This window comes from Vibrio mexicanus (genome assembly GCF_001012815.1).
Lineage (GTDB): Bacteria > Pseudomonadota > Gammaproteobacteria > Enterobacterales > Vibrionaceae > Vibrio > Vibrio mexicanus.
Genome location: NZ_JYJP01000097.1, coordinates 1 through 57671 on the forward strand (window position 1 = coordinate 1; position 57671 = coordinate 57671).

General features: G+C 45.7%; 38 protein-coding genes, 10 pseudogenes and 1 riboswitch (1 of these 49 running past the window's edge). Of the genes and pseudogenes, 35 read left to right on the forward strand and 13 right to left on the reverse strand.

The window, feature by feature from the left end; all coding sequences use genetic code 11:
- The 3 genes from UA76_RS14120 to UA76_RS14130 all read right to left on the reverse strand — a co-directional run.
- The coding region (locus UA76_RS14120; RefSeq protein WP_047047349.1) for a ZrgA family zinc uptake protein at positions 1 to 384 on the reverse strand (384 nt) is incomplete at its 3' end.
- 51 nt (positions 385 to 435) lie between these two features.
- Entirely contained in the window at positions 436 to 738 is a 303-nt protein-coding gene (locus UA76_RS14125) for a DUF2607 family protein (protein ID WP_047047352.1), read from the reverse strand.
- A 99-nt stretch (positions 739 to 837) separates the two neighbouring features.
- Positions 838 to 1389: a YtfJ family protein gene (locus UA76_RS14130; RefSeq protein ID WP_047047355.1), complete on the reverse strand. Its 552-nt coding sequence runs from the start codon at positions 1387 to 1389 to the stop codon at positions 838 to 840.
- A 238-nt stretch (positions 1390 to 1627) separates the two neighbouring features.
- Between UA76_RS14130 and UA76_RS14135 the strand changes: the two genes are divergently transcribed.
- Positions 1628 to 1828 carry a DUF1107 domain-containing protein gene (locus tag UA76_RS14135; protein WP_047047359.1) on the forward strand — a complete coding sequence of 67 codons (201 nt, stop codon included), beginning with the start codon at positions 1628 to 1630 and terminating at the stop codon, positions 1826 to 1828.
- Between the two features lie 145 nt (positions 1829 to 1973).
- On the opposite strand, the gene msrA is transcribed toward UA76_RS14135, so the two are convergent.
- On the reverse strand, positions 1974 to 2603 hold the full coding sequence (msrA, locus tag UA76_RS14140) for a peptide-methionine (S)-S-oxide reductase MsrA (protein WP_047047362.1): 630 nt from the start codon (positions 2601 to 2603) through the stop codon (positions 1974 to 1976).
- Between the two features lie 102 nt (positions 2604 to 2705).
- Here msrA and tamA point away from each other — a divergent pair, with 102 nt between their 5' ends.
- From tamA to UA76_RS14155, 3 genes and pseudogenes are all read left to right on the forward strand, one after another.
- Positions 2706 to 4421, forward strand: a complete 1716-nt coding sequence (tamA, locus tag UA76_RS14145) for an autotransporter assembly complex protein TamA (protein ID WP_047047460.1) — start codon at positions 2706 to 2708, stop codon at positions 4419 to 4421.
- Positions 4418 to 8189: pseudogene (gene tamB / locus UA76_RS14150) on the forward strand (autotransporter assembly complex protein TamB). Before tamA ends, tamB begins: the two are co-directional and overlap by 4 nt.
- Positions 8190 to 8309: 120 nt before the next feature.
- Positions 8310 to 8669 carry a DUF2799 domain-containing protein gene (locus tag UA76_RS14155; RefSeq protein WP_047047366.1) on the forward strand — a complete coding sequence of 120 codons (360 nt, stop codon included), beginning with the start codon at positions 8310 to 8312 and terminating at the stop codon, positions 8667 to 8669.
- A gap of 58 nt (positions 8670 to 8727) precedes the next feature.
- Here the strand turns inward: UA76_RS14155 and ppa are convergent, their stop codons facing one another.
- Together ppa and fbp are read right to left on the reverse strand one after the other, a co-directional pair.
- The gene (gene ppa / locus UA76_RS14160; RefSeq protein ID WP_047047369.1) at positions 8728 to 9255 is read right to left on the reverse strand and encodes an inorganic diphosphatase; all 528 of its coding nucleotides are present in this window, start codon (positions 9253 to 9255) and stop codon (positions 8728 to 8730) included.
- 176 nt (positions 9256 to 9431) lie between these two features.
- The gene (gene fbp / locus UA76_RS14165; protein ID WP_047047373.1) at positions 9432 to 10445 is read right to left on the reverse strand and encodes a class 1 fructose-bisphosphatase; all 1014 of its coding nucleotides are present in this window, start codon (positions 10443 to 10445) and stop codon (positions 9432 to 9434) included.
- A gap of 502 nt (positions 10446 to 10947) precedes the next feature.
- On the opposite strand from fbp, the pseudogene mpl reads away from it, so the two are divergent.
- The 5 genes and pseudogenes from mpl to thiQ all read left to right on the forward strand — a co-directional run bounded on the left by mpl (position 10948) and on the right by thiQ (position 16654).
- Positions 10948 to 12317, forward strand: a pseudogene (mpl, locus tag UA76_RS14170) (UDP-N-acetylmuramate:L-alanyl-gamma-D-glutamyl-meso-diaminopimelate ligase).
- A gap of 28 nt (positions 12318 to 12345) precedes the next feature.
- Positions 12346 to 12978 carry a flavin prenyltransferase UbiX gene (locus UA76_RS14175; RefSeq protein WP_047047377.1) on the forward strand — a complete coding sequence of 211 codons (633 nt, stop codon included), beginning with the start codon at positions 12346 to 12348 and terminating at the stop codon, positions 12976 to 12978.
- Between the two features lie 322 nt (positions 12979 to 13300).
- Entirely contained in the window at positions 13301 to 14296 is a 996-nt protein-coding gene (gene thiB / locus UA76_RS14180) for a thiamine ABC transporter substrate binding subunit (protein WP_047047379.1), read from the forward strand.
- Between the two features lie 36 nt (positions 14297 to 14332).
- Positions 14333 to 15964 carry a thiamine/thiamine pyrophosphate ABC transporter permease ThiP gene (gene thiP, locus UA76_RS14185; protein ID WP_047047383.1) on the forward strand — a complete coding sequence of 544 codons (1632 nt, stop codon included), beginning with the start codon at positions 14333 to 14335 and terminating at the stop codon, positions 15962 to 15964.
- Positions 15951 to 16654, forward strand: a pseudogene (thiQ, locus tag UA76_RS14190) (thiamine ABC transporter ATP-binding protein). Before thiP ends, thiQ begins: the two are co-directional and overlap by 14 nt.
- An 83-nt stretch (positions 16655 to 16737) precedes the next feature.
- Here the strand turns inward: thiQ and yjgA are convergent.
- A complete protein-coding gene (gene yjgA / locus UA76_RS14195; protein ID WP_047047386.1) occupies positions 16738 to 17265 on the reverse strand; it encodes a ribosome biogenesis factor YjgA in 528 nt (175 codons plus the stop codon).
- Between the two features lie 119 nt (positions 17266 to 17384).
- Here yjgA and pmbA point away from each other — a divergent pair.
- Positions 17385 to 18727, forward strand: a pseudogene (gene pmbA / locus UA76_RS14200) (metalloprotease PmbA).
- A 78-nt stretch (positions 18728 to 18805) separates the two neighbouring features.
- Here pmbA and UA76_RS14205 read toward each other — a convergent pair.
- Entirely contained in the window at positions 18806 to 20119 is a 1314-nt protein-coding gene (locus tag UA76_RS14205) for a cation:proton antiporter (protein ID WP_047047388.1), read from the reverse strand.
- Positions 20120 to 20310: 191 nt separating this feature from the next.
- On the opposite strand from UA76_RS14205, the pseudogene metH reads away from it, so the two are divergent.
- A pseudogene (metH, locus tag UA76_RS14210) lies at positions 20311 to 23990 on the forward strand (methionine synthase).
- 83 nt (positions 23991 to 24073) lie between these two features.
- On the opposite strand, the gene lysC reads toward metH, so the two are convergent.
- Positions 24074 to 25423, reverse strand: coding sequence for a lysine-sensitive aspartokinase 3 (gene lysC / locus UA76_RS14215; protein WP_047047391.1), 1350 nt, complete (start codon positions 25421 to 25423; stop codon positions 24074 to 24076).
- Positions 25424 to 25541: 118 nt separating this feature from the next.
- A riboswitch (Lysine riboswitch) is annotated at positions 25542 to 25718 on the reverse strand.
- A 482-nt stretch (positions 25719 to 26200) separates the two neighbouring features.
- Between lysC and UA76_RS14220 the strand changes: the two genes are divergently transcribed.
- Entirely contained in the window at positions 26201 to 27319 is a 1119-nt protein-coding gene (locus tag UA76_RS14220; protein ID WP_047047394.1) for a pyridoxal-phosphate-dependent aminotransferase family protein, read from the forward strand.
- Between the two features lie 57 nt (positions 27320 to 27376).
- Here UA76_RS14220 and UA76_RS14225 read toward each other — a convergent pair.
- The 4 genes and pseudogenes from UA76_RS14225 to UA76_RS14240 form a co-directional block, all read right to left on the reverse strand.
- A pseudogene (locus UA76_RS14225) lies at positions 27377 to 29160 on the reverse strand (PglL family O-oligosaccharyltransferase).
- 78 nt (positions 29161 to 29238) lie between these two features.
- The gene (gene uvrA / locus UA76_RS14230; RefSeq protein WP_047047397.1) at positions 29239 to 32061 is read right to left on the reverse strand and encodes an excinuclease ABC subunit UvrA; all 2823 of its coding nucleotides are present in this window, start codon (positions 32059 to 32061) and stop codon (positions 29239 to 29241) included.
- A 154-nt stretch (positions 32062 to 32215) separates the two neighbouring features.
- Positions 32216 to 33088, reverse strand: coding sequence for a UTP--glucose-1-phosphate uridylyltransferase GalU (gene galU, locus UA76_RS14235; protein WP_047047463.1), 873 nt, complete (start codon positions 33086 to 33088; stop codon positions 32216 to 32218).
- A 239-nt stretch (positions 33089 to 33327) separates the two neighbouring features.
- Entirely contained in the window at positions 33328 to 33975 is a 648-nt protein-coding gene (locus UA76_RS14240; RefSeq protein ID WP_047047399.1) for a LuxR C-terminal-related transcriptional regulator, read from the reverse strand.
- A gap of 284 nt (positions 33976 to 34259) precedes the next feature.
- On the opposite strand from UA76_RS14240, the gene UA76_RS14245 reads away from it, so the two are divergent.
- From UA76_RS14245 to UA76_RS14350, 23 genes and pseudogenes are all read left to right on the forward strand, one after another.
- Complete coding sequence (locus UA76_RS14245) at positions 34260 to 34808, forward strand: single-stranded DNA-binding protein (RefSeq protein WP_047047401.1); 549 nt, start codon at positions 34260 to 34262, stop codon at positions 34806 to 34808.
- 151 nt (positions 34809 to 34959) lie between these two features.
- On the forward strand, positions 34960 to 36969 hold the full coding sequence (csrD, locus tag UA76_RS14250; RefSeq protein WP_047047404.1) for an RNase E specificity factor CsrD: 2010 nt from the start codon (positions 34960 to 34962) through the stop codon (positions 36967 to 36969).
- 11 nt (positions 36970 to 36980) lie between these two features.
- Positions 36981 to 38423, forward strand: a complete 1443-nt coding sequence (locus UA76_RS14255) for a hypothetical protein (RefSeq protein ID WP_047047407.1) — start codon at positions 36981 to 36983, stop codon at positions 38421 to 38423.
- Positions 38423 to 39072, forward strand: a pseudogene (gene gspM / locus UA76_RS14260) (type II secretion system protein GspM). Before UA76_RS14255 ends, gspM begins: the two are co-directional and overlap by 1 nt.
- On the forward strand, positions 39065 to 39391 hold the full coding sequence (locus tag UA76_RS14265; RefSeq protein ID WP_047047411.1) for a hypothetical protein: 327 nt from the start codon (positions 39065 to 39067) through the stop codon (positions 39389 to 39391). The pseudogene gspM and the gene UA76_RS14265 overlap by 8 nt, the downstream one beginning before the upstream one ends.
- 15 nt (positions 39392 to 39406) lie before the next feature.
- Positions 39407 to 41043, forward strand: a pseudogene (gene mshL / locus UA76_RS14270) (pilus (MSHA type) biogenesis protein MshL).
- Between the two features lie 21 nt (positions 41044 to 41064).
- The gene (locus tag UA76_RS14275; protein WP_047047414.1) at positions 41065 to 41922 is read left to right on the forward strand and encodes an ExeA family protein; all 858 of its coding nucleotides are present in this window, start codon (positions 41065 to 41067) and stop codon (positions 41920 to 41922) included.
- A gap of 24 nt (positions 41923 to 41946) precedes the next feature.
- The gene (locus UA76_RS14280) at positions 41947 to 43143 is read left to right on the forward strand and encodes a tetratricopeptide repeat protein (RefSeq protein ID WP_047047416.1); all 1197 of its coding nucleotides are present in this window, start codon (positions 41947 to 41949) and stop codon (positions 43141 to 43143) included.
- A pseudogene (locus tag UA76_RS14285) lies at positions 43133 to 44856 on the forward strand (GspE/PulE family protein). Before UA76_RS14280 ends, UA76_RS14285 begins: the two are co-directional and overlap by 11 nt.
- 16 nt (positions 44857 to 44872) lie before the next feature.
- Positions 44873 to 46093: a type II secretion system F family protein gene (locus UA76_RS14290; protein WP_047047417.1), complete on the forward strand. Its 1221-nt coding sequence runs from the start codon at positions 44873 to 44875 to the stop codon at positions 46091 to 46093.
- Positions 46094 to 46159: 66 nt separating this feature from the next.
- A complete protein-coding gene (locus UA76_RS14295; RefSeq protein ID WP_157617645.1) occupies positions 46160 to 46603 on the forward strand; it encodes an MSHA biogenesis protein MshF in 444 nt (147 codons plus the stop codon).
- 78 nt (positions 46604 to 46681) lie between these two features.
- Positions 46682 to 47257, forward strand: coding sequence for a prepilin-type N-terminal cleavage/methylation domain-containing protein (locus tag UA76_RS14300; protein WP_047047421.1), 576 nt, complete (start codon positions 46682 to 46684; stop codon positions 47255 to 47257).
- A 37-nt stretch (positions 47258 to 47294) separates the two neighbouring features.
- Positions 47295 to 47759, forward strand: coding sequence for a prepilin-type N-terminal cleavage/methylation domain-containing protein (locus tag UA76_RS14305; protein ID WP_047047425.1), 465 nt, complete (start codon positions 47295 to 47297; stop codon positions 47757 to 47759).
- A gap of 137 nt (positions 47760 to 47896) precedes the next feature.
- Positions 47897 to 48361, forward strand: coding sequence for a prepilin-type N-terminal cleavage/methylation domain-containing protein (locus UA76_RS14310; protein WP_047047428.1), 465 nt, complete (start codon positions 47897 to 47899; stop codon positions 48359 to 48361).
- Positions 48358 to 48918 carry a type IV pilus modification PilV family protein gene (locus UA76_RS14315; RefSeq protein ID WP_047047431.1) on the forward strand — a complete coding sequence of 187 codons (561 nt, stop codon included), beginning with the start codon at positions 48358 to 48360 and terminating at the stop codon, positions 48916 to 48918. Before UA76_RS14310 ends, UA76_RS14315 begins: the two co-directional genes overlap by 4 nt.
- Positions 48918 to 49643, forward strand: a complete 726-nt coding sequence (locus UA76_RS14320) for a prepilin-type N-terminal cleavage/methylation domain-containing protein (RefSeq protein WP_047047434.1) — start codon at positions 48918 to 48920, stop codon at positions 49641 to 49643. The genes UA76_RS14315 and UA76_RS14320 overlap by 1 nt, the downstream gene beginning before the upstream one ends.
- Entirely contained in the window at positions 49633 to 50094 is a 462-nt protein-coding gene (locus UA76_RS14325) for an MSHA biogenesis protein MshP (protein ID WP_047047436.1), read from the forward strand. The genes UA76_RS14320 and UA76_RS14325 overlap by 11 nt, the downstream gene beginning before the upstream one ends.
- Before the next feature lie 2 nt (positions 50095 to 50096).
- Positions 50097 to 53417 carry a DUF6701 domain-containing protein gene (locus tag UA76_RS14330; protein ID WP_052772056.1) on the forward strand — a complete coding sequence of 1107 codons (3321 nt, stop codon included), beginning with the start codon at positions 50097 to 50099 and terminating at the stop codon, positions 53415 to 53417.
- Positions 53354 to 54481, forward strand: coding sequence for a DUF6701 domain-containing protein (locus tag UA76_RS22535; protein WP_052772057.1), 1128 nt, complete (start codon positions 53354 to 53356; stop codon positions 54479 to 54481). The genes UA76_RS14330 and UA76_RS22535 overlap by 64 nt, the downstream gene beginning before the upstream one ends.
- A gap of 151 nt (positions 54482 to 54632) precedes the next feature.
- Positions 54633 to 55676, forward strand: coding sequence for a rod shape-determining protein (locus tag UA76_RS14335; RefSeq protein ID WP_047047440.1), 1044 nt, complete (start codon positions 54633 to 54635; stop codon positions 55674 to 55676).
- A gap of 66 nt (positions 55677 to 55742) precedes the next feature.
- The gene (gene mreC / locus UA76_RS14340) at positions 55743 to 56630 is read left to right on the forward strand and encodes a rod shape-determining protein MreC (RefSeq protein ID WP_047047444.1); all 888 of its coding nucleotides are present in this window, start codon (positions 55743 to 55745) and stop codon (positions 56628 to 56630) included.
- Positions 56620 to 57107 (forward strand): annotated as a pseudogene (gene mreD / locus UA76_RS14345) (rod shape-determining protein MreD). The gene mreC and the pseudogene mreD overlap by 11 nt, the downstream one beginning before the upstream one ends.
- Before the next feature lie 65 nt (positions 57108 to 57172).
- Positions 57173 to 57671 carry the 5' portion of a Maf family protein gene (locus tag UA76_RS14350; protein ID WP_047047448.1) on the forward strand. It continues 80 nt past the right edge of the window, so only the first 499 of its 579 coding nucleotides appear in the window; its start codon is at positions 57173 to 57175; its stop codon lies beyond the right edge, outside the window.

A 57671-nucleotide genomic window follows, 5' to 3' on the forward strand; every position in this document is an offset into this window, starting at 1 on the left:
GTCATGATGGTCGTGATCGTGGTCATGACCTTTGTGGTCGTCATGGCCATGGTCATCGCCTGTTAGGGTGTTGCTAACGTGTGTCGCTTCGATGTGACATTCAGCAGCACTGCTAAGCGTGATGATTTTATCGCTTTGCTTTAGTAGAACGTTCGCAGCAGCAATGGCTTGCTCTTCTTTTTCATTCGTTGGTGCGTGTTCAAAGCCAACAACATCAGCGCCTGGTGCTGTAATTTCCACAAGTAGGTCGTGTCCATCTTGTGCGATGTTGAATTCAACCACGCCGTGAACGTGTGCGCCGTGCTGGCGGTATTCTTGAGCTGCAAAAGCAGAAGTACTTAGGGCAAGAGCAGTAACCACCGCTAGTTTTGTTTTAACTGTCATTTTAGATATATCCTAATAAAGTTTGTGTTTTATACAGTACATATTGTTGAGTTAGCTTAGCTCTGGTGGAGAGCGAGCCGAATAGCCGAAAACGTCACTAAAGTAAGGAGGAAGCTTGTTACTAACGATAACTTCTTCACTAAACTCTTCTAATGGGACTAAAAGTGCACTCGGTAATATGGCTGTGTGGATACTGCTAAACAGTTCGCAGTTATGATGAGCATGCTCATGATGCTCATCACAAAGTGATTCTAGTTGATGCTCTACCGATGAGAAGCTCAGCCATAGCGTTAACAACGCTAAAGCTGCAATGCTGTAACTGTATGTTGATCGGTGATAACGCAATACGTGCAAAGCTTAATCTCAAACGGATACGAGGTGTTATAATATAACACCTCGTATTTTTCGTGCTATTAAAAGTTGTTAGAACATCTTTCGTGTTAGAGTCTGATACTACAGGTTTTGTTCAATTAAACTTAAGACTTGTGCAATTTCTTCTGCGCTAAGCGCTCCCTCTTTGACAAACAGAACCTCACCCGATTTGTTTTGCACGATGATCGCTGATGACTCTTCGGCTAGCTGCCATTGCTGGGCAACCACGCCATCACTGTCAAGCACCATCGAAGACCAAGGGAATTCCTGTTTGCTGCTTTCTGCGGAAGACTTAACAAACGAACCAGTGCCCCACATCGCATCATCTTGGTTGATGATGGTGGTGGTTTGGTAACTTTCTGCATCAAACTCTTTGGCTGTAATGGCTGCCATGAGCTCTGCGTTCATCTCTTTTGCACTGCTTCGGCCAGCAATCGCTTGAATCACGCGGACCTTACCCAGCATGGACTCTGTCGACCATGCTTGGTAATGAGTTTTATCGTCTTTAAGCAGAATTTCACCATGTTTATCCACTTCAATGTTTGGTACAGGTTCGCCCGTGGTAATGGTATGCGCCGCACATAGCATTGGAGAGCTTGCAAGTATGGCAGTAAGAAGTAACTTTATTTTCATTATTTTATATTCCTATTGGTTGTGCCCCAAAAGTATATACGCAAACTATTGATACGATAGGCACTTGGCTATGCTATCTGTGAAAGTGTGAATTAGACTATGCATAGAGTCTTGGTTTGGCGGTTGTGTTCAATACGCTGCTCGGTATATAATGTGCCACAAGTTGAACACAGAAAGATTCAACGAATGCGCCTTAGGAAGAGGTGAGTTGTACCGCAAATGGATATTGAGGTTGTATATGCTGCGCGAGTTTTCAAATTATCGCCCACGTCAAGTGGCACGCTTTGTAAAAACACTTTTTAAAGGAACTTTCTCGATTGCGGGGATCGGTGAGTTTCACTTCGACAACGGGAAGGTATTGGTTCCGGATGTCACTAACCCAAAGATGTTAAGTACCTATAAAGAGATCAACGGGGCAATCAAAGCACTGCCTGTTTAATGCTTGTTATCATTGAGTTTGCCAGTAAATGTCGCCTTTCGGCGACATTTTTCGTTTTAGGGCGTTATGTGTTTAGCGTGCTATGTATGGGGAGAAATCATTCGATGAGAGTTTGGTTTCACCGACGACTCCTCTTATTTAGCTGTTAGTTCGGCGGGAAGCACACACCAGTGCCGCCGATGCCGCAATAGCCTTGCGGATTTTTCGCCAGATATTGCTGGTGGTAGGTTTCAGCAAAGAAGTACTTTCCTGCAGGTAACACTTCTGTCGTGACACTGGCAAACTGCTTGTCACTAAGTAGCTGTTGGTATTGTTGTTTGGACTCTTGGGCGGCCGCTAAGTCTTCATCGCTATACACGTAAATAGCAGAGCGGTACTGAGTGCCTAAATCATTGCCTTGGCGCATACCTTGGGTTGGATTGTGGTTTTCCCAGAAGGTATTGAGGATCGTGCGTAGCGAGATGATCGCAGGATCAAAGATGACTCGAACGACTTCGGTATGCCCAGTACGCCCGCTACAAACTTCCTCATAGGTTGGGTTTGGGGTGAAGCCACCGGCATAGCCAACGGAGGTTGAGACAACGCCATCGAGTTGCCAGAAAAGGCGTTCTGCACCCCAGAAGCAGCCCATACCGATGAGTATTTGCTTCTGGTTTGGATTTGGTTCTGCAGTGATGTCGGATTGATTAACAAAGTGCTCGGAAGCGACAGTCATTGGGGTATCCCTGCCTGGAAGCGCTTGTTCTGGGGTAATAAGTTGCTGTTTATCAAGCATGGTTTGCTCCTTTTTTCGACTTATCCGCTTATTTTTCTATTGGTTGCAGACTCTCAGTATCAATACCGTTATCATCTCGGTAACGGACATTTTTCACTTTACATGGTTAGTATGCGTTTTTTTACTTTTATCTCAACACTGGTTGTATCAAGTTTAGCTGCGGCAAGCGATGTCGACCTAAACCTTGAAGGGCTTGAGGGGAAAGCGTTAGAAAACGTTGAAGCATACTTATCGGCGATTCCTGAATCGGAATACGAAACGACACTACGATTCCAATCTCAAGTTGAAACTAGCATTCGTGAAGCCCTGCAGGCAATTGGTTACTACCAACCGAGAATCACATTCACCGTCTCTGAACAAGAAGATGAGTTGACAATTCAAGTGGATGTGGGGGAGCCCGTACGCATTACATTGTTGGATATCGAGATTTTGGGTGAAGCCGAGAATGACCCTGCTTTTGAGCGGCTGATTAAAAACAGCAGCCTCACTCATAACGCCATACTTAATCACGGTGCTTACGACAATCTAAAGTCTTCAATACGTAACTTAGGCTTGCAAAGAGGTTACTTTAAGGGCGATTTTACTGTAAATCGTTTGGAGGTGTCTCCAGAGCGCAATGAAGCTTTTGTTAGGCTGCATTATACGAGTGGTATTCGCTATCACTTTGGCCAAACAGATATCTCAGGTAGCCAGATTGAAGATGATCGAGTGAGATCTTTGCAGCCCTTTAAAACAGGTGAACCTTATTTGGTTTCCAAGGTCGGAGAGTATAACCAAAACTTATCCAATACCGACTGGTTCTCATCCGTGTTCATTGAGCCGGATTTGACTCAACTGGGAGAAGATCGAGAGCTGCCAATTAAGGTGGCTTTAGCACCACAGTCTCGCAATAAGTTTGAAACGGGTTTGGGTTACTCCACCGATATCGGTGTTCGAGGTACCTTCAAATGGAAGAAGCCTTGGGTAAACAGTCGAGGTCACAGTTTTAACAGCAGCTTTTCTTTGTCGGAGCCTGAGCAGATTATCACGGCCAGTTACCGAATTCCGCTTGAAGACGTACTGCATGATTACTATCAGATTCAGTACGGGATGAAGAACCTTGATAATCGCGACACGAAAAGTTTGGAGTCCAACTTGTCTGTGGCCCGACATTGGCTTTTGGATAGTGGTTGGCACCGTTCGTTGGGTGTCCGTTATTTGATTGAAAACTATGAGCAAGGTTTGCAAGATGATACCGGGCAATTTGTGCTTCCAGGTATCTCATACTCCCGAACCCGTATCCGTGGAACTGGGATGCCGATGTGGGGAGACAGGCGCAGTATCTCCTTAGAATATGGTGACCCAACATTGTTGTCTGAAACGCGCTTGTTCCGAGTTCAGGCGGGTACCGCTTGGATTCGTAGCTTAGGTAATAATCACCGAGGTTTACTCCGTATTGACGGAGGGGCTAACGTTGCGGAAGAGTTTGACAAGTTATCGCCGTCGTTACGTTTCTTTGCTGGTGGTGATAACAGCATTCGTGGTTATGGTTACGAATCTATCTCGCCAAGAGATGAAAGTGGCGCATTGACGGGTGCAAAATACATAGTAACAAGCTCGCTCGAATATCAGTATCGTGTTTATGGTAACTGGTGGCTTGCGGCCTTCTATGATTATGGTGACGCCTTTAATGATCAGCCTGACTTTAAATCGGGTGTAGGCGCGGGTATTCGCTGGGCATCACCAGTGGGGCCGATCAGGCTTGATTTTGCTTGGGGTTTAGATGCTAATCCGGGTGATGAATTTAAGATCCACTTTACGTTAGGGCCAGAGCTATGACCAAAAAGATGATGAAATGGTTGAAGTGGCTCAGTTTATCGCTGACTGGTCTTGTGGTTGTCATACTGCTTTTCGTAGTGACGTTACTCTATACCAATCCAGGCCTTAATCTGATCTTATGGGGAGCACAAAAAGCGGTTCCTGAGCTCACGATTAAAAGTGGTGACGGGGCGATTTTTCCTCAGTTCACCTTGCATCAAGTTAACTACAAGAACGACGACTTGTTTGTCGATCTTGCAGCGAACACCTTGACGTTAGCAGTGACAGCAAGTTGTTTGTCTGAGCCAGCTATCTGCATTGATGACTTAGCCATTGAAGGCTTAACCTTTTCTATGCCGGAGATGCCTGCATCCAACTCGAACGAAACAGAAGCATCAAGCGAATCTGTTACGCGTGTGAGCACTCCAATCCCAATTAATGTCGGCCGCTTGGCTCTGAATGATATTGATCTTAACGTTCTTGGTCATGAGGTATCGTGGCAGACGTTTTTGACCGGGATTGGTTTTAAAGGCAATCGACTCGAGATCCGAAAAACCCAATGGGATGATATTGACGTCACTTTAGCGCCTACTGCAGCTTCTGCTGAAGCATCTAAAACTGAAGAAGATCCCGGTGTTAGTGAAGGGGGTGATACTGCGATTGCGTTGCCAGAGGTGATCATTCCACTCAACATCGTTGTGTCGCGCTTTGATCTCCATCGGTTTACTCTTCATCAAGATACGCCGGTAGTGGTTAATCACTTAGGGCTAGAAGCCTCCGCAAACCAGTCAAAGGTCAGTGTTAAAACGCTTGAACTTTCGATGCCTGAAATTGAAGCACAGCTGAATACCGACATTGAATTGTCGGGAGACTATCCGTTGAATCTTCAGCTTAAATCTGCCCTTAATATTGAACCGGTAAAGGGGCAGGAGATCGAACTCACGGCAACTGGAAGTGTCGCTAAGCTAGACCTTGATGCTAATTTGTCTGAGCTTATTAAAGGTCAACTCAGCGCCAATATCAAAGCGCTCGATCCTGATTTACCGTTTGATCTTCATGCCCGACACTTCGATATGCAGTGGCCTCTGACAGGCGAAGGCGACTATTTTGTTCAAGTGGACGATCTCAAAGGCAGTGGGTCGTTAAAAGGATACGAACTCGATTTGGCCGGAGATGTTCAAGGACAATCTTTGCCTGATTTAACCCTTAAGCTTGTAGGTGAGGGCTCGTTGGAGCACATCGACCTTTCCAGTTTGCAGATTGATACCTTAGGTGGAACCTTGCTAGGTAGCGTATCCGCGAACTGGGCAGAGCTGGTTAACTGGAAAACAGATCTCACATTGGATCAAGTTCAGCCAGGGCTGCAATGGCCAGAAGCTGAAGGCATGTTATCAGGCCAATTACAAACCTCTGGTTCATTGACTCAAGCAGGCGGGTGGAAAGTTGATGTGCCTTTGCTTGATGTGCAGGGCGTTATTCGAGAGTACCCACTCGATGTTCACGGTAGCTTACGAGCCTCTGATGAAAAAGGCGATGGTGAGCTCTACTTCTTGACGCCGAAACTGTCATTGGCACATGGCCCAAACGGCATTGAAGTGGCGGCTATCTCGATTCTGTACTGAATTTGTCGGTTAAGGTGAGTGCGCCAGAGTTCGCCAAAACCTTGCCAGATCTAAAAGGCAGTTTGAGCGGTGACGTTGAAATTAAAGGTGAGCTAGAGACGCCAAGCCTGACGCTTGATTTACAAGCAAACGATGTTGCTTGGCAAGAGTTAGCTTCACTAAAGTCTTTGTCCGTTAAGGGTGACGTCACGCCATTACCTTCTCCCGATGCCGATTTGGACATTGTGGTGGAAGGGATCACCTATGAAGACATTTTGATTGATAAAGTGTTCCTTGGTGCAAAAGGAGGAGAGGAAGCACATACCTTTCGTTACGAGTGCTATCTGAACTTGTTTCAACCGAACTAGCATTTTCAGGTTCGCTTGATCAGCAGCCTTCTTTGCGTTGGCAAGGCAAGCTTGATCGTTGGTGGCTTGAAACAGAGCAGGGCTTATGGCAATTGACTCAATCGCCAGAGTTGGGCTTTGAATCAGAGACGCAGACAGTGTCAGTGACTGCTCACTGCTGGGAGCAAGAAGCGTCTTCCTTGTGTTTAGATAATGATATCAAGGTCGGTGAAAGTGGCGAAGCGGCGCTGTCGATTACCTCGTTTGATTTTGCTCAGATAAGCCAGTACGTGCCTGAAACCTTGAAGCTTGAAGGTGAGTTCAGCTCTCACGTCACAGCCAAGTGGTCGCCAGAAGCGTCACCGAATGTTGAAGCCAGTATTCAATTGCCTGAAGGCGGCGTCGAATTATTAGGGGAAGCGCCTGTTCAATTAGGTTGGAACCGAATGGAAGTCACGGCAAGTCTTAAAGATGACAATCTAAACGCGCAATGGTTACTCGATTTTAAAGACAACGGTGACATTTCTGGTCAGGCAGTCATCCCGAATGTACTCCAGGAAGATAAAACCATCGATGGCAACCTCACGTTGACCACTTTCCGTCTTGGATTCTTAGCGCCACTTGTCGGTGATTTCAGCAAATTTGATGGTCAAGTGAGTACTGACCTGTCGCTGAAGGGGCCAGCTCTGCATCCTGAAGTCTACGGTGAGTTCTTATTAGAACAGTTGAAGTTGTCGGGCAATGTGACGCCAATTGATGTTGATAACGGCAACATTGCACTTACCTTTGCGGGTTATGATGCGAATTTGGATGCCTCAATTGAAACGCCTGATGGAGAGTTAACCATCAAGGGTGATGCGGGTTGGGAAGATTTAGAACAGTGGCATGCGAAAGCGAGAGTGTTTGCGGAACAGTTGCTGGTGGATATCCCGCCAATGGTCAAGGTGAAAGTAGAACCAGATATGACCATTGATGTATCGGCAAAGCATGCCAAGGTTGATGGAAGTATTCATTTGCCGTGGGGGAGAATTGTGGTTGAAGCACTGCCTTCAAGTGCGGTTTCTGTGTCGAAAGATCAGGTGATTCTCAATGCTGATTTACAACCTGTAGAAGGCGGCACAACGGTCCCCTTCAAAGTTGAGAGTAATGTCAATATCACCATTGGTGAGGACTTTAGGCTCTCTGCCTTTGGTTTAGAGGGGAACTTGGTGGGGCAGCTAATGGTAGCGCAGGATGATCGAGGCCCTCAGGTTAATGGGGAGATCAACATTGAAAATGGTTCATACAGTTCATTTGGACAAGACTTGCTAATCCAAGAGGGAAAGATCTTAATGAACGGGCCGGTTGATCAACCCTATGTGGCGATTACCGCTGTCCGCAACCCAGAGAATACCCAAGATGATGTCACGGCTGGTATCAAAGTTAGTGGCCCAGCGGATGAGCCGGAAATTACTATTTTCTCTGAGCCTGCAATGCCACAAGCGAATGCTCTATCCTATCTATTAAGTGGCCAAAATATTGGTGCTGAATCGGATGGTAACGCGATGACCACAGCCTTGATTGGTCTCAGTCTGGCTAAGAGTGGCCGCGTTGTTGGTGAAATTGGTGAAGCTTTTGGCGTTCAAGATTTGCAAGTGGATACCGCAGGTTCTGGAGATGAATCGCAAGTCACTGTGAGTGGTTATGTTTTCCCAGGTTTGCAGGTGAAATATGGCGTAGGGATTTTTGATCCCGTCAGTGAGTTGACCGTGCGTTATCGACTCTTGAGTAACTTGTATGTGGAGGTGGTTTCTGGCGTCGACAGTGCCGTTGATGTGCTGTATCAGTTTGATTGGAATTAGTGCATTCAGTGATTGAATGAAATTAGTTGGTAAATAATACGGTCTGTATGAACTCTGAGCGATATTGTGTCGTAGTAGTGATGAGATGCAGTGGTCAGTTAAAGTGTAAAGGAGAAGGATATGAGATATTTTATTGTCGTCGTCAGTTCCATTTTACTAATGGCCTGCGCCGCTACGCCCGGTCCTGAGTCTAGCTCTGCGCAGGCATGGAAAGATTTTGGTCAGCAGCAAGCACTCAAAGGCAGCATTCTTCAATCTGAAAACCGTTTGATGAAATCAGATACTAAGGGTGAGCTCAATAATGAGTTGTATAAGGCTTATCAAGAGGGTTATAGAGTAGGCAAAGAAGAGTATTGCAACCAAAATGCATACAAGATGGGGGTAATGGGAGAACCCTATTTAGGTATTTGTTATGACATCAAACCGTTCTTTCAGCAAGACTATGACAATGGCCGAAACTCAGGTACTGGAAGGCTTTAAAAGTCCAAAGTAATAAAGCCGCACTTCCATGCGGCTTATTTATTGGAAAAATTTTGTTTTATTTTTTAGCTCGATCAAATGAGCTTAGAATTTCTTGCTTGGCCGCGTCGACATCAGCCCAACCATCAACTTTCACCCACTTACCGGATTCAAGTTCTTTATAGCGCTCGAAGAATTGTGTGATTTGCGCTTTAAGTAGCTCAGGAATGTCATCCACATTTTGGATGTGGTCGTACTCTTTAGAAAGCTTGCTGTGCGGTACCGCGAACACCTTCGCATCTTCACCCGATTCATCAGTCATGTTGAGTACGCCAACAGGGCGGCAGCGAATTACCGAGCCTGGCATTAGTGGGTAAGGCGTAGGTACTAGAACGTCCACTGGGTCGCCATCTAGCGAAAGTGTATCGTTCACATAGCCGTAGTTGCATGGGTAGAACATCGGAGCAGACATGAAGCGGTCGACAAACACAGCGCCGCTGTCTTTATCAACTTCGTATTTTATTGGGTCGGCGTTCGCTGGGATTTCGATGACAACGTAAATATCATCAGGCAAGGACTTACCCGCAGGTACATCATTAAGGCTCATAGAATCTCCTTGTAAGAGCTTATTATCGTTTAAAGGCTTATTGTATTTACAGAGTAACTTTAGCGTTTATTTGTTTTATGTAGAGTGTTTTGATGAAAAAAAGCCCAGTTTTGCGAACAAAACTGGGCTTTTCTATTAATGAGTCATGGCGTTGAATCAACGAATAAATGTGTTAGTTAATCGTCTTTGTGCTTTTCCATGAACTCTTCAACTTTGAGCACCATGTTCTTCGAGCCGCAGAAGAAGGGCACACGTTGGTGCAATTCAGTTGGCTCTAAATCAAGAATACGGTTTTCACCATCAGAGGCGAGGCCCCCAGCTTGCTCAATCAAGAATGCCATTGGGTTGCACTCATACAGTAGACGCAATTTACCGTTCGGGTGGCTCTGTGTGCTTGGGTATAAGTAGATGCCGCCTTTGAGTAGGTTACGGTGGAAGTCTGATACCAGTGAGCCAATGTAGCGCGAGGTGTATGGACGGCCATCTTCTGGCTCATTCTCTTGGCAGTACTTAATGTACTTTTTCACACCCGTTGGGAAACGGATGTAGTTACCTTCGTTAATTGAATAGATCTTGCCGTCTTCTGGGCTCATCATGTTTGGATGAGACAGGCAGAATGTGCCGATAGACGGGTCGTAGGTAAAGCCGTTTACACCATTGCCAGTGGTGTAAACCAACATGGTCGATGAACCATAGATGACGTAGCCAGCCGCGACTTGCTTGTTGCCCGGCTGTAAGAAGTCTTCTTGCGTCGGCGTGGTACCAACGGGTGATACACGGCGATAAATCGAGAAAATCGTACCCACTGACACGTTAACATCGATGTTGGATGAGCCGTCAAGCGGGTCCATCAACACCACGTATTTTGCGTTTTTGTTCAGCTCTTTATTGAATGCTACGGCTTCATCTTCTTCTTCACTTGCCACGCCACACACTTGGTCGCGTGCTTCAAGTGCCGCTTTAAACTTATCGTTAGCATAAACATCGAGCTTCTGCTGCTCTTCACCTTGAATGTTGTCGGTACCGACAGCACCGGTGATATCCGCTAAACCCGCTTTGTTAATTTCACGGTTAACGATTTTTGCAGCAAGACGAATGGAAGATATCAGGGATGAAAGATCACCGCTAGCGTGGGGGAAGTCTGCTTGTTTCTCAACAATAAACTCGCCAAGGGTGCGCATTTCCGACATGGTAATTCCTTAACTATTTTGTTTTTGGGGGATAGAGACAAACGTTTGCTTCTTTATGAGCAATGAGGTTTGAATATAGGGTCTGTTGACCTTTCGCGATTAAATTTTGTTCGAGATAAAATCGTTTTTAGGCGAGGCGAAGACTATGGAGCTAGTCATTCTAAGCAAATAGTCTTCAACAAAGCATAAAACGGTTTTAGCCGAACCCTTCGGGCAGCCTTTGTGATTTATTTCTACTGCGTTATCGTCTTTTCATGTAGGTTAACTACACATCAAAGCCTCTGCCTTGTATAAATTTCCCACAAAGGGCTGCAAAAATAAGTTCGAAAGGTCATCAGACCCTAATAAATAGTGTAAGTGTCAGATCTTATTAATGGTACTGAAGTAACTGTTTGAGATCGCAATTCATTTGTCGAGTTTCAGGATTTTGCAAACTCTCTCGCTTTTGCCATTGAAATGGCGATAATGAGGGAAACACTTAAAAAGCATGGGACAGCGGTTTATGCATATTCATATTTTGGGAATTTGTGGCACCTTCATGGGAGGGGCGGCCGTGCTGGCTCGCCAGCTTGGTCATAAGGTGACGGGTAGTGATGCGAATGTCTATCCACCCATGAGTACGTTGCTTGAATCTCAAGGTATCGAAATCATAGAGGGTTTTGATCCTTCTCAGTTAGAGCCTAAGCCAGATTTAGTGGTCATTGGCAATGCCATGAGCCGAGGCAACCCATGTGTTGAACATGTTCTGAATAGCAATTTACGCTACACATCAGGCCCACAATGGCTGCAGGAATTTCTGCTTCACGACCGCTGGGTACTGGCTGTTTCTGGCACGCACGGCAAAACCACGACCTCTAGCATGCTGGCTTGGATACTAGAAGATTGCGGTTATCAGCTGGATTCCTTGTTGGTGGCGTGTTAGGAAACTTCGGTGTGTCGGCTCGATTGGGCGAAAGTATGTTTTTTGTCGTCGAAGCGGACGAATATGACAGTGCTTTTTTCGATAAGCGTTCTAAGTTTGTTCACTATCACCCTCGCACCTTGGTGATGAATAATCTTGAGTTTGATCATGCGGACATCTTCGATGATCTTGAAGCGATAAAGCGTCAATTCCACCATCTCGTGCGCACAGTTCCAAGCAATGGTCGCATCTTTGCACCGCAATCGGATGCAGCATTAAGCGATGTGTTAGAGCGCGGCTGTTGGAGTGAAAACGAGTTTACTGGCGCAAATGCTGATTGGTCAGCCAGTAAAGTGAAAGTCGATGGCTCGGTGTTTGATGTGTTCTTCCACAATGAGAAAGTTGGCACAGTAGACTGGGATTTAGTGGGCGATCACAACGTCGATAATGCGTTGATGGCGATAGCAGCTGCAAGACATGTTGGGGTGACGCCAGATCTAGCTTGCGAATCTTTGGCTAAATTTAATAATACCAAACGTCGATTAGAGCTTAAAGGTGAAATCAACGGTGTGGCAGTCTATGACGACTTTGCTCATCATCCAACCGCAATTGAACTTACGGTCGGTGGTTTGCGTAACAAAGTCGGTGAGAGCAAAATCATTGCGGTTCTTGAGCCGCGTTCTGCGACCATGAAGCGTGGTGTACATAAGCAAACATTGGCAGCATCACTGGAAAAAGCAGATTCAGTTTATTTGTATCAACCAGATAACATTGAATGGTCGGTGCAAGAAATAGCGGATCAATGCGCGCAAGCAGCTTATGTGAGTGATCAAGTGGATCAGTTAGTGTCGAAGATCGTTGAAGAAGTGCAAACAGGGGATCAGATCCTTGTGATGAGTAATGGCGGCTTTGAAGGCATTCACGATAAACTGATTGCAGCACTTCATGATCGCAGTGCTAAGGCAAAGTAGTTTAAACAGTAGTAAAAGAGATTTATTCATGACGACCAGCATTTCAGCCAAAGAGAAAGCCATTACCCTAGCATTTACAGGCGCCTCTGGCGCACCCTATGGGTTGAGGCTATTGGAGTGCTTACTGGCCGCTGACTATACCGTTTATCTACTTATTTCATCAGCAGCGCGTGTCGTACTTGCAACCGAGCATGGGTTGAAGCTACCAAGTGGCCCTGATGCGGCAAAAAAAAAGCTGGTGGAACATTTAGGTTGTGATGCTGATAAGCTCATTGTTTGTGGTAAAGAAGATTGGTTTTCACCAGTTGCATCGGGTTCTGCTGCACCAAAACAGATGGTTGTTTGCCCGTGCTCAGCAGGCAGCGTTGCGGCGATTGCTCATGGTATGTCAGACAACTTGATTGAGCGCGCCGCCGATGTAGTGATGAAAGAAAGAGGACAGCTTTTATTGGTTGTGCGTGAAACGCCTTTCTCCACTTTACATCTCGAGAACATGCACAAATTGTCTCAACTTGGAGTGACGATTATGCCTGCAGCACCAGGCTTTTATCATCAACCGAAGTCAATTGAAGATTTGGTCGACTTTATGGTGGCGCGAATACTTGATCATCTAGGTGTTGATCAAGGACTTGTGCCACGTTGGGGCTACGATCAGCGTTAATTGAACGCCTGCCTATATAACTTCCCGCTATAATGAAAGCAGATCCATATAGCGAAATAGACGTTTTCCCTTTAGTATGTGTAGCACTCATCGGGGAGCTACCTATTCTTATGTTTGAAATCTTGTACTGAGATTTTCATTGAGAATATGGCGCTGAGATCAGGCTAAGCCTGGGACCCGTATGTTAGAGGTGACAACGCCTCTACCTCACCTGAACCAGATAATGCTGGCGTAGGAATTGAGTTAGGACCTTTCCAATCAACAGTGCTACTTTTCACTGTCTCCTTGCTCATCTGCGCCGCTCGATCAAGGAGACCGAGCAATGACCCTGACAAGATGTTCACTTGCCTTTGCGATAGCCGCGGCATCATTTTCTGCTGCTTCTGCAGACACTACTCTTACTATTTACACTTACGATTCATTTGCCGCTGACTGGGGCCCAGGCCCGAAAGTCGAAGCCGCATTTGAAGCAAAGTGTGGCTGTGATATTAACTTTGTCGCGCTGGACGATGGTGTTTCTATCCTTAACCGTCTGCGTCTAGAAGGCGGCAAAAGCAAAGCGGATATCGTACTTGGTTTAGATAACAACTTGATGGCAGAAGCTAAAGCAACTGGCTTACTGGCTGAGCACAGCGTTGATACCTCTACAATTACGCTACCAAATAGTTGGCAAGATGATACTTTCATCCCATACGATTACGGCTACTTTGCATTTGTATACAACAAAGAGAAATTGGCTAACCCGCCAAAGAGCTTGAAAGAGTTGGTTGAGCAACGTGACGATTTGAAGGTCATCTATCAAGACCCGCGTACCTCAACACCAGGCCAAGGTTTAATGTTATGGATGAAGTCGGTTTATGGCAGCGATGCGCCTCAAGCTTGGCAGCAACTGGCGCAGAAAACAGTGACGGTCACCAAGGGCTGGTCTGAAGCTTATTCTATGTTCTTGGAAGGCGAGTCTGACTTAGTGCTTTCATACACTACTTCGCCTGCTTACCATCTGATTGCTGAAGGTAATGACAACTATGCGGCAGCAAATTTTGCTGAAGGGCATTACACTCAAGTTGAGCTGGCTGCAAAAGTGAAGGGCAGTAAAAATACTGAGTTAGCGGATGAGTTCATGGCGTTTATCTTAAGCGATGAGTTCCAAACCGCTATGCCGACTGGCAACTGGATGTACCCAGTTACGGATGTTACCTTGCCGGAAGGCTTTGAAACGCTTGTACAGCCAGCTAAAGGTTTGAGCTTCTCGCCAGAGGAAGTTGCACAGCAGCGACGCACATGGATCCGCGAGTGGCAACACGCGTTAACCCAATAAGGGGGTATTGAGTGTTATGGCGAGTAGGGGTCGAGATTGAATAAGATTCCAAAGCTAGGTTTATGGGTCGCGATAGTTATCGCGGCCTTTGTTGTTTGTGCTGTAGGGGCATTGTTTATTGCCGCTCCAAGTTTGGATTTTCGAGCGGTTTGGAGCGATCCTTACTATCGCCATGTCACTAAGTTCAGTTTCTATCAAGCTTTCCTTTCTACTGTACTTAGCGTAGGGCTTGCCATTCCCGTTGCGCATGCTTTGTCTCGTCGGCAGTTCAGAGGTAAAGCACTGCTGCTTAAGTTGTTTTCCGCCACGCTTGTCCTGCCGGTGTTAGTGGGTGTATTTGGCATACTCGCTATTTATGGCAACAGTGGCTTGCTGGCATCAGTTCTAGCCTATGCTGATTCACCATTACCGTTTTCTATCTACGGCCTAAATGGAATATTGTTGGCTCATGTATTTTTTAACCTACCTTATGCTAGTCGCTTACTGCTTCAGGCACTAGAAACCGTTCCTGTTGAGCAACATAGGCTTTCAGCTCATCTTGGTATGAATGGTTGGCAGAAATTTAAGTGGGTTGAGTTGCCAAGGCTTAGGCAGCAATTACCCCACGTCTGTGGCTTGGTATTTATGTTGTGCTTTACTAGCTTTGCAACGGTAATGGCATTGGGTGGCGGACCTAAATCGACCACCATTGAACTTGCCATATATCAAGCGATTAAGTTTGATTTTGACCTACAGGCCGGTGCGCTACTTGCTCTGTGGCAAATGCTGCTTTGCGGTGCATTGGCACTGGGTATTCAGCGATTGGCAAAACCGCTTGCAGTGCATGCGGGAGGAGCCGTTAATCTTCGGGACAAGTCATACGACACCAAGGCCTCAAAACTTTGGGATGGCTGTTGGATTGCACTGGTATGTTTACTCGTTTTACCGCCTTTGGCGATGGTGGTACTGAGCGGATTAAATGCTCAGGCATTAAATGTTCTCGCTGACAGTCGCTACTGGTTGGCGTTGTGGTCGTCAATGAAAGTTGCAATGTTGTCAGCCTCAATGGCGCTTAGTGCTGGTATTGCTATCTTGATGACCAGTCGTGCTTTACGTTTGCGCCATCGAAACTCGCAAGCCGATCATGTTGAATTACTGGGTACAATTATTCTAGTCACGCCGGGACTTGTTATTACCACAGGGTTATTCTTACTGCTTCGCTCAATCACGGATGCCTTCAGCCATGCGTTTATTGTAGTGGTCGTCGTCAACGCGCTAATGGCGTTGCCTTATGTGATTAAAACACTTTCTCAGCCTATGCTGCACATCGCTCAGCAGTATCAATTCTTGTGTCCAAGTTTAGGTATGGTGGGGCTTCAGAAATTTTGGTTAGTCGAATGGCGGGCTCTACGTAAACCTTTTGCTACCGCATTTGCGTTAAGTTTTATGCTGTCGATGGGGGATCTTAGTGCGATTGCTCTGTTTGGTAGCCAAGAATTTAGAACTCTCCCTCTATACTTGTTCCAACTGTTAGGGAGCTATCAAATGGAATCGGCGGCGGTAGTATCTCTTACGCTGCTTATTTTTAGTGTCAGCTGTTTTGTTGTGGTTGAAAAGTTGTTTAGGGTAAAAGAGTCTCAAGTCCCTCGTCGAGCCAGCAAGCGTAAGGAAAAATATGCTCAGTCTTAATTGCGTGAAATATTATTACCATCAGGACTTGTATGAGTTCGACTTACAGGTCGAACAGGGCAGTATCGTGGCGCTAATGGGGCCAAGTGGAGCAGGTAAATCGACACTATTTAGTTTGGTTGCAGGCTTTATTGACCCCGCTTCTGGCGCTATCAATGCCAATGGTAAGGAACTCGTTGGGCTTCCGCCTCACCAAAGACCTTGCGCCATGCTTTTTCAAGAACACAACCTGTTTGCGCATCTAACGGTTGAGGAAAACATTGGCCTAGGATTGCACCCAAACTTGCGTCTGACGGATAAGGAAAAAGAGCAGGTGAGATACGCGGCGCAGCAGGTTGGCGTGGATGCTATGCTCGATCGTCTTCCAGAACAATTATCCGGAGGTCAGCGTCAGCGTGTCGCACTGGCTCGTTGCTTTGTTCAGCAACACCCTTTTTGGTTGCTCGATGAACCCTTCTCGGCCTTAGACCTATTTTACGAGAAGAGATGTTGGTTTTAGTCAAAAAACTGGCCAACGAGCGTAACATTACTGTAGTGATGGTGACTCACCACATCAGTGATGCCAGAGCAATTGCGACTCACTTTACTTTCATGAGTCAAGGTAAGGTGGAGCTGACAGAGGAAATTGAAAATTTGACTACCGATCACCCTTATCAACCATTAAGCGAGTTTGTTCGCGCGGGTGGTTGAGTCGTGAGGTGTGATTGGGATACACAAAAAAGCTGAGCACCTAGGCTCAGCTTTTTAGTTTTCCAATCAATGAAAGCGTTGGCTTAGATTGACTCTTCGTTGAGTTCTTTAAGCACTTGGAAGATTTCACGGAACGCCTTAGCCGGCTTACCCGCTTTCTTCTCTTTGTTCGCTTGACGCGCTAATTGACGTAGGCGCTGACGATCTGCAGTTGGGTATAGCTCTAAAACATCACCGATAGCGCTGTCCCCTTCTTCAACTACGCGATCGCGAAGCTGCTCAAGTTTGTGCAGCTCTGCCGTTGCTTGTGAGTGTTTGTTACGAACTTTGTCTAGAGCGGCTTGCAGTGGCTCTGGATCTTCGTTGCGCATTAGCTTACCAATGTATTGCAGCTGGCGGCGTTTTGCTTCATTTTTAAAACGTTGCGCGTCTTTAATAGCATCGGCAAGGTCTTCACTTAATGGAAACTTTTCTAGTACAGCCGGTTTAAGTGCAACAAGTTCTTCTCCCAACTTTTGCAGCTCTTCCATGTCTTGCTTTAACTCGGTCTTACTTACCCAGATGATCTCTTCTTCTGGTTCCCAAGGCGCTTTCTGGTTTTTACGGGCCATCTTTTCTGCCTATATCACTATCTCAAACTAATATTAGGTCTATTTTAACAAGAATCGTGGGGAGAAAGCGAAATTCTTGTTATCCTAACTCTATTAATAGTAAATAACTTAGATTGAATATGGATGTAAAACAGCAAGTCGCTCAACAACGTGTTGAGTTAGAAGCCGCCGTCGCCAAAGCACTTGATATGGCTTCTATCAGTGCCGATGCCGCAGAAGTTGCGATCACCAAATCAACAGGCTTGAGCGTATCGACTCGCATGTGTGAAGTGGAAAATGTCGAGTTTAATAGTGATGGTGCACTTGGGATTACGGTTTATCGCGGTCAGCGCAAAGGTAGCGCATCCACTTCGGATCTAAGTGAAAAAGCGATCAGTCAGACGGTAGCAGCGGCACTAGACATAGCGCAATATACCTCTGAAGACCCACATGCTGGGCCTGCGCCAAAAGAGCTGATGGTGCAAGAGATTCCGGATTTGGATCTGTTCCACCCTGACACGCCAGATCCTGATTATGCTGCCAAGATTGCGATTGCTGCAGAAGAGAAGGCGCTGAGTTTCAGTGACAGAATCAAGCAAAGTGATGGCGCAAGTTACGATAGCCACTATGGCGTGAAAGTGTACGGTAACAGCCATGGTTTGCTAGCAAGCTATGCTTCAAGCCGTCACAGCACCAGCTGTTGTGTGATTGGCCAAGGTCAAAATGGTGAGATGGAGCGTGATTACAGCTACACCGTTGCGCGTCATCGTGATGATTTATGGTCGCCAGAAACTGTTGGCCTAAAAGCTGCCGAGAAAACGGTTAGCCGACTCGATGCACGCAAGTTGCCAACGGGTAAATATCCGGTGATGTTTGCTGCCGATGTGGCAACTGGCTTGTTAGGTCATCTGGTGATGGCAATCAGCGGCGGTAACTTGTATCGCAAGTCATCGTTCCTACTTGACCACTTAGGTAAACAGGTTCTTCCAAGTTGGTTTAATGTTTCTGAGCGCCACATGTTCTGCGTGGTTTGGCTTCAAGCCCATTTGATAGCGAAGGCGTGAAAACAGAAGATCGCGAAATTATCACTGATGGTGTTCTGGCAACCTACCTTTTGACTAGCTACGCAGCACGTAAGATGGATATGACGCCAACCGGTCATGCAGGTGGCATTCACAACTGGTTTGTGAAATCGACAGGCCAAGACTTCGAGCAGATGCTGAAAGAGCTCGGCACTGGCTTCCTAGTTACGGAAGTGATGGGCCAAGGCGTGAATATCGTAACGGGAGATTACTCTCGCGGAGCGGCAGGCTTCTGGGTTGAAAATGGTGAAATTCAATTCCCAGTGTCTGAAGTGACTATTGCAAGCAACTTGAAAGATATGTTCAATCAGATCGTTGCGGTTGGTAGCGATGTAGAAACGCGCTCACAAATCCAAACGGGCTCCATCTTACTTGAGTCGATGAAGGTCGCGGGCCAGTAATGCTTTGGTGATTTGAAAGACTAAAAAACCGCAGCCTTCGCTGCGGTTTTTTGTTTTCGGAAGATGAGACTGAGTGCTTTACTCAGTCTTTTCTAAAGCCTCATCGGCATCGGACTGACGTTGCTTCTCTTCTAGTTTGGACTTTTGGATCATAGGCGTGATAGTCGAGCCTTGAACCAAAATCGAAAACACCACAACCGAGTAGGTCATGACCAGAATGATCTCTTTCACGTCAATTAGCTTATCTTCAATCACCCAGATGCCCGAAGGAATCGACAGTGCCATCGCAAGAGCCAAGCCACCACGTAATCCACCCCAAGTCAGTATCTTCACCGACCACGAGTTGTACTGGCGATAGCGCCTGAATCCAATATAAGAGCACGATACGCTCAAGTAGCGTGCAACAAGCACTAATGGGATTGAAAACGCCATCACGATCCAGTCTTCTTTGTGGAACTCGAATAGCAGCATTGACATACCAATGAGCAGGAACAGAACACCATTAAGAAACTCGTCAATCAGTTCCCAGAAGTGATCGAGGTGATCAACACTCTCTTTGGAGAACCCGATGAATCGCGTCCAGTTACCAATCATAATGCCTGATACCACCATCGCAAGCGGACCCGAAACATGGATAATGTTGGCAAATGCGTAGCCAGCAGTTGGAATGCCTAAGGTTAACAGCAGCTCCATTGAGTGATCATCGGTTGCGCTGATCAAATAGTGGAACAGCAAGCCCAGAGCAAAGCCGTAGACGATGCCACCAATCGCCTCTTGGGCGAACAAAGTCATTACGCCGCCTACAGTTGGCGCTTCATTGCCAAAGGCGATGGTAAAGAGGGTAACGAACAGCACTAGGCCAAAACCATCGTTGAACAGCGACTCGCCTTCAATTTGAGTTGAGATACGCTTCGGTGCGTCGAGCTTTTTTACAATGGCTAACACTGCAATTGGGTCGGTCGGTGAAATTAAAGCGCCAAACAGCAAGCAGTAGATGAGGTCGAACTCAATTCCCACCAGTAAACAAAAGCCATACAGACCAAAGCCAACTAATAGAGTGGAAATTAAGGTTGCCGCAAGGGCGAGCGTGGTGATCTCCCACTTTTGGTCTTCAAGGTTAGGCAGTTTAATGCCAAGTCCACCGGCAAATAGCAAAAAGCCCAATATGCCCTTGAGCAGAAAGTGCTCGAAATCGATGCTAGCGATAGTTTCCGTTGCAATGTTGGTAAGATCAAACCAATGGTTTTGGCCTGCCACAATGATGAGGAGAGACAAAGCCATTGAGCCTGCCGTGATGGCAATAGTGGTTTGCATCTTACCGATTTTACTGTTGATGAATGCTATCAGCATGGCTGCCGCAGACAAAAAACACAGGGTGTAGTAGACCGACATGGATGAGTGAACCTTGTAACAAAATGTAAAAGCGATTTTGATTGTGGTTAATGAAAATAGCAAACGGTATTTTGCTATCGAATAGATGATTAAAAGAGCAATAAGCTATGAGAATTGGTTCGTTTAGACGTCTAGATTTCCACTAAAGATATGATAGGATGTGGGGATAATAAAAGGAATGAGGCTGTACTGTGGGAAGTAATGTAAGACAACAGATAGAAGCGCAATTAACGCAGAGAATTCTCCTGATTGATGGTGGTATGGGTACCATGATTCAGGACTACAAACTCGAAGAGAATGATTATCGAGGTGAGCGCTTTGCTGATTGGCATAGTGATCTGAAAGGCAACAACGATCTGTTGGTATTAACGCAGCCTCAATTAATTAAGGATATTCACAGCGCTTACCTAGAAGCGGGCGCTGACATTCTAGAAACAAATACCTTTAACGCGACCACTATCGCCATGGCCGATTACGACATGGAAAGCTTGAGCGAAGAGATCAACTTCGAAGCCGCTAAGCTTGCACGTCAAGCTGCTGATGAGTGGACAGCGAAAACACCAGACAAACCCCGTTATGTTGCGGGTGTATTGGGCCCAACGAACCGTACTTGTTCTATCTCTCCAGATGTTAATGACCCGGGTTACCGTAATGTCAGCTTTGATGAGCTGGTGGAAGCGTATTCAGAGTCGACTCGTGCGCTTATCAGAGGTGGCTCAGATTTAATTCTTATCGAAACCATTTTTGATACCTTGAACGCCAAGGCGTGTGCCTTTGCTGTTGATACCGTTTTTGAAGAGCTTGGCATCTCCCTACCTGTAATGATTTCGGGCACAATCACCGATGCATCAGGTCGTACACTGTCAGGCCAAACAACTGAAGCGTTTTACAATGCAATGCGTCATGTTAATCCGCTTTCGTTTGGTTTGAACTGTGCGCTTGGCCCAGACGAGCTGCGCCCGTATGTGGAAGAGCTTTCACGAATTTCAGAAACCTTCGTGTCTACCCACCCAAATGCCGGTCTTCCTAATGCATTTGGTGAGTATGACCTTTCACCAGAAGATATGGCTGTTCATGTTAAAGAGTGGGCAGAGAGTGGTTTTCTAAACCTTATCGGTGGCTGTTGTGGTACCACACCAGAGCACATCCGCCACATGGCGATGGCGGTAGAGGGGGTTAAACCTCGCCAGCGCCCAGATATTCCAGTGGCATGTCGACTGTCTGGTCTTGAGCCGCTAACGATCGAAAAAGACACTCTGTTTGTTAACGTGGGCGAGCGAACCAACGTTACCGGTTCTGCACGCTTTAAGCGACTGATTAAAGAAGAGCTATATGATGAAGCGCTAGAAGTGGCTCGTCAGCAAGTTGAGAACGGTGCGCAAATCATCGATATAAACATGGATGAAGGCATGCTGGATGCGGAAGCGTGTATGGTGCGTTTCCTTAATCTGTGTGCGTCCGAGCCTGAAATTTCTAAAGTGCCAATCATGGTCGACTCTTCCAAGTGGGAAGTGATCGAAGCGGGCCTGAAATGTGTTCAAGGTAAAGGCATCGTTAACTCTATCTCTCTAAAAGAGGGTAAAGAGAAGTTTGTTGAGCAGGCGAAACTGATTCGTCGTTATGGCGCTGCTGTGATTGTGATGGCGTTTGATGAAGTTGGTCAGGCCGAGACGCGCGAGCGTAAACTTGAGATCTGTACCAATGCTTACAACATCCTAGTTGATGAAGTCGGCTTCCCACCAGAAGACATCATTTTCGACCCGAACATCTTTGCGGTGGCAACAGGTATCGAAGAGCACAACAATTACGCGGTCGATTTTATTGATGCGGTAGCGGACATAAAGCGTGATTTGCCTTATGCGATGATCTCTGGCGGTGTTTCCAACGTTTCGTTCTCTTTCCGCGGTAACAACTATGTACGTGAAGCCATTCACGCCGTATTCCTATATCACTGTTTCAAGAACGGTATGGATATGGGTATTGTTAACGCAGGTCAACTTGAAATATACGATAACGTCCCTGATAAACTGCGCGAAGCGGTAGAGGACGTGGTTCTTAACCGCCGTGATGATTCTACTGAACGTCTGCTTGATATCGCTGCGGAATATGCCAATAAAGGTGTCGGTAAAGAAGACGATGCCAGTGCATTAGAGTGGCGTACTTGGCCAGTTGAAAAGCGCCTAGAGCATGCTCTGGTTAAAGGTATCACCGAGTTCATCGTTGAAGATACCGAAGAAGCACGCGTTGCGGCAGCTAAGCCTTTGGAAGTGATCGAAGGCCCACTAATGGATGGCATGAACGTGGTGGGCGACCTGTTCGGTGAAGGTAAGATGTTCCTTCCGCAGGTAGTGAAATCAGCACGCGTTATGAAGCAAGCGGTGGCGCATTTAGAGCCTTTTATTAATGCTTCTAAACAAGCGGGTAGCTCAAACGGTAAAATTCTTCTGGCGACCGTGAAAGGCGATGTTCACGATATCGGTAAGAACATTGTGGGTGTGGTACTTCAATGTAACAACTACGAAATCATTGACCTTGGTGTCATGGTGCCGTGTGAAAAAATCTTAAAAGTGGCCAAAGAAGAGAATGTCGACATCATCGGTCTATCGGGTCTGATCACGCCGTCATTGGATGAGATGGTTCACGTTGCCAAAGAGATGGAGCGCCAAGGTTTTGATCTGCCACTTCTGATTGGTGGTGCAACGACTTCCAAAGCTCACACGGCAGTGAAAATTGAACAGAATTATCACCAGCCAGTAGTTTACGTGAATAACGCATCGCGCGCGGTAGGTGTGTGTACCTCATTGCTTTCAGATGAGCTCAAGCCTGCGTTTGTTGAGAAACTCGATCTGGATTACGAACGTGTTCGTGATCAGCATAATCGTAAGAAGCCACGTACTAAGCCTGTTACTCTGGAACAAGCTCGCGCGAATAAAGTCGATATCGACTGGGAGACTTACACGCCACCTGTGCCGGCAAAACCGGGTGTACATGTGTTTAAAGACTTCGATGTCGCGACACTGCGCAACTACATCGACTGGACCCCATTCTTCATGACGTGGTCATTAGTTGGTAAGTACCCAGCCATTTTAGAGCATGAAGAGGTGGGTGAAGAAGCGAAACGCCTATTTAAAGACGCCAATGACATGCTGGATCGCGTTGAGCGAGAAGGTTTGCTAAAAGCCAATGGTATGTGTGCACTGTTCCCTGCGGCCAGCGTGGGCGATGACATCGAAGTCTATACTGACGAGTCACGTACAGAAGTCGCTAAAGTGCTGTGTAATTTGCGTCAGCAAACTGAGAAACCAAAAGGGCCAAACTACTGTTTGTCGGATTACATTGCGCCTAAATCTAGCGGTAAGAAAGACTGGATCGGTGCTTTTGCCGTGACCGGTGGTATCGGTGAGCGAGAGCTAGCTGATGAGTACAAAGCGCAAGGCGATGACTACAACGCGATTATGATTCAGGCAGTGGGTGACCGCTTAGCTGAAGCGTTTGCGGAATACTTACACGAGAAGGTACGTAAAGAAATCTGGGGCTATGCGTCAGATGAGAATCTATCGAATGAAGAGTTGATCCGTGAAAAGTACCAAGGTATTCGTCCTGCACCGGGTTATCCTGCGTGTCCAGAGCATACCGAGAAAGGCCCGTTGTGGGATCTTCTAAAGGCGGAAGAGACGATTGGTATGTCACTGACATCGAGCTATGCCATGTGGCCGGGTGCGTCGGTATCAGGCTGGTATTTCTCGCATCCAGACTCGCGCTACTTTGCGATCGCTCAGATCCAGCAAGATCAGTCGAAAGCTATGCCGACCGTAAAGGTTGGGAACTGCTTGAAGCAGAGAAGTGGCTTGGGCCAAATATTAATGGTTAACTAGCGGATAGTGGCTAGTCAGTCGATGAAACTAAAAAGGGTTGCCAATGGCAACCCTTCTTCATTACGTTCGAATGAATAAATTACTCGAACAGCTCACCGTGCAGACGTTGAATCGCTTGTTTCGCAACCGATTCATGCAGCAAGAAACATAGGTTATGTGGGCTCGCACCGTAACAGATCATGCGTAGGTTGAACTCTTCTAGCGTACCAAACACTTGCTTCGCGTAGCCTTTGCTCTCACTCATGTTATTACCAATCAGAGCAACCAAACATAGGTCGTGTTCAACTTCTACTGAACACAGTTCTTCCAGTTCAATACGTGCTTGCTCTGGCAGTTGTGGTGCGCCGCCAGCGGTATCTGTTTGATCAAGCGTCAGTGACACACTGATCTCAGATGTAGTGATCAAATCAACCGAAATCTTGTGTTTCGCTAGGATCTCAAATACTTTTGCTAGGAAACCGTATGCGTGGAACATGTTTGCGCTGCGCAGAGTCACCATGGTCTGGTTACTACGTAGTGCCAAAGCACGGAACAATGGAGAAGTTTCCGCTTGATGGCGAATCCAAGTACCACCGCGCTCTGGCTCTTTTGAAGACCCCACAAATACCGGAATATCGTGGCGAAGTGCTGGGACTAGCGTTGATGGGTGAAGGATCTTGGCACCGAAGTTTGCCATCTCAGATGCTTCACTAAAGCTGATTTCTGGGATTGGTGAGGCTTTTGGCGCAATGCGTGGGTCTGTAGTGTAGATACCCGGAACGTCGGTCCAGATCTCTAAACCAGAGGCTGCAACACCTTCTGCAATTAGTGCAGCACTGTAGTCACTGCCGCCGCGACCAAGTGTTGTGGTATTGCCTTCTTCGTCTGAACCAATAAAGCCTTGAGTGATAACGACATGGTCTTGGCAAAGTGGCGCAAGTTTTTCTTTCGCCAGAGCGGCAATTTCTTCGACTTGTGGTTCTGCACGGCCGAAGTTACCGTCGGTTCGTAGTACGTCACGAATGTCGAAACGCACAGCATTGATACCACGTTCACGCATTAGCTGAGCAAGAATATGAGTCGACATCAGCTCACCACAGGCCACCAAGTGGTCAGTTAGCTTGGTGCTAGCTTGAATTGAGGCTGCTTCCGCTAGGCTAGTGACAGTATCAAGGATTTGGTATACCTGAGAGGCAGTTTCGGTTGCGTCATTTAGCTGAGATAAAATCGCTTCATGAATTGCAGCGATGTTTTGCAGCAGCTCGCTACGATGCTCTTGGTCAGATACACCATTTGCCAGTTCGACAAGTAGGTTGGTTACACCCGAACACGCACTGCTTACCACAAGCTTAGTGTTTGGATTGTTTTCGATAATAACGGCACAACGGCTCATTGCTTCAAAGTTGGCGACGCTAGTTCCACCAAATTTGGCGACATTGAATGCGCTCACAGCATTTCTCCCACGACTTCTTAAAAATTGTTAGTCGACTATCAGTACAGTAATAGCCAAACATCCGATGTTGAAGAGAGTAAACGAGCAATAAGAGAGGTATTAGATGAATTGTATTTACCTCAGAAGCTCATCACTAGACAGGGCCAGTGACAGTTGAAGGGATTCAGCCCAATCAACCGACAATTTCAATCCACAAATCAAAACTATCTCGGCACTGCTCCCCATGAATAATATGTATCGGAGTTGAGGCTCCACATATTATCTGCCTGGGCAGTGCTCCTCTTCTGCATAAAGCTTGCTCATTGAACGTGTTTTGCAATCGATTGTCAATTGAAAACTCACAGATTGGATGAGATTGAATAGCAGTATTCTTTAGCTATTGTGATACTGGTGCGACCTGTCGACTAGAGTCGAATTGCTGTCGGGAAGAAAGCACGCTACTGTTGTGGTTTCAATCCAATAATTTTCAATGCTGCATGAGGGCGTGTTGACCTTTCGAGCTGATTTTTGCATCGCTTTGTGGAAGTTTTATATAAGGCAGAGGCTTTGAAATGTAGCTGGTCTACATGCGAAGCCGATAACGCAGTAGAAACGAGCCACAAAGGCTGCCCGAAGGGTTCGGCTAAAATCGGTTTATGCTTTGTTGAAGAAAATATGCTTAGAATGACTAGGCTATATATTCTTCGCCGCGCCTAAAACGATTTTATCTCGAACAAAACTTAACCGCGAAAGGTTAACACGCCCTAATCTTATACATAATTATAAGGAGCTTCTATGTCGATCCAAAGTTTCATTCCCCCTCATCGTATTTTAATGGGCCCAGGCCCATCTGATATTTCACCGCAAGTTCTTCAAGCGTTAAGCCGCCCAACCGTTGGTCATCTAGACCCTTTGTTTATTGCTATGATGGATGAGCTTAAAGCGTTATTGAAATATGCATTCCAAACCGAAAACGAGTTTACGATTGCGGTTTCGGCGCCGGGTAGTGCGGGTATGGAGACATGTTTCGTCAACTTGATTGAACCGGGTGACAAAGTGATTGTCTGCCGTAACGGTGTGTTTGGCGAACGTATGCGTGAAAATGTGGTTCGCGCTGGTGGTGAAGCGGTTGTCATAGATGACGAATGGGGTAAGCCAGTTTCTATCGATAAGGTTGAACAAGCTTTGGCGCAGCATAGTGATGCGAAGATTCTTGCTTTTGTGCATGCAGAAACTTCAACAGGCGCATTGACTGACGCTCAGGCACTAGGAGTTTTAGCCAAGCAACATGATGTGTTGACGATTGTTGATGCGGTGACTTCACTGGGCGGCGTGCCGCTTAAAGTCGACGAATGGCAATTGGATGCGGTTTATTCTGGTAGTCAGAAGTGCCTTTCTTGTGTCCCAGGATTGTCGCCAGTGACTTTATCACCAAAGGCGATTGAGAAAATTAAAAATCGTACCACTCCTGTTCAGAGCTGGTTCCTCGATCAGAGTTTGGTCCTAGGCTACTGGAGTGGTGAAGGCAAGCGTAGCTATCATCACACAGCTCCTGTGAATAGCTTGTATGCTCTGCATGAAGCTCTGCTCATCCTGAAAAACGAAGGGCTCGAAAATGCGTGGCAGCGACACGCGATCATGCACCAAAAACTAAAAGCGGGTCTTGATAAACTGGGTTTTGAATTTGTTGTAGATGAAGCAAGTCGACTACCACAGCTCAATGCTATTTATGTGCCTGAAGGCATTGATGAGGCGGCTGTGCGCTCTCGATTACTCGAGGAATACAATTTAGAGATAGGAGCGGGGCTTGGCGCTTTGGCAGGTAAAGCTTGGCGAATTGGCCTAATGGGATACGGTGCGCGAAATGAAAATGTTTCACTGTGCTTGAGAGCATTGGAAGAGGCGATGAGCTAGTTACGAGTCAGCTCGATAAAAGTAGAAAAGGGCGATAACTCGCCCTTTTTACTTGTCTCACTCAGTGATTTCTTGAACCGTAATTTCGGCACTCGACTGTGTGTCAGAAGAGCTTCGAGGTAATCGAAGTTGCACCGTAGAAAAGTCTCTATTAGGGAATAGATATTGAGCCTCTGCGCGTACTTGTTCTGCTCGGCTCTCATCGCCCAGCCCTTGGAAAGCAAGAATTAGGTTATTGTAAAACGCAGGTCTCGGTTTATCTTTAATGATCTCTAATGACCAATCAATATAGGGTTGAATAAACTCTGGGTTTTGCTGATGCAGACCAATGTTGAGATAGGTGCTGTAAACATCCCAATCGAAACGATCTTTCCAAACGACGGGATTGGTGACGCGATTGAGAATTTCAGGATCTTTTGGCTGTGACTTCTCAAATTGAGTCAGAATGTAGTTGGTGTGCAAAGCGCTTAGCATGTAGAAGCTCGTTAGGATTGGCAGTAGTAAGCTGCTTACACGCAGCACTGTTTTACCAAAGACAGTGAACGGCGCAAACCTTGGTACATTGACCCTTTGGTCAACCCAATACAGCAAAATGACGAATATTATCCAGTGAATCGCCGAGTGATAAAACGGGTACTCCAGTTGCGAGTGCAGCACTATTGGGATGAATAGAGAGAAGATCGCCAGCCGTGTTCCTTTTTTACCATGATAGATACGCTGCAATACCATCCCCGCGGCAAGGAGAATCCCCAGTACAGGTAACAAGCCACCTTCGACAGCCCAAAACAGCATTTCGTTGTGTGGGTGATCCATGGTTGCAAGACCTGGCTTGTAGTCACTGTTTAAGTGGTGTTGTCTTGCGGTATAGAGGATGTATTCCGATTCAAAACGCCCGTAGCCATAACCAGTGAATGGTTTCTCAACCACCATATCGATCGCTTGAGGGTAGATGTATGATCTTACGTCCTCCAGTTTCGCTTTCTCCTTAACGAGTTCACCTGAACCAGAAGAGGAGAATACGAACCCTAATATGATCCCTAGTGCCACAGAAGCTAGCCACCCCCAAAAACGTTTTTTGGTCGCGAATCGGTACAGGTATGGCGTAATCAAAAATAAACACAGTATCCCCGCTAACCATCCAGTTCTCGAGGCAAGGACAATGAGTAGCGGAATGGTTAAAGCAGGAATGATATAAAGTAGCGTAACGTCGCTGATTTTTGCTTGGTATTTGATAGGTTGACGAGCTAGCAAGTACCCAGATAACACAAACCCAGTCGCTAGAAAACTGGCCATCACGTTGGGTTGTTGGAAGATACCATAGGGCCGATTACGCTCGGTGTTGTACCCAAATAGATTCCCTTCTTCTAATACAAAATATTGGAAATAACCAAACAGAGCTTCAATGGTCACCGCGATAACAATAAACCAGAGTAGCCGCTGCTTGTGTTTGTTGCTGAACTGAAACTGTTGCAACGTGACAAAGAGTAGCAACCCTCCCCATAAGCCAAGTAGCCGACTAGATGATGCAAGTATTGAGGCGTTGGGATAAAACACAGGGACGGTCAAAATCAGGCAGACGATAAACAAACCAACGGTGAGTTTTGAATAGCGTAATTCTTGATTAGTGGCTAATTGGTACAAACCGATGGCTAACGTGACGCTGATGGCTAGCCACGTAGTCGCATTAAATGATAGCGCTAAGCCTGCCCCCCTGGGTTCGGCATAAAGAAGTGCATGGCGACAATGAAAACAACCGCTAAAGAGATGAGAAAGCGTCGGTTTAAAGGCACTTTAGGAGCACAAGGCTCAAGTTGAGTGCCGTTCACGTGTACAGTTGCCATAGCGTCCTTTCAAAGTAAAATTGTGCCTAAACAAAAAGAGACTAGCACTTGCTAGTCTCTCTATCTTACTGTTTTTTATTACTTCAACATAGGCTTTAAAAAGCGTGCAGTGTGCGAACCTTCGACCTGAGCGACATCTTCAGGCGTACCTTGTGCAATAATTTCACCGCCGCCTTGGCCACCTTCAGGGCCCAAATCGACAATCCAGTCTGCGGTTTTTATCACATCGAGGTTGTGTTCGATCACTACCACAGTATTGCCATGATCGCGCAATCGATGCAGAACGGTCAGCAATTGCTGAATATCGTGGAAGTGTAGACCTGTGGTCGGCTCGTCCAGAATATACAGCGTTTTGCCCGTATCGCGTTTAGACAGCTCACGCGCCAGTTTAACACGCTGTGCTTCACCACCGGATAGTGTGGTTGCGGCCTGACCAAGACGAATGTATGACAAACCTACATCCATCAGAGTTTGCAGTTTACGGGCGATAACAGGTACCGGATCGAAAAACTCGCGTGCATCTTCGACGGTCATGTCTAGCACCTGGTCGATACTCTTACCTTTGTAACGAACTTCTAGAGTTTCACGGTTGTAACGCTTACCTTTACAAGAATCACAAGGGACGTATACATCAGGCAAAAAGTGCATTTCTACCTTAATTACCCCATCGCCTTGGCAGGCTTCACAACGACCACCTCGAACGTTGAAGCTAAAACGTCCCGGTTTGTAGCCACGAGAACGTGATTCTTGAGTACCGGCAAATAGTTCGCGAATTGGCGTGAATATACCCGTATAGGTCGCTGGGTTCGAGCGAGGGGTGCGTCCAATAGGGCTCTGGTCAATATCGATAACCTTATCGAAGTGCTCAAGGCCTTTAATCTGTTTATAAGCAGAAGGTTTCGCCGTGGTTGCACCATTGAGTTCGGTATGTGCAATCTTAAAGAAGGTATCGTTTATCAGTGTTGATTTCCCCGAGCCTGATACGCCTGTAATACAAGTAAACAGGCCAACTGGTAAAGAGAGGTTAACGTCTTTGAGGTTATTGCCGCTAGCTCCAATCAGCTCGACCGTTTTCTTTTTATCTGCTTTGGTACGTTCTTGAGGCACCGAAATCTCTTTAGCACCACTCAAGTATTGGCCTGTCAGAGAGTTTGGATTGGCAATGATCTCTTCCATGGTGCCTTCAGCCACAACGTTACCACCATGAACGCCAGCGCCTGGGCCGATGTCGATAACATAGTCGGCGCAACGAATCGCATCTTCATCATGCTCTACAACCAATACCGTGTTCCCAAGATCGCGCAGGTGGGTTAGTGTTTTCAGCAGGCGCTCGTTATCGCGTTGGTGCAAACCAATAGAAGGTTCATCCAACACGTACATGACACCCACTAATCCAGCACCAATTTGGCTCGCGAGTCGGATACGCTGCGCTTCACCACCAGACAATGTTTCAGCACTGCGAGATAGGTTGAGATAATTTAGGCCGACATTGACTAGGAAATGGAGTCGGTCATTAATCTCTTTCATTACCTTTTCGGCAATTTGGGCACGCTGGCCTTCCAACTTGAGCGTTTGGAAGAAATTCAATGCATCGGCAATACTCAGCTCAACAATCTGTGGCAGTGTGGTTTCGCCAATAAATACATTGCGCGCCTCTAATCGCAAACGAGTACCGCCACAGCTTGAGCAAGACTTAGTGGAGATGTATTTGGCGAGATCTTCTCTAACCGAGTTAGATTCAGTGTCGCGATAGCGGCGCTCTAAAGTATTGAGAATCCCTTCAAATGGATGACGTTTAACTCGGATGTCACCTCGGTCATTGACATATTTAAACTCAACCTCGGTTCTTCCTGAGCCCTTTAAGATGATCTGTTGCGTTTTTTTCGGCAGCTTTTTGAATGGTGTATTGAGGTCGAAATCAAAATGATCAGCAAGAGCAGTGAGCATCTGGAAGTAATAGTAGTTCTTTTGATCCCAACCGCGTATTGCCCCTTCAGCAAGGCTGAGGTTGTCATCTTGGATGACTCTATCCGCATCAAAATATTGCTGAACCCCTAAGCCATCACAGGTCGGGCATGCGCCAGCTGGGTTGTTGAATGAGAAGATTCGAGGTTCAAGCTCTTCCATGCTGTAACCACAGTGCGGGCAAGAGAAGTTGGCTGAGAATACAATTTCTTCACCATCGCCATCCATTGGAGCGACGACGGCAATACCACCCGAAAGCTCCAGCGTGGTTTCAAAAGACTCGGCTAGGCGTTGTTTCAGATCATCGCGAACCTTAAAGCGGTCAACGACGACTTCGATGGTGTGTTTTTTATGCAGTTCAAGTGTTGGTGGATCGGAAAGATCGCAAGTTTCCCCATCGATACGAGCACGAATGAAACCTTGAGCTGAGAGGTTCTCTAGTGTTTTTACGTGCTCACCCTTACGTTCCTTAACGATAGGAGCAAGCAGCATCATTTTTGAGCCTGCTGGTAGTTCTAATACTTTGTCGACCATTTGCGAGATGGTTTGGGCCGCAAGCGGAACGTGATGGTCAGGGCATCGTGGTTCACCGACACGCGCGTAGAGTAGCCTCAGGTAGTCGTAGACTTCGGTAATGGTACCAACGGTTGAACGTGGGTTATGAGAGGTAGATTTTTGTTCAATGGAAATAGCAGGAGATAAGCCTTCGATATGGTCAACGTCGGGTTTTTCCATTAACGAGAGGAACTGACGCGCATAGGCAGATAGAGATTCAACATAGCGTCTTTGCCCTTCTGCGTACAGTGTATCGAAAGCCAAAGATGACTTACCAGAGCCAGAAAGCCCAGTCACGACAATGAGTTTATCGCGAGGGATAGTGAGGTTAATGTCTTTGAGGTTATGGGTTCGGGCGCCCCGGATTTCTATCTGGTCCATCTTCAGTGCTCAATGAAAAACGTATTGAGGCAAGTATTACATAGTGTGATTAATGTGCAAAGAAATACTGGATAAAAAAACAGTTAAATAGTTAGAATTAAGACAACGAAAAAAGCAGCCATAATTGGCTGCTTTTTCACTATGAAGATCGAGCTTATTGCTCTTTTGTCGTCGATTGTTTATCGAGCTCTGACTTCTTCTCATCTTTCAGGTAAAGATTTTCAAAGCAGTAGTTGGTCGCTTCTATGTAGCCTTCAACACTACCGCAATCAAAGCGCTGTCCTTTGAATTTATAAGCAAGAACACAGCCAGCTTTTGCTTGCTTGAGCAGGGCATCGGTAATTTGGATCTCTCCGCCCTTACCCGGTTCAGTCTGTTCGATGAGTTCGAAAATATCCGGAGTTAGGATATATCGGCCAATGATCGCAAGATTACTTGGCGCGCTACCTGGTTCTGGTTTCTCAACCATATCATCAACACGGAACAGGTCGTCTTTAATCATTTCACCCGAAATAACACCGTACTTGTGAGTTTCATCTTCAGGGACTTCTTGCACTGCAACGATTGAGCAGCGGAACTGCTTATACAAGGCAACCATCTGAGCGAGTACGCCTTGTTGTTCGTTAACACAAAGGTCATCGGCAAGAACGACAGCAAACGGCTCATCGCCGACCAATTCACGGCCAGTTAAAATTGCATGACCCAAGCCTTTCATTTCACGTTGACGAATGTAAGTAAAGTTAGCGCTGTCGATGATTTCGCGAATATCGACCAGTAACTCTTCCTTATTGGTGCCGTTTATCTGATGCTCCAGCTCATAGTTCTTATCGAAGTGGTCCATGATGGAATGCTTACCACGACCAGTGACAATACACATGCCGTCCATGCCTGCTTGAATGGCTTCTTCAACGCCATATTCAATAAGCGGTTTGTTGACGACTGGCATCATCTCTTTTGGCATAGATTTAGTTGCTGGAAGGAAACGTGTTCCATAACCTGCTGCGGGGAAAAGGCACTTCTTGATCATTGTATAACCCTTTTTGCCCGCATCATTTCCTGTGCGGGCTTTTTTATGAACCGAATTGTCCTTGAGGCTCATACTAATCACAGTAAGTAAGTGGTCATAAATAGCGTAGGAAAAACACTTGAAAACAAGGCGGAAATTTTCGATAAGTAGTTATCCTACAATCAAAATTTCTAACGATGTTATCGAGTGTTTTAACAAGCTAGAATGAGCAGTTATTTACTACGATTGGTATTAAATAGCTAAGACGTTAAATTTTGATTGGCCCATGCTATCGCTTGCACGCGATTTTTAACAGAGAGTTTTTTAAAAATCTGATAAAGGTGAGATTTTACCGTGAATTCACTGATGAAAAGACTGTCCGCAATCTGTGTATTTGAACCACCAGATTGCAAACTGCGCAGTATTTGTAACTCGCGCGTAGTGAGATCGACAGTGACAGGGGAGGTATTGGTATCCACTACATGGCGATAGTAGTGCAGAAGCTGGCTAGCTACTTTTCTTGGTAGCCAGTTCTGGCTGTTAATGATCTCGCCACAACCCTTGGCGATTTCCTCGATGGAGTCTGTTTTATAGAACAGGCCTTTCAAGTTTCCGAAGGTGAGCAGTTCTTCCGTAGTCAGACGTTGCTCCACATTGAATACAATGGTTTCGTAATTTTTGTTTGTCAGTGGTAAGTTCAGAACTTGCTTACGCAACTGTTTATGAGACTGATAGTCAATAAGCAATATTTTGTGTCGATGCGTCGGAGAGGCCTGCATTAACTCTTGAGCCTCTATGATAGGTATGGTGATTCTTAGCGCACTCTGAATGTCGGCAACATAAGGGTAATCTAGGGTTTTATCCTCACACAAAAAGTAAATAGTACGCGCATAGGTACTCTTTCCCATTTTGATTCCTTTTTATTGGTTGTTGTTTGGCGCTTAACATGAATGAGAAACCCAATAAGTGCGAATTGAGAACGTCAAATTGCGTCAAGTTTCATATTGCAAGGTAACGGAGAAATTTGTCATTAGACCTAGCCTTGGACGATCATCAAAAAATTGCTCCAGATCTTAACTACCTAAAGATGATTTGAGGCCTAGAGCGTGGATTTGAGATTTGTGCGAGTAAGAAAGCGTGCTATCCTAGTGCGCTATTTTTATAACACTCGTGAATCAAGACGGAGCGAAACATGGCAAGCCGTGGAGTAAACAAAGTTATCCTAGTGGGTAATCTAGGTAACGACCCTGAAATTCGATACATGCCAAGCGGTGGCGCTGTGGCAAACATTACGATTGCGACGTCTGAATCGTGGCGTGATAAAGCGACTGGTGAACAGCGCGAAAAAACAGAATGGCACCGTGTTGCGCTGTTTGGAAAACTGGCTGAAGTAGCGGGTGAATACCTACGTAAAGGTTCACAGGTTTACATTGAAGGCCAGCTTCAGACGCGTAAATGGCAAGACCAAAGTGGCCAAGACCGTTACACAACGGAAGTTGTAGTACAGGGCTTCAACGGTGTAATGCAAATGTTAGGTGGCCGAGCTCAAGGTGGAGCGCCAGGTCAGCAGATGGGCGGACAAGCACCGCAACAAGGCGGTTGGGGCCAACCTCAGCAACCTGCGATGCAACAGCCACATCAACCTCAGCAGCAAGCACCACAGAAACAGCAAGCTCCGTCGCAAGCTCAGCCACAATACAATGAGCCACCAATGGATTTTGACGACGATATCCCATTCTAATCGTTTGATGTTGAAAAAAAGCCGCGGATTCCGCGGTTTTTTTATATAGTAAACAATCAGCTAATCAATAGTTTTACATGTTTCATATCATTGATTTGCACCTCACTTGGGACTTAGCTCAAGCACAGCATTGAAAAGGAATTCAAGGTCTATGAGGTACACCCCGACCTTAAAGCTTAGTACGCGTCTAGTCGCGTTCGTTACCGTCATTGTGATTAGCGCAATGTTCATCTTGTTTATTGGTGGCACGCTATCAATTAAACGGATCGGGCATGACTACTTGAACCACTACCTAGAAGGGATAGTGGATGTTGTTGACAAAGAAATGAGTGATCCCGAAGCCGCTTCATCCATGCAAAGGTGGATGCCTAAGCTTCTTAAAGCATCAAATATCGTTGAGATGGAGCTGTCGTCAACCGCAGGTGTGGTTTACCGTTTTAAAGACACCGCCTCAAATGTTCCCAAAGAACGGCTGTTTAGCCGCGATTTTGACTTAGAGCGTAACAACGGGTATCAAATCAACCTAAAGGCGGTCCCACCTTATTTTGATGTAAGTTATTCCTTTAGCACACTATGGAGCATCACCTTAGCGGTAGTGCTGGTGATTTTTTGCTTGATGCGCGGTGTCAAATGGTTGAAAGAACAACTCCATGGCTCGGAGCTGCTGGAAGAGCGAGGTAGGATGATCCTTGCAGGACGTGTTGAACAGCATGCGAAAGGTGACTTGAGAGAGTGGCCTTTTACCGCTAGTGAAGCGCTCGATGTGCTGATCGAGGAGCTTCAGGATGCTCGCCAAGAACGCAGTCGTTTCGACACCTTTATACGTACTCAAACCTTCTTAGATCAACTAACCGGTACGGCGAATCGAGTCTTGTTTGATAACAAACTCGAGTCGACTTTATCTGAGGCTGGCGCGCATGGTGGTGTAATGTTGCTGCGCATCGATGACTGGGATGATATTCACGATGAGAGTGGTAAAAAGGCCGCAGATGACTTTGTCGTTGAGGTCGGCGAGGGTTTATCAAACATCTTACAACGTTACCCTGATGTGATGTTGTCTCGTTATTACGATTCAGATTTTGCTATCTTTGCCCCGAGTCTAGGGACAAAAGAGATAGGGGCATTAGCAGCAAGTTGCTTGAAGCAACTAGAAAAAATTGTTCCACCCGAGCCGTTAGAGCCCGATAACTGGTGCCATGTGGGTGTAACCATGTTCCAGGAAGGGGAGCGTCAGGGCAAAATCTTAGATGAGGCCGAAACGGCATTGAAGAGCGCTCAATTGCAGCGTATTAATACTTGGACACGTTACCAAAAAGAAGCCAACCCGACTCATGAGCGTGGTAGCGTGAGATGGCGCACTCTGTTTGACAAAGCGTTATGCCCAAGCAAACTCTACATTTTTGAGCAGCCTTGTTACCTCATAGGCGAAAATCGCAGTAAGTCGCTGCTTCATCATGAGTTGTTTGCTCGAATCGACGATCCTGATGCTGGAGTCATTAAAGCGTCTCGATTTAGCTCAGCCATCGAGACCGTTGGTTATCAAACCATTCTAGACAAAGCGGTTTTTTCTCTAATAGTCAAATTCTTGAAGGCGTCAAATAATCGCTTGTGTTATTCTATTAACCTGTACGTTGTTCCGTTTGCAGAGAAAAAGTACGTTCGTTGGTTTAGAGATGAACTATTGCAGCTTCCAATGGAAACTCGGCGACGACTTACTTTTGAATTGAGCGAATCTAGCTTGGTTAAACACCTGGATTATATGCGCCCAGTTGTGAAGATGGTTGCAGGAATGGGATGTAAAGTGTGTGTAGGGCAAGCGGGACGCTCAATTGTTAGCACTCACTATTTAAAAGATCTCGAAATAGACTACCTTAAATTACATAGAAGCTTGATAAAACAGATAGATCGACGTGATGAGAACCAGCTGTTTGTTCGAAGCTTACTTGGTGCATCCGCTGGAACAAAAACGAAAGTAATTGCTGTCGGTGTTGATACGAGACAAGAGCGAAATACATTGTTAGATCTTGGTATTCAAGGTGTTCAAGGGCGCTTCTATCAACCAGAACAACAGTTGATTCCGAAAATTGAACAACAGACGACAGAAGTAAAACCGGTACAAAAAGTCACAATTGGCCGCAGAAATCGCTGGCGTAAGAAGTAAAGAACTAGACGATGGACATTAAGGCATTATTTAAACAACTCACCTCAAAAGCCTCTAATGCGGCGCGCGTTTTTGTCGTCGTGCAGCCCAGTGCTATCTATCTTTCCTCGCCAAGTTTGTCTATCGAGGAAGGTGAAGCAGAATTTCCAGTTGAGGGTGATTGGTTATCAACCCTTGAGAAAGCCATCTCCTCATTGAAAGCCGCATCTTTGTCGGTCGACGTTGTGCTCCATTCAAATCTGTATCAAAGCTACCAGATTGATAAACCCAACGTTCCAAGAGAAGAGTGGAGTTCGGCACTACCGTTTCTTCTCAAAGACCTGATCACTGAAAAAGTGACTGATATCGTTGCCGATGCTGCTTTAGTTCCCGGAAATAACAAAGTCCAAGCCTACGTTGTGGCGAAATCACTGGTGCTCGATCTTCTTCAACGAGTGACAAGTTCTGGCCATACCATGGGGCGATTACTTATTGAAGACGACGTGTGGGGACATTCGGCGGGTGAGTTGAGCAACTTCCTGTTGCTCCAACGTAGTAAAGATAGCAGCTTCAGAGTCAGTGCTTTTGTTGATAACAAGTGTGCTTTCCAAAGAACGATGCGAGGCGTTGTCGCCCCGCTAACTGGCGTTGCGAGCAGTGCCTTACAGCTTGATGGCGTTGCCTTAGAACTTCAGCGCTCCATTGATTACCTCTCGTCGCAACTCAAGGGAACGTCTCTACACCAGTTAAAAGTCTGCTGTGATGAAGAGCAGCACGATGAACTTGCCCAATCTCTGGATGAACGTTTGAGCGTTAAAGTCTCTCGCTTATCCGATAATGCAGACGTCAGCGGTCAAGTACTGGCGCAACATGTCACAGAGATTGAATCGGACGATATCAACCTTTTCCCTGCTCACCTCCAACCGAAGCAAGAAAGATTCACGCTGGCTAACGTAGTCGCGGTATGGGCCTTAGTTGCGGTTATGCTGTTAGGTGGTTTTGGTTATTACAAAATGCAAAACAGCTCGCTTGAGAGTGAACTAATAGTGGTTCAATCTCAGCAGGCAAAGCTTAACTCTCAATTGCGGGAACTACAGGGTCAGCTGGCCGAGCATAAGCCGTCAGCTGAAAAAATTGCCGCGGTCAATCGATTGAAATTAGAAGTTCAAGCACAACAGGGCGCACTGAAGGCAGTCGGTGAATTTGATGAGTCTCAGCAACTCGGGTATTCCGGCATTATGCGCTCTTTAGCACAACTTGGGCGCAACGATATCTCACTCAACTACATTCTCATTGATGAACACAACTTGGATTTGAAAGGGCTGGCTCGTGATGCGCAAGCGATTCCAAACTGGGTAAATCAGTTTAAAACAGAGTTGAGTTTAATTGGTCGTGCTTTTGAGAAGCTAAACATTGCTCGCAATGAGGACAACATTATTACCTTTGAGTTGAAAACCAAAGGGGGTACTCAGTAATGAATCAAACTTGGCAGATGTTAGGTGAAAAGTTTGGCGCATTGAGTGAGCGCGAAAAGTGGCTTATTTCAGGTTGTGGCTTGGTTGCCATTGTGATGCTTCTATTTACGCTGGTTTTAGAGCCGAGTGTAATTAAGCATGGTGATTTAAAGCAGCAACTGCAAAGTCAATCGCAACAAAATCAAAAGACTGAAGCTGATATTTTATTGGCGACAGCAAAACTCAAACGCGATCCGGACCAAGATATTGATATTGAGCTTGAGAAGTTATCTAAACAGAGCCTTCAACAAGCTGCAGAGCTTGAGCAAATTTTAGGGACACTCATTACTCCTTCGCAAATGGCAATCATGCTGGAGGGCGTCTTAGCAGGAACTAGCGGTTTAGAACTGGTCTCCCTTGAGTCGCAAACAGCGGAGCTTATCTCTGGAACCCAAGAGGCGAGTAATTATAATGGTTATTTTATCCACCCTGTTCGCCTAGAGTTAACTGGCGATTATTTCTCAATACTTAAATACCTCGAGACGCTGGAGTCTCTGCCAGTGAACTATTATTGGAGAAGCTTTCAATATTCGGTAGAGGAGTACCCGAAAGCGCGTTTAGCTCTTGAGTTTATACATTGGGCACAAGACAGGAGTTCATTGGTGGCTAAAACTCTCATTTTACTTTTGGCTAGTCTTTTGAGTGCAAGCCTTTGGGCATCTCAAGACCCGACGGCTCCATTAGGCTGGGAAGCGCCGGAAGAGAAGCCAACAACTGTAAAGAAAATTGTTTATCAGTTACCTACCCTAAAAGGGATAACTTGTAGGCCGACAAATGTTTGTCAGGCAGTGTTGAATACGAGTGTAGTTAGTCAGGGTGAGAGCTATCGTGGTTACCATGTACGCTCCATTAACCATGAAACAGTTACTCTTACTCGTAATGGCAAAAGTTGGCAGCTTGAGCTGTTTTCACTTGATATAAAGAACTAAGGTATTCGTAGTCCTATGCGTAAAGTCGTACTAGCCATACTTATTTCCTCAATTGCGGGTTGTTCAATGGGACACAGAGATCCTGTTGAAGCAAAACAAGCGCTGAATGAGGCTGTGAATGAAAGTAATAGTCGTAGCTTGCAGGAGCTGCCTGCGTCGGTGCAAGCGGACTTGATGCCGGATTTAGACAGCGTTGATAACCTTGGTCAAGAAACCATTAAACGTTTTCGTATTAAAGCTGACAATGTAAATGCCGGGCATTCTTTGCGAGTTTGGTGAAGGGGACTGAGTTCAGTGCCGCTATTCATCCTAGCGTGGACGGTAATATTACGGTCAATCTGACGGATGTGTCTTTGGATGAAGTGTTGTCTGTTATCCGAGATATGTATGGGTATGAGATTGAGAAAACAGGCAAAGTAATACAAGTTTACCCAGCAGGCCTGAGAACCGTTACAATTCCAGTCGATTACTTGCAGTTTAAGCGTAGTGGACGCTCACTTACCTCTATAACAACAGGTACGATTACCAATACGGATACAGGTTCAAGCTCCTCATCCAATAATTCTTCTTCGAGTTCATCGTCAAGTTCATCATCAAGTCGCTCATCGAGCAGCTCCAATACAGCCAAAGGTGGCACGGAAATAGAGACTCTAAGTGAAAGCGATTTCTGGCCTCAACTGCAAACGGCTGTCGCTCAGCTTATTGGCTCCGGGAGCGGTCAAAGTGTAGTGGTGACACCGCAAGCCAGTGTTATCACTGTTCGAGCCTACCCAGACGAGATTCGTGAAGTTCGCCATTTTCTAGGTATTTCACAGCAACGAATGCATCGTCAGGTGATTTTAGAAGCGAAAATTTTAGAAGTGACTTTGAGTGATGGCTATCAACAGGGTATTAATTGGTCGAATATGTCATTCGGAAATGGTGATGTTGTTATCGATCGATTAGGAGATGCCGTTACGGGGCTTCCCGGACTAGACCCGATTGGGAGTTTGTTGGGTGGGCAAACCAACGTAACCATCTCTGATGGCAGCTTTGAAGCCGTATTAAGCTTCATGGCCACTCAAGGTGACTTGAACGTGCTATCGAGCCCAAGAGTGACCGCTGCGAATAATCAAAAAGCGGTGATAAAGGTCGGTACGGATGAGTACTACGTAACCGATCTATCCAGTGTGGTTGGCAGTGGCGATAACTCCGAACCTTCTCCAGAAGTAGAGCTTACCCCATTCTTCTCTGGTATTTCTTTGGATGTGACGCCACAAATTGATGACCAAGGGAATGTCTTGTTACATGTACACCCAGCGGTTATCGAGGTTGATGAACAGGTGAAAGAGATTGGCTATGGGAACACCAGTATTTCCTTGCCTTTAGCGCGTAGCTCTATTCGTGAATCAGATTCGGTGATACGTGCGCAGGATGGAGATGTTGTGGTGATCGGCGGCTTGATGAAGTCCAACACAATAGACCAAGTTTCTAAAGTACCATTCTTAGGAGATGTTCCCGCGTTAGGTCACTTGTTTAGAAATACCACTCAATATACAGAAAAAACGGAGTTGGTCATTTTGCTAAAACCTACAGTGGTCGGTGTGGATACTTGGCAGAAAGAGCTTGAGCGATCGAGAGATCTTCTACAAGAGTGGTTCCCAGACCAGTAGCAGTGAAAACTAAAGGTCAGTATGTATCTTGAATATTATGGATTTGACCAATACCCGTTTCATTTGACCCCAAATACCGAGCTGTTTTTGGGGTTGCCACCTCACTTTGAGGCGATTCAAGTCGTGCTATCTGCACTCGATATGGGCGAAGGCTTAATCAAAGTGACAGGAGAGGTGGGTACAGGTAAGACGATGGTATGCCGCATGTTGGTCAATCAAATGAATGACTCAACGGAATTAGTTTACCTGCCTAATTCAGCATTGACGGGTAGAGAACTTAGACAAGCGGTGGCGCAAGAATTGCAAATTCAGGTGCGTGATGAGTTGTCCATAGTCGATGATATTCAAAGAAAGTTGATTGAGTTAGCGGCACAAGATAAGCGTGTTGTGGTTCTCGTTGATGAAGCACAAGCACTGGATGATGATGCATTAGAAGTACTGCGATTGTTTGGAAACTTAGAAACTGAGCAACAAAAGCTACTGCAAATTGTCCTGTTTGGTCAGCCTGAACTTGATGAGAGGTTGGCGAAGCATCATTTAAGGCAGTTCCGCCAGCGAATTACTTTTAGTGCTGACTTAAGAGGTTTATCCGTCGAAGAAACCGTGGCTTATATCGATAATCGATTAAGTAAGGCGGGTGGAACCACTGATTTATTGAGTTTGCGTCAGAAAAAAGCAATATGGAAATCTGCATTGGGAATTCCAAGGTTGATCAATCAAATTTGTCACAAAGCGTTGTTGATGTCGTGTAACGCTAGTTTGTCAAAAGTTTCAAATGATCAGTTGTTTGCCGCTATCCATGATACCTATGATAGTTGTAAACCAAAATTTAAAAGCCCACTTATTTGGGGTGGACATCCCTTGAATGAATGGATATGAGTGAATGGACGTGAGTGAACGAACATGAGTGAAATTAATAGCGCGTTGTCTCAGCTATCAAAAAATCAGGGTCGAAAAGCGGCGCTTGAACCAGCTCATGTGACTAAGTTTAAGAAACCCGCTTGGCCTTGGTTGTTGGGTGGGTTTGCAATGAGCTTAGCTGTTGGAGGCTGGGCGGTTTCACAGCAGCAAGAAGAGATTAACCAAACGGTAATCGTTGATGAGAATGTGATTCATAGTAAGAGTGACAGTGCTCAGGGTATCGCTGCGCCTATTGCGGTAACTTCTCCCTCTCCAACAACGCGCTTAGCGCCCGAGGTTAGCATCAAGGTAGCCCAGTCTTCTGTCGAGGCCTTTGAAGATGATTCTGTTTTACCCAAGCCTGTAACAGAAACTATAGCTACAGCGATAAACACCAATGCTGAACATGTAGCCATAAGCATGAAGAAGCCTCAGGAAACCCCAGCGCCTAAGTCTCAAGCATCGAGACAGAAAGAGCCCACGAAAAAATCGATTGAAGAACCCGTGTTATTGGCGCAAGTTTCTAATACTAAGGCTCAATCTACAGTTTCTAGTGACGCCGAAGCTAAAAGTGAAGGCACTGTCGTTATCAAGCAGGTCGAGTTAACGCCAGTAGAGCTAGCTGAAAAGGCGGTCATACGAGCTGAAAAAGCCATTGATGGTAATAACCTTAAGCTGGGGTTATCTGAGTACAATAATGCGCTTCGCTACAATCCAAGTGATGAAGTGACTCGCCAAAAATTAGCTGCGCTTTATTATGGTCAAGCCAATACACGCAAAGCGTTCGATTTACTGCAGGCAGGTATTAGACTCGATAACAACAGCGAAGCGTTGAGAATGGCTCTGTCAAAGTTATTGATCAGGGAAAACCAGCAAGAAGCAGCGTTAACACCTTTGCTCCATCTTCCTCCTAGCCCTTCCCGTGATTATCTTTCCCTTCGCGCGGCATTAGCACAAAAATCGAATCAAGATGAAATTGCATTAGAGAGCTATCAAAGCTTAGTGCAAGTTGATTCAGACAATGCCCGCTGGTGGTTAGGGTTAGCTATTCAAGAGGAGCGGGCTAGCAACCCGCTGGCGGCGCAACAATCCTATCAATCTGCGTTAACCAAGGTTGGCCTATCGAGCCAATCCCAGCAGTTTGTGAGAGAGCGGATTCGGATTTTGGCAGAACAACAGGAGCCATCAAGTGCAGATTAAGTTACGTAAACGTCTTGGTGATTTGTTAGTCGAAGAGCAAATCATTACCGAGCAGCAAGTGGAAGACGCACTGGTTGCTCAGAAAAAAACGGGACGAAAACTGGGTGACACGCTCATTGAGCTCGGTTTCTTAACTGAGCATCAAATGCTGACCTTCCTGTCACAGCAGCTTGATCTACCTTTGATTGACCTGAGCCGAGCCAATGTCGATATTGATGCTGTGCAGGTTCTACCCGAAGTACACGCAAGGCGACTGCGTGCTTTGGTTATTGGCCGAAACGGCGACACGCTGAGAGTCGCCATGAGTGACCCTGCCGACCTCTTTGCTCAAGAAGCCTTGCTGAGCCAGCTTCCGCATTATGGGCTTGAATTTGTTATTGCGCCCGAGAAGCAGTTGGTTGAAGGATTTGATCGTTACTATCGCCGCACAAAAGAGATCGCCTCTTTTGCTGAACAGTTACAAGCAGAGCATCAAGTTACGGAAGCGTTTGACTTCGATATTACGGATGAAGACAGTGATGAAGTTACCGTTGTTAAGCTGATTAACTCTCTATTTGAAGATGCGATTCAAGTGGGAGCGTCCGATATCCACATTGAGCCCGATGCAAATGTACTCAGCTTCGCCAGCGTATTGATGGCGTGTTGCATGAAACCTTGCTTAATGAAGTGAACATTGCTTCGGCTTTGGTTTTACGTCTTAAGCTAATGGCGAATCTCGATATTTCTGAAAAGCGTTTGCCGCAAGATGGTCGCTTTAACATTCGTGCTAAAGGTCAGTCTGTTGATATTCGTATGTCGACTATGCCTGTTCAGCATGGTGAATCGGTGGTAATGCGTTTGCTTAACCAATCAGCAGGTGTTCGTAAACTCGAAGAGTCAGGTTTACCGGCGGAATTACTGGGTAAGCTGCGTACACAGTTGAGACGCCCGCACGGCATGATACTGGTGACTGGCCCAACAGGCTCAGGTAAAACAACAACACTTTATGGTGCGCTGACGGAGCTGAATGAACCGGGTAAAAAGATCATTACAGCAGAAGACCCCGTTGAATATCGCTTACCAAGGGTCAACCAAGTTCAGGTTAATCCAAAGATAGACTTGGACTTTTCTACGGTGCTTAGAACCTTCCTGCGTCAAGACCCGGACATCATTCTAGTTGGTGAGATGCGTGACCAAGAAACGGTTGAGATTGGCCTTCGAGCCGCCCTAACCGGTCACTTAGTTCTAAGCACATTACATACCAATGACGCGGTTGATAGTGCCCTACGTATGATGGATATGGGCGCACCAGGTTACTTGGTTGCAAGTGCGGTTCGTGCCGTGGTTGCCCAGCGTCTGGTGAGAAAGATCTGCCCTGATTGTAAAACAGAAGATCATGTTGATGAATCGCGTGCCCAGTGGCTCGCGACTCGCTTTCCAAATCAGACTCAAGCGACTTTTCAAAAAGGCCGCGGCTGTCAAAACTGCAATTTAACGGGTTACCGAGGCCGAATTGGTGTGTTTGAATTGCTTGAGCTTGAACAGGAGATGATGGATGCCTTAAGGGCCAACGATGCGGTTCAATTTGCTGAAAAGGCTCGAGCTTCGAAAAATTACAAGCCTCTTCTTGCTTCGGCAATGGAACTCGCTCTTCAAGGCGTGGTGAGTTTAGATGAAGTCATGACGCTTGGAGAGGGCGATACTTCGGGCAGTACTAAAGCGATATATTTGTAGTAGGGGAAGTGGGTAGATGCCAATTTTTCGTTATCAAGGCCGCAACTTAGATGGCTCAAAAGCGGCTGGAGAAATCGAAGCTGCGACTCAAGAGCTTGCTGCTGAAGCGGTAATGAACAAAGGCGTGATACCTACATCCATTACCGCAGGCAAGCAAGGCTCCGCTTTAAGCGTCGATCTCAAAGATATATTTACGCCAAGTGTGCCGTTAGAGGTACTGGTTATTTTCTGTCGGCAACTTTACAGCTTGACGAAAGCCGGCGTTCCTTTGCTACGTTCAATGAAAGGCCTAACTCAGAATTGTGCCAATAAACAACTCAAGGAAGCCTTAGAAGAGGTAACGAACGAATTAACCAATGGTCGAAGCTTATCTGGAGCGATGCAACTGCACAGTAAGGTATTTAGCCCTCTGTTTGTGTCAATGATCAGTGTTGGTGAGAACACGGGTCGTTTAGATCAGGCTTTAATGCAGTTGGCCGGTTATTACGAACAAGAAGTGGAAACACGTAAACGAATTAAAACCGCAATGCGCTACCCAACGTTTGTGATCAGCTTTATTTTGGTTGCTCTGTTTATTTTGAATATCAAAGTGATCCCACAGTTTTCGAGTATGTTTAGTCGTTTTGGCGTGGATCTTCCGTTACCGACTCAAATCCTTATTGGAATGTCCAACTTCTTTGTGAATTACTGGGCTTTGATGGTGGGTTGTATTGTCGGTGGTATGTTTGCGTTTCGTGCTTGGGTCCAAACGGCGAGAGGGCGTGAAAAGTGGGATAAGATGCGATTGCGTTTCCCCATAGTAGGTGATGTCGTCAATAGGGCCCAGCTTTCTCGTTTCTCTAGAACCTTTGCTTTGATGCTAAAAGCAGGGGTTCCGCTCAACCAATCCTTGGCGTTGTCAGCCGAGGCGTTAGACAACAAGTTCCTTGAAGGAAGGCTACTTGAAATGAAAGCTTCAATCGAAGCAGGTAGTACAGTCTCTTCAACAGCCATTAATAGCCAGATATTTACACCATTGGTTATCCAAATGATTTCTGTCGGGGAAGAAACAGGTCGAATTGACGAACTTTTGCTAGAAGTGGCCGATTTTTATGACCGTGAAGTCGATTATGATCTAAAAACCTTAACAGCTCGGATTGAGCCGATTCTACTCGTGATTGTAGCGGGTATGGTGTTAATTCTTGCATTAGGTATCTTCCTGCCGATGTGGGGAATGCTGGATGCAATCAAAGGGTAATGACGCAAAATGGTAAGAGGTCGTACGCGACTTGTTATATGGTTGTTGCTGGTAGTGATTTTGCTTATGACTCTAATGACGTTGTGGCGCCCCATAGAGCAGCGAGCAAGTGAGACAGCTTTACTTGTCGCGAGTAAGCGAATATTGGACCGTGCGAACTACTATAAACAAGAGTGGCTATTAAAAAAGCAGCCAAAGCGTCTATATTTACAAGGAAAAAGCTTACAAGAAAAAAAGTTAGAAGAAAAAGAGTCACAAGAGCAAATGGTTGATTTTAGCGAATCGGGATGGCCAATTGCTATAGATGATCAAGCTAACATCGATTGTGTAGCGTGGTTGAATCTTCTGTATCCCGAAGAAAGGATACTGGAATACGTGCCAGTTCAAATAAATAACGTATCCCAGAATGATTATTACTTGTGTGAATACAGTTATACTCAGAATGTTATTTTAGTTATGACTCTGAAACATAATAAGTTTTCGGTAAGCGTCGGTTTTTCGTCAAATTAGATTTTTTTGACACTTTCTGATGGCCGAACGATACAAAATCCGTATAATACGCCGTACGAAATAGTGAGTAGAGTAGTTATGTATCAAAGACAGTCAGGTTTTTCATTGGTAGAACTTGTTGTGGTTATCGTTGTAGTAGGTTTGCTTGCGGTTGCGGCATTGCCTCGTTTTCTTGACGTCACTGATGAAGCCAAAAAAGCAAGCATCGAAGGTGTTGCTGGTGGTTTTGCCACCGGCGTTCTTTCTGCTCGAGCGCAATGGGAAGCGGAAGCTAGGCCCTCCGTGACCTTAAGTACTGAAAAATACAATACGGTTGACTATGACGGTGTCGATTTTTGGCTAACACGCTCAACAGAGAGTAACGGCAGTAGCACAGGATTTCGTGACGGGTATCCATATGCACTCAATCCTGATGATACAAATTACCCAACGAGCATTACAAATCAATCATGCGTCGATTTGATGGAAAACTTGTTGCAGAATCCTCCAAAAGTTGACACAGTCGATAATGCTCTAACTGATTCAAATGTAAAATATTCCGCACAAGCTGATAACGCAAACTCCACTTGTACTTACATTCAACTGGAAGGAACGACTGAACATCAGTTCGTGTATGAAATCGAAACAGGTCGTGTGACCGTAACACTGCAGTAAGACTGCGTAGTAGTAATAAACATAGAGAGATAAAACTATGAAAAGACAAGGCGGTTTCACCCTCATTGAACTAGTGGTGGTAATTGTTATTCTAGGTATTCTTGCAGTGACTGCAGCGCCACGATTCTTGAACTTGCAAGGTGATGCACGTAAATCTTCACTGCAGGGTTTGAAAGGAGCAATGGATGGTGCGGCTGGTATCGTATATGGTAAGGCTGCTATTGAAGGAAAAGAAGCTTCTGACACCAATGTAAATGTTGATGATATCCAAACTATTTATGGCTACCCAACAGCCTCTTCTGCTGGAATTGCACAAGCAGTGGTTGGCCTAAGCTCTGATTGGGATACGGTCTCTTCAAGCGTGGGGTTGACAGGAATCGGTTATACTTTCAAAGGTCAGGATACGACAGGTTACTCATCGTCAACCGGTTGCTATGTGGAATATCAGCAAGCTACCTCTTCTAGCGTTTACACTATTAACTTACAGGATGATAAGTGTTAACCGTTCAATTAAGTTGTGGGCCAGCATTGCTGGCCTTTTTCATATCAGAGCAAAATCTTCTCTGAATCAGTCCTATATCCTTTCTTTACAGCATAACTCCCTTATAATTTATTTGTTTTCCTAATATTGGTAAGTCTATGGAAAGGCAGAAAAATGACGGTTTCACTCTTGTTGAACTTATTGTAGTCATCATTTTGGTGGGTATAGTCTCTGCCTATGCTGCCAGCCGATATATTGGAGTGGGAAGTTTTTCTGCCTATGCTGCCCAAGAACAAGTCATTTCTATTATTCGCCAAGTTCAAGTCAATCGAATGCAGTCTAACTTGGGTGATAGCAGTGCTAATGACAGTTTCATCTTATCCATCCAAAATGCTTGTTTGGGCTCAGTAGAAGGTTGTAACCAAGCCGATGATTCCCGCAGCGACAGCATCCGTTTTAATAACGTCACTTTCAGCCCCATAACCCAAGTCACATTCGATCTTCTCGGCAACCCTGAAGGCGCAATGAGTTCTGGTGTTTCCATTACGATAAGTGCCCCAAGCAGCCAAACTCAAGTTTGCATTAATGAGCAAGGGTTTGTTTCGCAAGGAGGCTGCAGTTGAGACGAACTCGTGGCTTTACCTTAATCGAAAGTGTGATTGTAATTATTGTGATGGGCATTGCGATGATCACAATGTCGAGCTTGTTATCTCCTCAACTCGCTCGTTCCGGAGATCCCCATTATCAAACTCGCGCCGCAGCACTGGGGCAAAGTTTGATGACGCAAATTTTAGCGCGAAGTTTTGATGAAGAGAGTGATCAAAATGGCGGGGCAATTCGCTGTTCTTCTTCGGATTTAGGGCAAGAACCATGCTCTGAGGCAACAGGCTCAACGCGTGTTCTCGGTTCAGACGGTGAAGACCCAGAAGATTATGACGATGTCGATGACTACATTGGTTGTTGGGAGCCTGAAGGTATCAACGGGTGTGGTGACTTGAATCGACTACTTAGTGGCACTGACACTCCTGGCGCAACGACCTATAAAAACTTCCGTGTTGAAATAGATGTGGTGTACAACAACATTGATTATCCAGACTGGAGCATGAAGCGTGTCGATATGACCATTCAAGCCAGTAATCAACCGGAGCTGAACTTTTCAGGTTATAGGGGGAATTATTGATGAGAAAAGAACGCTCTTATCAATCGGCCTTTACCCTCATAGAGATGATTCTGACTATAGTGGTCGGAGGCATTCTCGTTCTAGGAATTGCAGGCTTTGTTGAGTTAGGAACCAAAGGTTATGCCGACTCTGTTGATCGCTACCGACTGCAAACCCAAGCGAAATTCGTGATTGAGAAAATGTCGCGTGAAGTGCGACATGCTGTCCCCAACTTATTTGAAAATACTGGAGATGCGAGTCAGAGCTGTGTGCGCTTCTACCCTATTGATTACTCTGGCTTCTATGCAATATCTGGTGCAGATATCAACTTTATTGTAGGAACTTCAGGAGCAACCAGTACCAATATCATTGATGCTGGGCGTTTTCTCATAATAAACCCAACGAATATTGTCGATACAGCCAATTCTATTGGGCTTGAAAGCTCTATTGTTTCGATTTCTGGCGCCACATACACAATTAGCGGCGCCGCAAGCAGTTTGGCTAGCACTTCCGTTGCCAATCGACACTATATTTACAGTAATGATGTCGAGTATTGCGTGATCCCTAGCATCTCTAGAATTACCCGCAATGATGTTATTGTCGCAGACAGCGTTGAATCGGGAGACTTCAGATACATCGAGGCTAACATGCAGCGTGGGGGCTTGGTTAATATGGAACTGCTTTTCTCGCAAAATGGCGAAGAGACCAGCTATCAACAAGATGTGCAGGTGCTCAATGTCCCATAAACGAAATTGTGCGTCGCAAAAATTTAAATCCCCCTCACAACAGAGAGGCAGCTTATACATCGTTGTCATCTTCGTTTTAGTGGTCATGGGATTTCTTGCGACAAGCTTAAGCCGGGTTGAGTGGTCCGACAGCGATAGCCGAACGAAAGAGGTATTGGGTACTCAAGCTTGGCTATTAGCGCATTCTGTGAACGAGTATGTGCTGACCGAGTTTTACCCTTTGAATACTTCTGCTGCCGTATCGGCCAATTGCGATCCCATTACGGCTTCAATCGTGAGTGGAGCCGAAAATATGCTCAATGAATTTGCGAGTTGCCGTTCCGTAGAATTAACCTGTACATCAATCGGAGAGCTTGATGATAGTGAGTATTTCCAAGTGACAAGTCGAATCACTTGCGGTTCAGGTTTGAGCGAAGTTGAGCGCGTTCAAGAGATATGGGTGAGGGAGTAGCTATGTATCATCTAAAATATTTATCTCTCTTTTTCGTATCCTTTATCTATTCTGGCTTTTTATATGCAGCAGATTTTGATGAGGATACTTGCGGAGTATTGAATTCGAATAGTGATTTCTCGGTATATTTTGAGATTAACGATGCAGACTTAGAAGAAACAGTTTGGGTTGACAAGGGTGTTGGAGGTGGTAAGCAGGAGCAAATAGCACTTTGGACCGATGATCCATCTGTTGAGAATGAATCGGAGTATGTTATCAAAGCTGGTCCTGAAATAGAGGAGGATGGGGACTACAAGCTTTTACTTACTTACGAGGCTGCTGGCAACAAAACAGGTTTGGTAACTTACTATCTTTGGAGTAGTGGTTCTTGGCAGTATATTTCTGAAGAAACCGCAGACTTATCTTCTTTGAATTCAGTGAATATTAAAGTCGATGGTGATGATATTGAAGAGTTATCGTGTTCGGAGGGGCTTGAACCACCAGGCGAAATTCCAGATTACTCGTTGAACGCACTTTATGAATTTGGTACGGCCCAATGTAACTTAACCAATGGGACTAGCTGTACCATTCCATTCACTCAAGATTATACGATAGCACCACTCGTTTTCGTTATGCCAACAATCGACACCGTCGAACCAGATGAAGACAAACCCGCAACGTTGTATATCTCGTCAGACGTTACGGCAGATTCTACATCAGTTCAAATAACAAAAGACACCGTCGATTTATCTGAAATGGACAACGATGTTGCTATTACTGAGGTCAGTTATCTCATCATCGAACCAGGAGTCGCAGATTTCAATGGTCATACCGTTGTAGCTGGTTACGTTAATACAGACGCCGAAAATTCTAAATCTGATTCAGGCTCTTCTGCTGAAGTGAATTACTCTGACTTCGGGTTCAATGATTCTCTCTCTAGTCCTGTTGTACTTCATCAACTTCAAACACGTAACAATGGCGATAAATGGATGACCTCTGGCAAGTTAGGCCGGACTGATAGCTCGTCTGTTCGCCTGTTTTTTGAGCTTTCTGCATCAAAAGATGATGATCATAATTACGTTGAAGAGAAGATAGCGTTCATTGCGACAGAAGCTGTGTCTGCTCTGCAAGTCGGCAATTATAACGTTGAGTTCCAGCGTGGCTTTAGAAATCCCAGTCAAACGGGGAATGACCCGATGAATGATGCTTGTACCAAAGGTTATGCCGATGTTGGTCTAGATCGAGTAGATGGTATTATAGGTAAAAAGCAAGAGCGTCGAGGTGGTCATGGCGGTTGGACAAGACGTTGTGAGATAAAAGATAGCAATCAAGTCAGCTTCGTTATTGACGAAGACTTCAGTAATCGTGGCCATTTACAAGAAGAGCTTGGTTACTTTGCATTTGAGCAAAAAAGGCTGGATATCGATTACTGTGAATATTTCCCTGAGCCTGCACAAAGCTGGAAAGCACTAGGTCAGCTGAACTTACGAAGTAGTGGAATCACTATAGAAGGTTGGTCAGCTGACTATGAACTAAACTACCTCGATGGTGACACTTTAGGTGTTCCTTTTGAGGGAACAGAAAATGCAAATAGTGAATATCATTTAACTGAAAGTTGTATTACATCTGAAGGCGAAAAAGATTGTGTCCTTAGCGTGGGAGGCTCACCACCTCTTGTCTCTGTTCCTATCAATTTGACACCAGATTGGGGAACATTGGAGCTTATCGTAGATAACTCAAACTTTTCTACCGTGTGTGATGAAGTTGAAGAGTGTGAAACAAATGAAGCCGGAGGAATTAAAACTCTCACTATTTTGGATTCTATGCTGTCTTTGAGAGTGAGTGCATATGGTGGGGAAATTACTGTTGAATTTGCGGCCAAGACTGGTGACTATGGCGTCAGCATTGAATCATATTTATCTGATGGCGCTGTGAATAACTATTTCAATGCAAACTCCAGTTATACTTTCGGCACTTTTAATTACAGCGGTACTGGAGCAACAATGTCCACAGAAACGGGGGTTGTTCTAAATATTGTCAGTAGTTACTCCCAATCTAATGCGGTGCCATTCACCGATGTAGATAGTACAAGAGATTTGATCATTTATGGGCCTCAAGCGTCTATTACGTTTAGAACCCAAGATAACAATGACATTATTGCCCAAGTTTTAGCAGATACCCTGGAATTCACAAATAAGAGTGTTCTTCGAGGCGCTGCAACATCTAATAATCTGATTTTTAATGTCTCAGGCTCGCAAATTATTGGAGAGGGGGCTTGTTTAACCCCTCCGCCCTCAGATGACTACGAACTTCGCCTAACCCCATCAATCGATATTTCATTGACGTGTGAAGTTGTAGAAGCCACAGCAACCATCTACAAAAATGGCAGCGTCGATACCTCCTATGGTGGCACAGTTTACTTTGAAGTTGATGGCACTCAAGTAGGCAGTACAAATGCAGTATCCGGAGTTGCAACTTTTGACGTTAATTCTACCGAGGTTAAAACAGCATCGGTTCGTGCCTATACAACGCCTAGTTCAGATACGGTCGAAGATACGGCAAGCTATGAGTTTGTTCCTTACTTACTGGATATCACGCCATCCCCTCTGGGAGTTATTGCTAATCATCCAGAAGACATTGAAATTCGTCCGCTAGAGTGTAGCAGTGGGGGAAGTCCAATTAGCTCCACTAAATACGAGGGTGTAACCGATGTGGCGTTGTCCAATCTGAGCTACAGCTTGCCTAGTAACCCAGACAATAAAGCCTCTTTGTCACTTTTAAACCACAGTGACGTTTGGGTAGATGTGTCTGAAAATAGCACCACGACAACCACGTTGGAGTTTAAAGTGGTGAGTGGTGAAGTTGTTGCTGAGTCTCAAATTAGATATCCAGAATCTGGTCAAATTTCTTACTCGCTCTCAAGTGATTACTGTATCGATGACGGTGAAGGTGGTCAGCTTTGCGAAACTTCAACGGGTAGCCAGGAGATCCAATCTCGCCCGTGGACCTTTGCACTTTGTAGCAGTGAAGATGATACAACTATTGCAGGCACTGCGACGGGAGGAAATGGTTATCTCGCCTCTGGAGAGCAGTTCGATGTTCAAGTGGTGCCGATAGTTTGGGACGGCTCTGGAGCTATTTCAGGACCGATTGATACGACAAATCTGTGTGGTGAAACGGTTACTCAAAACTTTTTTATGACCAGTGCGCCGACTGCGAAGGTTGTGATGAGCCACGCAGTAGATACCCCATCAGGGGGAGTGATGGTAATCTTTCGGGGGTGTTGGAGAAAGACCATGATAACAAATCCAGCGCCGGAGATTATTATGATTACTCTAACTTAGCGTGGGATGAGGTTGGCAGTATTCAACTTCAAGCGGATACCGAGTCGAGCTACTTCGGCATGGATATCAACCAAGGTTACCGCAACTTTGGTCGGTTTTATCCAGCGCTATTTACCGTAATAAGCACGACTTGGACGTATCCGAATTCTCCTGGAACATTTGTTTATATGGGGCAGCCGTTTGATGGCGTAGAGTTCGAGGTTGAAGCGTTTAGCGGGAGCTCCATTACTCCCGAACTGCAAAACTATGCCCATGATGAATACGATAAAGATAATTTAGGAATACGAGCGTCTTTTAATTTATTTGAAGATAGTACGGAATTTGGATCCCGTTTTAATGCTCCGAATATGACAGGCGAAGACTGGGATGTGCGTGATGGCACTCGTTCGGTTGGCACATTTAGCTTTGGTTCTTCGAGCGAATGTTCAACGGGAGTTTGTTGGAAAAAACGTACTGACTTTGTTGAAGATGGTCCATTCAATTCTGATGAAAACATTGAAGATTCACTAATTTCCGTTTCGGGTATGTCAGATGATCCAATAAATTATACAACAGATGGGCAGCGACTCTCTGAGCAGCCAGATATCCGCTTTGGCAGAATCGTACTGGAAGATCTTGGAGGAATAGAAGATACCAATATAACGGTTCCACTGGCGGTAGAGTATTGGAATGGCAGTCGCTTCTTGTCCAATACAGATGACTCTTCAACTGGATTTGATGGTAGTCGTCACTGCTATCAGGTTATTCGTTCTGATCACACTAACAATGCCGCTTTAGGTGGTTCAGATACAGTGAGCTTTGGTGAATCTAATGATCTAGTGGCGAGCCAAACCGATGCCGCTCGCGAGCAAATTCGTTTTTGGTTAACGTTGGACAGCAGTGCGGGTGAGAATGGCGAGAGCGACTCGTGTACCACTGGAGATAATGAACTGCCTTGGCTTCGCTACAATTGGGACGGTTCAGACTCCGATGAGGAAGATCCTTCAGCCGTGGTGACCTTTGGGATCCATCGAGGAAACGATAAAGTGATTTTCCGTGGTGAATCTGGATTGACCGGGCAATAATTTCTGTAAATTATTGGTGGTAAGTTAGGAATCTGTTAGAAAATGCGGATTTCAGTCCATCTTTACGCTTCAATGCCTTGCTGTGATGGCAAGGCATTGGTACATTTAGTGCAATTTTTATCTTCTAATTCTTGCAGGACGAGCGAAGAATATGTTCAAAAAACTTCGTGGCATGTTTTCAAATGACCTATCGATCGATTTAGGTACTGCCAACACTCTTATTTACGTTAAAGGACAAGGTATCGTCCTAGACGAACCTTCCGTTGTTGCTATTCGCCAAGACCGCGCACGCGCTGGAAAAAGCGTAGCTGCAGTTGGGCATGCAGCGAAACAGATGCTAGGTCGTACACCTGGTAACATTTCTGCTATTCGTCCAATGAAAGATGGCGTAATTGCCGATTTCTACGTGACTGAAAAAATGCTTCAGCACTTCATTAAGCAAGTTCATGACAACAGCGTTCTAAAACCAAGCCCACGTGTTTTGGTTTGTGTTCCTTGTGGTTCTACTCAGGTTGAACGTCGTGCAATTCGAGAATCTGCTTTAGGTGCGGGTGCACGTGAAGTGTACCTCATTGATGAGCCAATGGCGGCAGCAATCGGTGCAGGCCTGCGTGTATCTGAGCCAACAGGTTCTATGGTTGTGGATATCGGTGGTGGTACGACCGAAGTTGCGGTTATCTCACTCAATGGTGTGGTTTATTCATCTTCAGTACGTATTGGTGGTGACCGTTTCGATGAAGCGATCATTAACTATGTACGTCGTAACTACGGTAGCTTGATTGGTGAAGCGACGGCTGAAAAAATCAAGCATGAAATCGGCTCAGCTTACCCGGGTGATGAAGTTCAAGAGATTGAAGTTCGCGGCCGTAACTTAGCGGAAGGTGTACCACGCAGCTTTAGTCTAAACTCTAATGAGATCTTAGAAGCGCTTCAAGAACCGTTGACCGGCATTGTGTCCGCTGTGATGGTTGCACTTGAGCAGTGTCCACCAGAGCTCGCTTCTGATATTTCAGAAAATGGTATGGTGCTGACTGGTGGTGGTGCGCTACTTAAAGATCTTGATCGTCTACTAACCGAAGAAACGGGTATTCCTGTCGTTGTAGCTGAAGATCCACTAACGTGTGTTGCTCTTGGCGGTGGTAAAGCGCTTGAGATGATCGACATGCACGGTGGCGATCTATTTAGCGAAGAGTAATTTTACTCAAGTTTTTCGGCTTTAATGTCGTTTACTTCAGCCAATGGATTTTAGGATCTCGATAGAATGAAGCCAATTTTTGGCACAGGACCTTCACTTCAATTTCGCCTATTCCTAGCGGTTATTCTATCAGCCAGCCTTATGCTGGCTGATAGTCGTTTAGGTGCGTTTTCAAATGTTCGCTATTTATTGAACAGTCTTGTAGCCCCAATCCAATACGCAGCCGATTTGCCACGAACTATGTTCGATGGCTTCTATGAGCGTTTTCACAGTCGTCAGCAGCTAATGGAAAATAGTCGTAGCTTGAAGCGAGAAGTACTTCGTTTAAAGAGCGACATGATTTTGCTTGAGCAGTATCAAGAAGAAAACCAACGCTTACGTAAACTTTTAGGTTCGTCATTCGTCCGTGATGAAAAGAAAGTAGTGACGGAAGTGATGGCTGTTGATACCTCTCCATACCGCCATCAAGTTGTGATCGATAAAGGCAGAATCGATGGTGTTTATGTGGGGCAACCGGTCATTAACGACAAAGGTATTGTTGGTCAAGTGACGTTTGTTGCCGCTCACAACAGTCGAGTCTTGCTACTGACAGACAGTAACAGTGCGATTCCGGTTCAAGTGATTCGAAATGATATTCGCGTGATTGCATCGGGTAATGGTCAGGTCGATAAGATTCAGCTAGAACACATCCCAACCAGTACTGATATTCAAGAAGGTGACTTGCTTGTTACCTCTGGCCTTGGTGGTGTTTACCCGGAAGGGTATCCAGTCGCTCATGTTTCGTCAGTGGAGCACGATACGCAACGTGAGTTTGCGGCTATTGAAGCCGATCCTGTGGTGGATTTTGAACGATTACGTTACTTGCTACTCATCTGGCCAAACGAGTCGCGTCAAGAGAAGGTCCTATTGGCAGACCCTGAACAATTAGAACAAGGGGAAAGTGATGGCGAGTAGGATTTTACAAAGCCGCATTGCGATTGGTTGCTCTTTTCTCATTGCATTGGTACTTCAAACCATCCCTTGGCCGGGTATTTTTGATGTTTTAAGACCATCTTGGTTGTTGCTGGTGACCTGTTATTGGGTATTGGCGTTGCCACATCGCGTCAATGTGGGCAGTGCTTTGATTGTTGGTCTGCTTTGGGATTTGCTCCTCGGTTCAACCTTAGGTATTCGCGGTATGATGATGTCTATCGTCATCTACTTGGTTGCACTGAACTTTTTGGTACTGCGAAACATGGCACTTTGGCAGCAAGCGTCATCATAGGCCTGCTTTCAGTGCTACTTGAGGTGCTGATTTTCGGCGGTGAATATCTGATTCAAGATGTGACATTTAATCCATTGGCTTTATGGAGTGGTTTAATTAACTGCATCCTCTGGCCTTGGCTATTCTTATTGATGCGCCGAGTAAGACGTCAGTGGCATGTGAAGTAGCTTATTGTCAGTGACAACAGCATCCAATTAGGCCTGCTTGAACTAGACTGCGAGAGTTGTAGTAAATGAATAAAAAGATTGTGTTAGCTTCTGGGTCGCCTCGTCGTAAGGAGCTTTTGGCTCAGCTAGGCTACGACTTTGATATTGAAGTGAGTGATATCGAAGAGCAAAGAAATGAGAGTGAATCACCGCGTCAATACGTTGAGCGTCTATCCAGAGATAAAGCATTGGCAGTTTTGAGTGCGCGATCTTCAGCGAGTGAACAAGCGGATAGCATTGTCATCGGGTCCGATACCATCGTTGTGCAAGGTGAGACGGTTTTAGAAAAACCGAGAGACTTTGCTCACTCCAAGCAGATGCTGCAACAGCTGTCGGGTCAACGTCATCAAGTGATGACGGCGGTGACGGTAGCAACAAAGAACAAAGTAAGCTCAGTTGTGGTGACAACTGATGTGTGGTTTAAGCCACTGTCTGATGAAGAAATAGAACAATATTGGCAGTCAGGCGAACCATGCGATAAGGCTGGCAGTTACGGAATACAAGGTTTAGGTGGGCGTTTTGTTA

Bases quoted from the DNA above. Each gene is read 5' to 3' on its own strand.
- UA76_RS14130 (WP_047047355.1), bottom strand. From the start codon at position 1,389: ATGAAAATAAAGTTACTTCTTACTGCCATACTTGCAAGCTCTCCAATG.
- UA76_RS14135 (WP_047047359.1), top strand. From the start codon at position 1,628: ATGCTGCGCGAGTTTTCAAATTATCGCCCACGTCAAGTGGCACGCTTT.
- msrA (WP_047047362.1), bottom strand. From the start codon at position 2,603: ATGCTTGATAAACAGCAACTTATTACCCCAGAACAAGCGCTTCCAGGC.
- tamA (WP_047047460.1), top strand. From the start codon at position 2,706: ATGGTTAGTATGCGTTTTTTTACTTTTATCTCAACACTGGTTGTATCA.
- UA76_RS14155 (WP_047047366.1), top strand. From the start codon at position 8,310: ATGAGATATTTTATTGTCGTCGTCAGTTCCATTTTACTAATGGCCTGC.
- ppa (WP_047047369.1), bottom strand. From the start codon at position 9,255: ATGAGCCTTAATGATGTACCTGCGGGTAAGTCCTTGCCTGATGATATT.
- fbp (WP_047047373.1), bottom strand. From the start codon at position 10,445: ATGTCGGAAATGCGCACCCTTGGCGAGTTTATTGTTGAGAAACAAGCA.
- UA76_RS14175 (WP_047047377.1), top strand. From the start codon at position 12,346: ATGACGACCAGCATTTCAGCCAAAGAGAAAGCCATTACCCTAGCATTT.
- thiB (WP_047047379.1), top strand. From the start codon at position 13,301: ATGACCCTGACAAGATGTTCACTTGCCTTTGCGATAGCCGCGGCATCA.
- yjgA (WP_047047386.1), bottom strand. From the start codon at position 17,265: ATGGCCCGTAAAAACCAGAAAGCGCCTTGGGAACCAGAAGAAGAGATC.
- UA76_RS14205 (WP_047047388.1), bottom strand. From the start codon at position 20,119: ATGTCGGTCTACTACACCCTGTGTTTTTTGTCTGCGGCAGCCATGCTG.
- UA76_RS14220 (WP_047047394.1), top strand. From the start codon at position 26,201: ATGTCGATCCAAAGTTTCATTCCCCCTCATCGTATTTTAATGGGCCCA.
- uvrA (WP_047047397.1), bottom strand. From the start codon at position 32,061: ATGGACCAGATAGAAATCCGGGGCGCCCGAACCCATAACCTCAAAGAC.
- galU (WP_047047463.1), bottom strand. From the start codon at position 33,088: ATGATCAAGAAGTGCCTTTTCCCCGCAGCAGGTTATGGAACACGTTTC.
- UA76_RS14240 (WP_047047399.1), bottom strand. From the start codon at position 33,975: ATGGGAAAGAGTACCTATGCGCGTACTATTTACTTTTTGTGTGAGGAT.
- UA76_RS14245 (WP_047047401.1), top strand. From the start codon at position 34,260: ATGGCAAGCCGTGGAGTAAACAAAGTTATCCTAGTGGGTAATCTAGGT.
- csrD (WP_047047404.1), top strand. From the start codon at position 34,960: ATGAGGTACACCCCGACCTTAAAGCTTAGTACGCGTCTAGTCGCGTTC.
- UA76_RS14255 (WP_047047407.1), top strand. From the start codon at position 36,981: ATGGACATTAAGGCATTATTTAAACAACTCACCTCAAAAGCCTCTAAT.
- UA76_RS14275 (WP_047047414.1), top strand. From the start codon at position 41,065: ATGTATCTTGAATATTATGGATTTGACCAATACCCGTTTCATTTGACC.
- UA76_RS14280 (WP_047047416.1), top strand. From the start codon at position 41,947: ATGAGTGAAATTAATAGCGCGTTGTCTCAGCTATCAAAAAATCAGGGT.
- UA76_RS14290 (WP_047047417.1), top strand. From the start codon at position 44,873: ATGCCAATTTTTCGTTATCAAGGCCGCAACTTAGATGGCTCAAAAGCG.
- UA76_RS14295 (WP_157617645.1), top strand. From the start codon at position 46,160: ATGACTCTAATGACGTTGTGGCGCCCCATAGAGCAGCGAGCAAGTGAG.
- UA76_RS14300 (WP_047047421.1), top strand. From the start codon at position 46,682: ATGTATCAAAGACAGTCAGGTTTTTCATTGGTAGAACTTGTTGTGGTT.
- UA76_RS14305 (WP_047047425.1), top strand. From the start codon at position 47,295: ATGAAAAGACAAGGCGGTTTCACCCTCATTGAACTAGTGGTGGTAATT.
- UA76_RS14310 (WP_047047428.1), top strand. From the start codon at position 47,897: ATGGAAAGGCAGAAAAATGACGGTTTCACTCTTGTTGAACTTATTGTA.
- UA76_RS14320 (WP_047047434.1), top strand. From the start codon at position 48,918: ATGAGAAAAGAACGCTCTTATCAATCGGCCTTTACCCTCATAGAGATG.
- UA76_RS14325 (WP_047047436.1), top strand. From the start codon at position 49,633: ATGTCCCATAAACGAAATTGTGCGTCGCAAAAATTTAAATCCCCCTCA.
- UA76_RS14330 (WP_052772056.1), top strand. From the start codon at position 50,097: ATGTATCATCTAAAATATTTATCTCTCTTTTTCGTATCCTTTATCTAT.
- UA76_RS14335 (WP_047047440.1), top strand. From the start codon at position 54,633: ATGTTCAAAAAACTTCGTGGCATGTTTTCAAATGACCTATCGATCGAT.
- mreC (WP_047047444.1), top strand. From the start codon at position 55,743: ATGAAGCCAATTTTTGGCACAGGACCTTCACTTCAATTTCGCCTATTC.